The sequence below is a fragment of the Actinosynnema sp. CS-041913 genome (assembly GCF_050942485.1).
GTDB lineage: Bacteria > Actinomycetota > Actinomycetes > Mycobacteriales > Pseudonocardiaceae > Actinosynnema.
In genome coordinates, this window is the sequence record NZ_CP192037.1 from 453722 (window position 1) to 510289 (window position 56568).

A 56568-nucleotide genomic window follows, 5' to 3' on the forward strand; every position below is an offset into this window, starting at 1 on the left:
TGTCCGACATGACGGCGGTGAGGAACACGAACACGATCGGCAGCGAGAACATCAGCGCCAGGGCTATGCCCAGGCTGTGCACCGCCACCCAGTCCAGGAAGCCACGCCATCGCAGCGGTTTCCGGGAGGCGGTCGTCGGTTCGGCCACGTCGGTCAGCGTCGTCGCGGTCATGCGCCCGGTCCCCCTTCCTCGTGGTGGCTGGCTTTGCGCATCCGCTGCACGAGCAGTGCCGTGGCGGCGAAGGAGATGACGAACAGCACGGTCGCCATCGCCGCCGCGTAGCCCATGTCGAAGTACCGGAAGCCCTGCGTGTACAGCCACACCGGGAACGTCAGCGTCGAGTTCTCCGGGAACCCGAGGTTCTTGGTGGCGCCGGTGATGTCCGCCGCGCCGCTGGCCGCCGAGCCGGCGACCACCGCCTGCGTGAATAGCTGCAGCGCCAGGATGATCGAGTTCACGACGCCGAACATGAGCACCGGCGAGATGGACGGCAGCGTGATGTGCCACCACCGCGACACGACGCCCGCGCCGTCCAGCTCGGCCGCCTCGTACTGCTCCTGCGGCACGTCCAGGATCGCGGCCAGGATGATGATCATCAGGTCGCCGGACACCCACAGCATCACCGCGGCGATGCCTGCCTTGGACCACGCCGGGTCGGCGAACCACAGCGGGCTGTCGACGCCGAACCAGCCGAGGAACGTGTCCAGCGGGCCTTCGTTCGGGCGCATGACGAGGAAGAACACCAGGGTCGCCGCGACCGGCGGCGCGAGCGAGGGCAGGTAGCACAGGGTGCGCACCAGGCCGACGCCCGACTTCAGCCGGGCGATCACCGACGCCACGCCCAGTGCGAACAGCACCCGGGCGAAGGTCAGCACGACCACGAACCACAGCGTGTTGTAGACCGCCGTCCGGAACAGCTTGTCCCCGAACATGTACGAGTAGTTCTCCAGCCCGATCCACTCGGGTGGGTTGATCAGGTCGTACTTGGTGAACGAGAACACGACCGTGGCGACCAGCGGGTACCCGAAGAACAGGGCGAACCCGAGGATCGCCGGGGACAGGAAGGCCAGCACGGTCAGCCGGTGACGGGCGCGGGAGCGGGACCGCCCCTTGGCAGGGGCGGCCCGCGCCGCGTCCACGCGTTCGAGCGTGGCGGTCATGGTTACTTGCCGCTCTTCGCGATCTGGTCGTCGATCTGCTTGTCGACGTCCTTCAGCCCGGCCATCAGGTCGGGCACCTTGCCCGCCTGCCACGAGGTGGCGAAGTCGCCGATCGCCTTGATGTGCGCGTCGCCGATCGGCGTCACCGGGTTGCCCTGGAGCTTGCCGCTCTGCGCCAGGTCGATGAACGTCTTGAAGTTCTCGTCCACCTCCAGGCGCGGGTCGGCCAGCGCCGCCTTGGTGCTCGGGATGTTCTTGATCCCGTTGGCCAGGGTGACGATCGTCTCGGTGTCGAAGGACAGGTGCTTGACCAGCTCCCACGCCGCGCCGGCGTTCTTGGCGCCCTTGGGCACACCCATGATGGTGCCGGTGGTGAAGCCGATGCCGTACAGGTCGGGCTTGATCGTCGGGAACGGCGCGGTGCCGAACTTGACGTTCGGGGCCTGGTCCTTCAGGAACGCGGTCCGGTACTCGCCGTCCATCATCATGGCGATCTTCTGCTGGTGGAACGCGTGGTCGTTGGAGTACTCCTGGCCGAGCCCGGCGCGGAACCGCTCCAGGTTGTCGTAGCCGTAGAAGTCGACGAGTTCCTTCTGGAACTTCAACATCTCCGCCCACTCGGGGCTGGCCAGCGCGGACTTGCCGTCCGGGCCGGCCCACTTCGCGCCGAAGTTCGGCGCCCAGATCGGCGGGCGGTTGGCGTAGAACAGCATGGTGGGCAGGAAGCCCGCGACCTCGATCGAGCCGTCCGGGGCCTTCTTGGTGGTGCGCTTGGCGAAGTCCAGCAGCTCGGCGGTGCTCTTCGGCGGCGCGCTGATGCCGGCCGCGGCGAGCATGTCCTTGTTGTAGTACAGGCCGTACACGTCGCTGAGCATCGGCATCGCGCAGCGGTTGCCCTTGTACTCGGTGTAGGAGCGCACCGCGTCGGTGATCTGCGAGAGGTCGACCTTGTCGCGGTCGATGTAGGGCTTGAGGTCCTGGAACGAGCCGGACGAGCAGAACTGGCCGATGTTGTCGGTGGTGAACGACAGCGCGACATCCGGTGGGTTGCCGCTGCGGATGCCCGCGGTGATCTTGTCGTCGTCCTGGCTGCCCTCGTGCTTGATCTCGGCGTTCGGGTACTTCTTCTTGAAGCTCTCCAACGCCTTCGTGACCTCGGCCTGCTCCCGGCCGGAGAAGTTGCTCCACACCGTGAGGGAGAACTTGTCGTCCTTGCCGGGGGCGGCGGCCAGGCCGCCGGACTGGTCGGATTTGCCCGCGCCTGCCGCGCAGGCGGACAGGGACACCGCGGCGGCCACGCATAGCAACGCTGCGCGGGGGACCTTGCGCATGTGCTCTCCTTCTCTCAACGTGCGGACGGGGACGTTGTGCGGCCGGCTCGCCTCAGCCGGTCTGCGGGCCGCGGAAGGGTTCGGTCGTGGCGGCGGGTAGGCCGAACACCTGTTCCCTGACGACCGACAGCGCGGAGTGCAGTGCGCCGGAACGCACCGGTTTCCCGGTCACCAGGGCGAGTTGGACGGCGGTGCGGGGCACCACCAGCTTGCGCAGCTCCGCGGCGACGAGGTCGGCGAGCGTGCTGCCACCCGCCTGCGCGATATCGCCGGAGAGCAGGACGAGTTCCGGGTCGAGGACCGAGATCACGTTGGCGACGCCGGTCGCGATCCGGCGGGCCAGGTCGACCAGGAACTCCCGGCCGGACGTGCCCTCGCTCAGGGCTTTGCGCACGGCGGCCTGTCCCGTGCGCGCGGAAACCCCGTGCGCACGGGCAAGTTTGACGATGGCGGCGTTGTCGAGGAGATCGCCGTACCGGCTGCCGACCCGGTCGGTGCCGGTGTCGGCGTTGGCGTGGTCGGGCACCTGCATCGCGTCTATCTCGCCCGCGCCACCCGTGGCGCCCCGGAGCAGCACGCCGTTGACGACCACCGCCGCGCCCACCGCGTCGGCGGGCCAGAGCAGGACGAAGTCCTTCACGTCCGTGGCACGGCCCGCGATCATCTCTTCCAGCGCGACCAGGTTGACGTCATTCTCGACGGTCACGGCGGTGCCCAGGAGCTCGATCAGCCTGCCCGGGATGTCGAAACCTTCCCAACCGGGCATGTGCGGCGCGTAGTTGAGCTGACCGGTCGCCGGATCGACCGCGCCCGGCGACCCCACGACCACGTGGTGCAGGGCTTCCGGCGACAGGCCCGCCTGGTTCGCGGCCTTGGTCACCGCGCTGTGGAACGCCTCCAGCACGTCGGCGCGCGGCATCGGCGCGCTGTGCTCGGTGAGCAGCGTGCCCGAGATGTCGGCGATGGCCACGTCGATCGTGTCCGGGGTGAGGTCGATGGCGGCCACGTGCGCCAACGCGCCGTTGACCGTCCAGAGCTGGGCCCTCGGCCCTCGTCCGCCGCCCCGGAGTCCGTTGCGCAGCACCGTGCCTTCGGTTTCCAGACGGGTGAGCAACTGCGCGGTGGCCGGCTTGGAGAGCCCGATGAGCCCCTCCAACTCGGACCGCGTGAGAGGCCCGTTGCGCAGCAACGCCTCGATCGCCGCACGGTCGTTGATCTCGCGCAGCAGTCGTGGGCTACCGGCTCGCATCGGTCCTCCTGTCTGTTAACTTTCCAGACGATTTCGGCCACCGTAGTGACGTCCCTCACTGCTGGTCAATGCTCCGAGACGGGTCCGTTACCTGGGTTAGGTTTACCTAAGGCACCCTGGAGATATGACCGACACCCGTCAGGAGTCACTGGCCCAGTTGCTGGGCGGGCGCGGTGGTGCGCTGGACGCTTCCCTGCCGCCGTTGGCGTTCGCCCTGGGATGGGTCCTGGCAGACCAGTCGATCGCCGTCGGTGCACTGGCCGCTGTCGGGTGCGGCGTCGTCATCGGGTTCGTGCGGGTGATCCGGGGCGACCGCCCCCGGGCAGTCCTGGTCAGCGTGGCGCTCATCGTGCTGGCCGCCTACGTGGCCCTGCAGACCGGCCGCGCCGAGGACTTCTTCCTGCTCCAAGTGTTCTTGAACGCGGCCAGCGCCCTGGTCTGGTCGGCCAGCATCGTGGTCCGATGGCCGTTGCTGGGCGTCGTGGTCGGCCTGATCACGGGCCAGAAGTTCCGATGGCGTCACGACCCGGACCTGATGCGCGCCTACCGAGTGGCGTCATGGCCTTGGGTGGGGCAGTACGTGCTGCGGGTCCTGGTCTTCGGCGCGCTGTGGATGGCCGGACAGGTCGTCGTCCTGGGATTCATGCGAGCAGCTTTGAGTTGGCCATTGCAGGTCGCCTGCATCGCCGTCAGTTGGTGGCTACTACGACGAACCCTGCCCAAGGACCACCCAGGCCTACGCCACCCAAGGCCAAAGGCGCCTGCTGAACGGTAATCCCACACCACACCACCACAACAACGACCGCCCTCCCACCACCGACGACAACGCAGCGCGCGCCCCGCGCACACCTCTCGGTGGGCTGCGTGTCATCCCCGTATGGCCCAATGCCGCTAAGTTAGGGTCTGTTGCGGTAGAATTCTGTTGTGGCGCGGGTTGGCAGGAAAAAGAAGTCCGGTAAGGATGTCGCGGGTGTGCGGTTGGTCGACCGGATTTCCCTGGGGGTGCTTGCCGAGGTTGTTCCGCGTGATGTGATCGAGGACGTGTTGGTCGAAACGGGGAAACGGGAGCAGCGGACACGGTTGTTACCGGCGCATGTGATGGTGCGTTTCTGTCAGGCGATGTGTCTGTTCCCGGAGGACGACTACGAGGAGGTCATGCGGAAACTCGTCGGTTCGTTGAAATCCATGGCGTCCTGGCGGGACGACTGGCACGTCCCCTCGACATCGGCGATCACCCAGGCCCGACAGAGACTCGGGTCGGAGCCACTGCGACTGTTGTTCGAGAGCGTGGCCGCCCCGGTCGCGGAACCCGGCACGCGGGGGGCGTGGCTGGGATCGCGTCGGCTCATGGCCGTGGACGGTTTCATGCTGGACGTCCCCGACACACCGGGGAATGTCGCGGAGTTCGGCAAGAGCGGCAACGAGTCCAAGGCGAGCGGGTTTCCCCAGGTGCTGGTGGTGGCGTTGGCGGAATGCGGTTCCCACGCGATCGTCGACGCCATCGTCGCCGGATACCGCGGGAACGAGAAGGCCCTGGCCGATGTCCTGGCCCGGTCGGCGGAACCGGGCACGGTCGTCACCGCCGACCGGAACTTCTACAGCTACGCCCTGTGGGGCCGGTACGTCGACACCGGTGCCGACCTGCTGTGGAGGATCGGCTCCGGCGTCACCCTGCCCGTGCTCGAATGGCTGCCCGACGGCTCCTACACCTCGCTCCTGATCAACCCCGCCGTCCAGGCCGCACAAAGAACGAAGCTCATCGAGAACGCCCGCGCCGGACGCGACGTCGACCCCGGACACGGATTCCCCGTCCGGGTGGTCGAATACAACGTGCCCGACCGCGAGGGCAACGGCAGCGGCGAACTGATCTGCCTGGCCACCACCATCACCGAACCGGCCGAGGCCACCGCCGCCGAGCTGGCCTGGGCCTACCACCAACGCTGGGAGATCGAGTCCGCGTTCGACGAGATCAAAACCCACCAACGCGGCCCGGCCAGAGTGCTGCGGTCCAGATCCCCCGACATGGTCCGCCAGGAAATCTGGGCACTGCTGCTCACCCACCACGCCATCCGAACACTGATGTGCCGGGCCGCCGACGAAGCCGACATAGACCCCGACCGCCTGTCCTTCATCCGCGCCTTCAGAACCATCCGCCGCCAGGTCGTCGCCCAGGCGGACTTTTCCCCCTGACCACCGAAGAACCGCACTCCGCGACACCCACCACGAAATCCTCCGAAAACGCACCACCGGACGACGACACCGCACCTGCCCACGAGTCGTCAAACGCGGACGACACAACTCCTACCGAGTCAAAAAACCCGGCGACCACACCACGACACACAACGGACCAGCCACCATCCAACTCCGCTCACCAGTCTTAACTTAGCGGCATTGCCGTATGGCCTGCCCGCAGGGAACCGCGCTTTTCCTGGGAATGCAAGCACGTTTTTCGCTTGCATTCCCAGGGAAAGGGTGGTTGTCTTTTGACCAGGTCATGCGGGGATGGCACGACGCCCGAGTCTTGCTTTTGTGTACATCCTTGGCGGCCTGCCGGTCCGGCGAGGACGCTTTTAGCTTGTGGTCTTGAAGCGGTCGCGACCGCTCTGAGTCGAGAAGATTAAAAGCGACGCTCGCCGCTGGGCAGGCCTCCGGGGAGGAAATGCCAAGGCGTCGTGTTCTCCCCGTATGGCCTGGTCAAAGACCACCACCCTTGTTCAGGGAGCGCAAGCGAAAAGCGTGCTTGCGCTCCCTGAACAAGCGCGGTTCCCTGCGGGCAGGCCATACGGGGAGAACACGAGGCCCCTTCTTTGTGCTCGCGCAGGCTTTGAGTCGGTGTGCTCGCGCAGGCTGTTGGTGGCGTTGTCGGGAATCAGGGGCGTGCGATTACCGAGAACTCCGTTCCGAACGGGTCCGTGATGGTTGCCGACCGGCCGTACAAGGTGTCTTCGGGAGTGGTGTAGGTGCCGCCGGCGGCTGTGACGCGTGTCAAGGTGGCGTCGGTGTCGGCTACCTCGAAGGTGGTGCCCCAAGTGGAAAAGGCCGCGTCGGTCAAGCCGAGGATGCCGCCGATCTCGTGGCCGTCCGGCCGGCGCAGGAAGGTGAAGTCCATACCGGGGAGGTCTTCATTGCCGTCCAGCGTGAAGTCGAACGCGGCGCTGTAGAAAGCGCGGGCGGAGTTGGCGTCTGCTGTGACGAGATCGTTTCGGACCAGCGTGTCCGGCTCGTTCACCAAGCGGCAGCCCGGGTGTTCGCGGCCCTGCCAGAGGCCGAACCGTGCGCCGGTGGGATCGAGGGCCAGGGCCGCGCGTCGTAGGTCGCCGACTTCGTGCGGCGCTTGGAGCAACGTGCCGCCGGTGGTGGTGATGCGCTTGGCGGTGTCGTCGCAGTCGTCGGTGGCGAGGTGGACGGTCCAGCCGTGGCCCGTGTCCGCTTGGTCGACGGCCTGACGCAGGCCCGCGACCGGTAGGCCGTGCAGCAGGCAGTCGGTGCCGCCCGTCGTGGTGGTGAACTCCCAGCCGAACACCGTTCCGTAGAACGCCTTCGCGTCGTCCAGGTCCGTGACCGCCAGGTCGATCCAGGTGGGCGTGCCGAGTGGCTGGTTCCGGTCGACCCTGCTCATCGTCTGACTCCTTCGCTGGTGTGGCTTGCTCGGGTCGACGCTAGACCGGATGTAGGTCAGTACCGGTCCTACTTGGATCCCGGGCGTCCACCTGGTCCGACGGCGGAGGGTCAGGCTGGGCGGGGTGCGTTGTCGCCGAGGAGTTCCACGGCTGCCAGCCAGGCCGCGCCGGCGGCTGCCTCGGTGGCCAGGTGGACCGGGGCCCGGGTGCGGGTCGTCAGCTCCGCGCGTAGGCGGGCGCCCAGGGGGTGCGCGTGGGTGAGGCTGCCGACCAGCACGATCGGTGTGTGGTCATCCGGTTTGCGGTCCGACAGTGCGAGGTCCGACAAAGCGGTGACCGCCGACTCGATGATCGTCTCGGCGGAGGGGGCCGTGGCGTGTGCCGTGACCAGTGGGGCGAATCGGGCCAGGTGGACCGGTCGGGCCTGGTTCACCGTGGTGATCAGGTGGCGCCAGGCCGTTCGGGGCGGGCTCGGCTCGATGTCCGCCAGCTTCAGCACGGCGGTCGTCAGCGCGTCCGAGGGGAGGTGCGCCTCCAGCGCTTGCAGGGTCGCCCGCACGGCTTCCCGGCCCAGCCAGAACGCCGAGCCCTCGTCGCCCAGCAGCCAGCCGTAGCCGCCGGACGTCGAGATGAGTTTGTGGCCGATGATCTGGGCCGAGATCGAACCCGTGCCCGCGACCAGGACCGTTCCGTCCGGGGACGCCGAGCCCGCCGCGAAGGCCGCCTCGCAGTCGGTGACCACGCGCAGGGGGCACCGGAGGCCGGCGTCGGTCCAGGCGGCTTCGAACAGGGCGGCGACCGTGGGGTCCGTCAGCTTGCTGGAGCCCGCCATGCCGAGCACGCCGGACTCGACCTTGGCCGCGTCCAGGCCTTCCAGCGCGGCGGCCAAGGCCTGCGCGATGTGGTCGGCGGCTTCCTCCGGCGGGTGGGAGTTGGGGTTCGCGCCCCCGGCCACCCCCGCGCCCAGGCGGGTGCCGTCCAGGTCCAGCACCAAGGCCCTGGTTGAGGTGCCGCCTGCGTCGAGTCCGACCACGAAGCCCATTCGACCGAGTATGCCCAGAAAGCCGGAGGTCCGGCACACCCGGAAGGGTTGTGCCGGACCTCGCGAACAGTGATCAGTCGCGTGGCGCGACCACCTCGGCCCGCTCGTCGGCACGGTTGTGGTGGTGCAGCAGCAGGAGGCTGTCGGACCGGTCGGCCGCCAGGGACTCCCGGTCGCGGTGCACGTCCAGTCTGGCGCCCGGCTCGGCCACGTAGGACAGCGCGGCCGTTCCGCCCGAACGGATCGAGTAGCCGGGTTTGAGCGGGTCGAAGACCATCGGCGCGCCGATCTTGTCCACCAGACCGTCCACGTTGCCCGGCGCGGGGTACGTGCCCGCCGTGCCCGCCGTGTAGGACAGGCGGAACGTCGCCGCGGTCGGGTCGATGCCCAGTGCCTTCAAGGTCACCGGCAGGACCACCACGTTGCTGTCCATCAGGTTGGTGTCGACCTCGCCGTGCTGACCGTTCAACGGCTGTTCGTCCACCACCTGATCGTCGGCCACCCGCACGGTCTGCGCCTGCCACACGTCGGCGACCACGTTGCCGTTGCCGTCGAGCGGCTTCACGGCCCGCACGCGGTAGTCGTGCTCGCCGTCGCCGGTCGTGTCGATGCGGATCTCCGGGGTGTTGCCCGCACCCAAGGTCACCCAGTTGTGCCAGGTCACGATGCCGAACGCGAGCAGCGCGGTGTCCGACCTGTCGACCGGCGCGGTGGACGTGACGCCCACGTAGCGCAGGTCGCCGCCCTTGGCGGAGTCGTTCACGGCGCAGTCGGTGTTCACCGCGTCCGTGCAGTCGGGCAACCGCTCGGACGTCCCTTGCAGCTCGAACGCGCTGATCAGCGACCGGTACGCGGCGTCACCGGAGCCCTGCGCCAGGGCACGGCCGTGCAGCCGCAAAGGCGCGACGCCCTCACCGAGGAACGAGAGCAGGCCCGCCTCGATGTCGGCCACCGGCTTGGGGGCCGCGTACACCGGGACGCGGGCGGTGACCGCACCGGAGGTCAGCAGCACGCGGCCGGCGGCCTCGGCGAGGAACTGGCGGGCCACGCCCTGCTGTTGCCTGGCCAACGTCGGGTCCGCGACCTTGCGCAGCTCGTTCGGCGAGATCCGCAGCGTGACTTTCACCTCGGCGGTGCGGCCGGGATCGATCAGGACCGCCGGCGGCGACACCTCGAAGCGGGCGCCGGGCACGGTCGTGGCGGCCTGGAAGGAGACGTGGACCAAGCGGGACGTCCGACCTTTGTTGACGACCTCGACCGTCTTCACCCGCTCCATCGGCAGGGCGGCCTCGACCGGGCCGAACGACACGCCGACCGAGCCGGGGTGGTCCTGGACCATGGCCAGCAGGTCCGTTTCGACGGCGGCCGAGGCGTCGACCCGGCCCGTGCCCACCCGCATCGGGGCCTCGGGCAGGCCGTTCGTGTGGTCGTCACCCGACTTGACCTCGCCGCTCGCGGTGTTCATGACCGCCGCCTTGACCTCTTCGACCGTCCACTCCGGGTGGGTCTGGCGGACCAGCGCTCCGATGCCCGCCACGTGCGGCGCGGACATCGACGTGCCGCCCTGGCTCACGCCGCCGTTGCCGGTGCCGGAGTCCGCCGACAGGATCGTGTCGCCGGGGGCCGCGACGTCGGGCTTGGCCGCGATCGCGCCGCGCGACCCCCGGGACGAGGACGGCGTGATGGTGTCCGCCAGTCTCGGGGTGGTGGTCGGCACGGAGTTGAGCAGCCTGCCGGTCATCGTCACCTGGAGCGTGCCGGCGGTCAGGGCGGGGCGGACCCGGGTGGTGGCGGCGCCGGTGAACTGGAACACCGGGATGCCCGCGTTGCCGGCGATCGCGGCGAGGAAGTTGTCCCTGCCGGACGACAGGAGCACGCCGGACGCGCCCGCCGCCTGGGCGTGGTCCGTGCGGCCACCGGAGCCGCACTCGCGGGTGGAGTCGTCCTCGTCCCACTCCAACCAGACGAACTTGCCCGTGAGGTCCTGCGAAATCGGCGCACAGCCATCCACATTGGACTCTTCGGTCACGGTGACCACGGGCGCGGTCAGGTCCAGCGACGGGTAACCGGTGTAGTTCTTGCTGTACTGGCCGGGCTGGTCGCCCGCGCCGGGCACGGTGACGCCGTCCAGGATCGCGAAGGCGTCCCGCGTGTTGGCCACGGCCAGGGCTTCCGGGGTGTTGCCGGGCGAGCCGCCCACGTCGTACAAGTCGCCGCCGTTGCCCGCCGACGCCACCACCAGCACTCCGTGCTCCACGAGCTTGCGCACGAACAGCGCGTCCGGGTCGTCCTGGCCGGCGAAGTCGGAGCCCAGGGACAGGTTCACCACGTCCAGGTGGTCGGCGAAGTCGCCGTCGCCGTCGGGGTCGAGCGCCCAGTCCAGCGCCTGCGCGGTGAGGTTGCTGGAACCCTTGCAGCCGAACACCTTCAGCGCGTACAGCGAGGCCTTGGGCGCGGCGCCGGGGCCGATCCTCATGGTGTCCAGCCGCTCGGCGGTCAGCGTCCGGTAGTCGCCGGTGAACGTGGTGCCGTCGGCGTTCTCGCCGTAGCCGGCGGCCGAGCCCGCGACGTGCGTGCCGTGGCTCCGGCAGTCCAGCGGGTTCGGGTCGGGCTTGGGCGTGGCCTTGGCGGGGTCGTTCGCGTCGTACTCGTCGCCCGCGAAGTCGTGGCCGCCGACGACCTTGGCGGTCGGCGTCCACGGCGCGGTGCGGTCGACCGCCTCGTACGCGGCGGGTGTGCCGGGGCCGCCGAAGTCGGCGTGCGTGTAGTCGATGCCGGTGTCGATGATGCCGATCCGCATCCCGTCGCCGTAGCGGCCGGTCTGCCGCCACACCTGCGCGGCCTTGGTGAGCTGCGCGGCGCCGGCGTTCTGGACGACCTTCGGCACGGCCAGCCGCACGGCCACCACCTCGGGCAGCGCGGTCAGCCCGCGCACCTCCGCCGCGTCGGCGGTGACCACGACGCCGGGCACCGCGTTGGCCGTGCGGGCGACCTCCTTGGCGGCGGAGTCCTTGCCGCGCAACACGTCCAGGACGCGGAGGGCCTGGTCGTCGGTGCGCTGCCGGGACGACCGCGCGGCTCGTGCGGCCTGGGCGTCGCCCCCGCCCCGCGCCTTCTCGTCGTCGAACGCCTCGACGGCGGGCGTCCCGGCCAGTTCGACGAAGGCGGTGACCGCCCCGGTCGCCTTGGTCAACGTCGCGCCGACGTGCTCCGCGGACCCGGCCTTCGCGACCACGGCGCGCGAGGGTGTCAGGGGCTCGGCGAGCGGGTCCTCGGTCGCGTCGGCGGTGGCGAGGGAGGCGAGCAGTGCGGCGGTGGTGGCGGCGGATGCCCACACCGCACGGTGGTGTCTCATCGGTGCCTTTCGGTCGGCGGATCGTCGTGGTGGCCACGGAGTGCACGTGAATGGTCGCAGTGTGTGGCGAACCGGGCCAGCCGGGCACAGGCGTTCGGCTCGCTTGGCCGGCCGGGATGGCGGAACGGCCGGAGGTCCAGGACGATTGCCCGGGGGGCAGAGCCGCACGCCCGACTGGGGGAGATGCCTTGATCACGTTGTCGCACTTGGGTTTTGGAGCCGCGCCGATCGGCAACCTGTACGCGCCGGTCGCCGAGGAGGACGCGCTCGCCGCGGTCGACGCGGCCTGGGACGCGGGGGTGCGGTACTTCGACACCGCGCCCCACTACGGCCTGGGCCTGTCGGAACGGCGGCTGGGTGCGGCGCTCGCCTCGCGTCCCCGTGCCGAGTACGCGGTGTCCACCAAGGTCGGGCGGCTGCTGGAGCCGATCACCGGCGGCGGTGACGACCTGGCGAACGGTTTCGCCGTGCCCGCGACCCACCGCCGGGTGTGGGACTTCAGCGCGGACGGCGTGCGGCGGTCACTGGAGTCCTCTTTGGACAGGCTGGGGCTGGACCGGGTCGACCTGGCGCTGCTGCACGACGTCGACCTCAACCCCGGTCAACGGGAGCGTGCGGCGTCGGAAGGCTTGGTGGCGCTGGCGGGATTGCGCGACCAAGGCGTCGTGCGGGCGATCGGCGTCGGGCTGAACCACTGGGAGATGGCCGAGTGGTTCGTCCGGGAGACCGGTGTCGACGCCGTGATCCTGGCCGGCCGGTACACGTTGCTGGAGCAGTCGGCGGCGGCGTCGTTCCTGCCGTTGTGCGTGGAGCGCGGTGTTTCCGTGGTGGCCGCGGGGGTGTTCAACTCCGGTCTGCTGGCCCGCTCCGAGGTGCCGGACGACGCGACCTACGACTACGCCGCCGCGCCTCCGGAGCTGATCGGGCGGGCGCGGCGGATCGCGGCGGTGTGCGCGCGGCACGGTGTCGCGTTGCCGCGGGCGGCGATCCAGTTCCCGTTCCGGCATCCCGCGGTGGCCTCGGTGCTGGTCGGCGCGCGGTCGGCGGACGAGATCCGGGGCGACGCGGCGTACGCGGCCGACCCGGTGCCGGGGGAGTTGTGGGACGACCTCCGCGCGGAAGGACTGCTGTGATCGTCACGACCGAGGTGTACGGTTCGGCGTTGTAAGGAAGCAAACCCTGGTCGGCGCCAGGTTGGTGGTTGGAGCGTGCCGGCCGTCCCGCGCATGCGCGGGTACGGACCGAAAAGGAAAACCACCAGTGAACGATCAGCTCATCGACCTGTTCCGCGCGCACATCGGCCGTGCGGTCCCGTTGGCCGAACTGGACGAGCGCACCGCGCGGATCGTCGCGCTCGTCGGCGGCGACAGCCCGCACCTGCACCTGACCGCGACCGTGGCCGCCGGCTACCAGGCACTGCTCGCGAGGATGCCGCAGGAGCAGGCGCTCGTCGTGGTCGCACAGGCGTTCCACGAGCCCATCCGGCCGTTCGTCCACGACGGCACCAAGGCCGCGCTGGACGCGGCGGACGACCCGTTCGCCGTCCTCACCGACATCTCGAAGGAGCGCGAGGCCGACTACTTCGGCCGGGACTTCGCCTTCGCCCGGTCGGCCGACGACCAGGACCGCTACCTGCTCGACGTCACCCGGTGCTTCTACGTCGAAGTGCTGGCGAAATGCGGGGTTCCCGAGCTGGGCACGGTGTTCTGCGAGTTCGACGCGGCCTGGATCGGCGCGATCGACCGCGACCGGCACGGCATCGACTTCTCCCGGCCGACCACCATCGCGCGGGGCGGCGCCACCTGCCCGTTCCACTTCCGGCGGCTCCGCTGAACGCGCGCGGCTGAACCGTGCCGGCAGGTCGCGGTCGACCTGCCGACGGATCGGCCGGCCGGTCGAATCGAGCTGTCGACCTGCCGGCCGATCCCCGGCACGCATCCCGGTGGCACCCTGAGGCGGTTCCCGGGGTCATCCCGGATGATCGCCAAGCGGCGCGACGGAAGCCTGATGGCCATGAAGAGACTGCTGATCCCGTTGGTGGCGCTGGCTTTCGCCGCCACCGCCCTACCCGCGCACGCGGCACCCACCGTGCCACCCCTCGACCGCGCCGCCCTGCGCGAAGCCGTCGCCAACCTCCCGGACGACGAGGTGTCCGGCGCGCTGGCGCGGGTGTCCGGCACGGCCGGGAGCTGGCGCGGCTCGGGCGGCGTGGCGCGCATCGGGACGAAGCACCGGGTGGACCCGGACGGCCGGTTCCGCATCGGGAGCATGACGAAGCTGTTCACCGCCACCGCCGCGCTCCAGTTGTCCGCGCAGGGCAAGCTCGACCTGGACCGGACCGTGCAGCACTACCTGCCGGACCTGTTGCAGCCCAAGGAGGACTGGGGCCCCATCACGGTCCGGCAGCTACTGAACCACACGCACGGCATCCCCGGCGTCCCGTTGCCGCACAAGGACCCGGCCTGGTTCTTCGAGCACCGCTACGACGACTTCGAGCCGCTCGACCTGGTCCGGATGGGCGTCGAGAAGGGCCCGCGCTTCCCGGCGGGCACCCGCCAGGAGTACGGCAACATGGGCTACCTGGTGGTCGGCCTGGTGATCGAGAAAGCGACCGGAAAGCCTTACGGCGCCGCGATCCGGGACGGCATCATCCGCCCGCTGGGCCTGCGCGACACCACCCTGCCCGGCCGTGACCACCGCATCAAGGGCCCGCACGCCCACGGCTACGAGGCCACCGCGTCCGGCTACGTGGACGTCACCGAGTCGAACCCGTCCCTGCAGTGGTCGGCGGCGGAGATCATCTCGAACGCCCCCGACCTGGACCGCCTGCTCAACGCCATGGTCCGCGGCGACCTGCTGCCCGCCAAGCAGCGCGCGGAGCTGCTGACCGTCCCGCCGGTGCCCGGGGCGACGCACGCCCTGGGCATCCAGCGCATCGAACTGCCGTCCGGCGTGGTGGTGTGGGGCAAGACCGGCGACCGCCCCGGCTACAACAACGGCGCGGCCACCACCCTCGACGGCTCCCGCACGCTGGTCTACTCGGTGAACACGCTGCACATGGGCGGCGACCTGCCCGCCGCCTCCAACCGCATCATCCAGGCCGCGTTCGGCTAGGCCAGGTCGGACAGCCACCGCTCCACACCGGCCACGTGCACCGTGGACCACGACCGGGCCAGTTCGGTCTGGTGCGCGGCCAGCGCGTCCACGATCGCGCGGTGCTCGGCGACCGTCCGGTCCACCGCTCCACCCCGGGTGATGCCACGCCAGATCCGGACCCGCACGGTCGGGCCGGCCAGGGTGTCCAGTAGCTGGGCCAGGTACGCGTTGCCCGAGCACCGCGCGATGGCGCGGTGGAACGCGAGGTCGTGTTCGACCAGGTCGTCCATCGACTGGGCGTGTTCGCCCGCGTCGCACAGCGTGCGCAGGGCCGCCAGCTCGTCCGGCTCGATGCGCTGCGCCGCCATCGCCGCGGCGGCGGGCTCCAGGATCCGCCGGACCTGCAGGACCTCCAGCACCGAGTCCTCGCCGCGGTGCAGGTCGAGCACGAACGACAGCGCGCCGAGCAGGTCGTCGGCCCGCAGGCTGGACACGTAGGTGCCGTCGCCCTGCCGCACGTCCAGCACTCTGACCAGCGACAACGCCTTGACCGCCTCGCGCAGGGAGTTGCGCGACAACCCGAGGCGCTCGGCCAGGTCGGCCTCGCGCGGCAGCCGGTCTCCCGGCTTCAGCTCACCGGACGTGATCATTTCCTTCACGCGCAGGATCGCGTCGTCGGTGACCGCCACGTCCAACCTCCGTAGACCTCGGATGTCTGGTGGCAAGTATGGGCCAACGACACGGAGAGCAGCGGTCGGACCCGCTTCGCGAGGACTATTTACTCCTTATAAAGATATTCGGTTATCTTCTAACCATGCGTGACGCCGCCGGTCGGTTACGGCCATAATGGTCTGGACCATTTGAGGAGGGACCTTGGACACGGTTGTCGCAGCTCCGCGAGCACTGCTCGGTCGCACCATCACCGGTCCCGTCAGCGTGCGCGTCAGGGCGGGGCGGGTCGTCGAGGTGATCACGGGCGAACCGCCCGCGGACGCCGAGGTGCTGACCGACGGGCTGCTCACCCCGGGCCTGGTGGACGTGCAGGTGAACGGGGCGGTCGGGGTCGACTTCGCCGAGGTGGACGCCGAGGGGATGCGCAGCGTCGCCAGAGCCCTCCCGAGGACCGGCGTGACCCGCTTCCTGCCGACGCTGATCACCGCGCCGGTGCCGGTCGCGCTGCGCCAGGCCCGCGCGGTGCTGGCCGCGTCCGCCGCGCTGCCGGACAGCCCCGGCGCCCGGCCGCTCGGCGTGCACCTGGAAGGGCCGTTCCTGTCGCCGAAGAGGGCGGGCGTGCACGACCCCGCGCTGATGGTGGAGCCCGGACCGGCGGAGATCGACCTGCTGCTGGCGGACGACCTGCGGCACGCGCTGCGGATGGTCACGCTGGCCCCGGAGCAGCCGGGCGGCCTGGCCGCCGTGCGCCGGCTGGCCGCGGCGGGCGTGCTGGTCGCGGTCGGCCACAGCGACGCGACCGGCGAGCAGACCAGGGCCGCCGCCGAAGCGGGCGCGCGGATGGTCACCCACCTGTTCAACGCGCAGCGCCCGCTCGGCCACCGCGAGCCGGGCGTGCCGGGCGTGGCGCTGGTGGACGACCGCTTCACCCTCGGCCTGATCGCCGACCTGGCCCACGTGGGCCCGGACGTGTGCCGCCTGGTGTTCAACGCCGCCGGGCACCGGGTCGCGCTGGTCACCGACGCGGTGGCCGCCGCCGGGATGCCGCCGGGCCGCTACCAGTTGGGCGGCGCGGACGTGCTGCTCGCCGAGGACGGCGTGCCGCGCTCGCCGGAGGGCACCATCGCCGGCAGCGCGCTCACCCTGGACCGGGCGGTGCGCAACATCGTGTCGGTCGGCGTGGACGTGGCGGACGCGCTGGCGGCGGCCACGATCGTCCCGGCGGACGTGCTCGGCGAGCCCACCCTGGGCCGGCTCGCGCCCGGCGCGGTGGCCGACCTGGTGTGGTGGGACGACGACCTGCGCCCGCGCAAGGTGTGGGTGGACGGCGAGGTGGTCTTCGACGCGGAGATCGACCTGAGCCCCGAACTCGCCACCGCCAGGTAGACCGACGGGAACGGCCCGGCGTTCGTCTGAACGCCGGGCCGTTTTCCGTTGCGGTCTAACGAGTGCGGGTGACCTTGTTCAGCCCGCGCGGGCTGTCCGGGTCGCCGCCGCGGGCCAGCGCCAGCCCGTGGGCCAGCCGCTGCACCGGCAGGATCTCCAGGATCGGCGCGACCTCCTCGGCCGTCTCCGCGACCGGGATGCGCAGCGCCGCCGCGACCTTGTCCGACGCCGAGCCCACGGCCAGCACGTCCGCGCCACGGCCGTGCACCACGTCCAGCACGTCGTGCATGGCCTCGCCGCCCTTGCCCGCGCTGGTCACCGCGAGCACGGCCGTCTCGCCGTCCACCGCCGCCACGGGCCCGTGCAGCAGGTCCGCGCCGGAGTACGCGCGGGCCGCCAGGTAGCTGGTCTCGGCCAGTTTCAGGGCCGACTCCAACGCCGACGGCAGCGAGTAGCCGCGCCCGGTGGTGAGCACCCGGTCCACGAACCGGTACCGCTGAACGGCTTCCGCCACCGCGTCCGCCGAAAGGTCCAAAGTGGACTGCGCCAGCTCGCCCAGTCCCTCGACCGCCGAGCCGTTGCCGCCGCGGATCGCGTCCACCAGCAGGTACAGCGCCAGCAGTGTGGCCGAGTACGTCTTGGTCGCCGCGACCGCCTGCTCGACGCCCGCGCCGACGTCGACCGCCAGCTCGGCCGCGCCGTTCAGCGGCGAGTCGGCGGTGTTCGTGACGGCCACCGTCAGCGCACCGCGGGCCCGCGCCGACTGGGTGACCTCCAGCAGGTCGGGCGACCCGCCGCTCTGGCTCACCGACACGACCAGCACGTCCCGCAGGTCGGGCCGCGCGCCGTAGAGCGTGGTGGTGGACGGGGACACCAGACCGGCGGGGAGCTGGAGCAGCACCTCGGTCAGGTACTTCGCGTAGATCGCCGCGTGGTCGGACGACCCGCGCGCGGCCAGCAGGACGAACCGCGGCTGCCGGTCGCGGATCGCCTCGGCGACCGCCGCGAACGAGGAGCGCCGGGACACCAGGTCCGCGAAGATCGCGGGCTGCTGGTCGATCTCGGCCGCCATGTGCCTGCCGGGCTGGTGGTCGGTCATCGGATGGCCCTTCTCAGGTGCTGGCGGCGATGCGCTCTGCCGCTGCTCGCAGGCACACCCGTGAACCGCCATGGGTGTTCACGCGGGCAGCGGTGCCCAGGTCCGGACCCGGCACGCCGGTCTCGACGTGCACAAGGTCTAGACCAATACTAACCAGGGAGAGCACCAGCTCGCGAGCCCACGGGTGGCGGTGCGCCTCTCTGGTCACGACGACAATGGTCCGCCCCTCGGCCGCCGCCGCAACCTCGTCGGCCGCGCGGGTGTCCAGGACGGTCGTGCCGGGCACCCGCTCGACCAGGTACGGCCCGAGGCCCCACGGCACCTCGCCGACCGCGATGGAGGGCGCGACGGCCAGGTCCAGCACCACCGGGGGACCGGACAGCTTCAGCGTCCCGTGCACCTCCAGCGCCTTCCGCGCGGCCCGCATCCCGATCTCGGGGTCGTGCCCGTCCACGGCGGCGGGAGGCGTGCCGAGGGCGGCGGTGCGCCGGGCGGCCTCCTCCAGCCGGGACCGGGGCAGCTCACCGCGTTCCACGGCCGCCACGATGCTGTCGATCAGCCACTGCAGGCCGGCGTCGTCCAACGGCTCGCCGCCGAGGCACAGCGCGTCCACGCCGGCCGTCAGCGCCTGGACCGAGCCCTGGGCGAGGTCGCCGCCCACGGCCTTCATGTCCAGCCCGTCGGTGATGATCGCGCCGGTGAAGCCCAGCTCGTCCCGCAGCGCGGCCACCGCGTTCGGGTTCAGCGTCGCGGGCAGCGAGCCCCACGCCGGCACCACCAGGTGGCCGGTCATGATCGACCGGACGCCCGCCTGCACGGCCGCGCGGAACGGCACCAGCTCGACGTCCCGCAGCTCCTCCACCGTCCGGGGCAGCACCGGCAGCGCCTCGTGGGAGTCCACAGTGGACGCACCGTGACCTGGGAAGTGCTTGGCGCACGCGGCAACGCCGACGGTCTGCATCCCCTCCACGAACGCGGCCACGTGCCGGCCCGCCGCCACCGGGTCGGACCCGAAGGACCGCACGCCGATCACCGGGTCGTCCAGCGTCAGCACCAGGTCCGCCGACGGCGCCAGGTTCAGGCTCACCCCGCACGCCGCGAGCCGCGCCCCGATGGACGCGGCCACCGCGCGGGTCAGCCCCAGGTCGCCCGCCGCCCCCAGCGCGTGGTTCCCCGGCACCTCCGACCCGCGCCCGAAGTCCAGCCGGGTGACGTCGCCACCCTCCTCGTCGATCCCGACCACGACGTCCGGCCGCACCCCGCGCAACGCGGCCGTCAGTGACGTGACCTGGGCGTCGTCCACGACGTTGCGGCCGAACAGCACCACCCCGCCGAGCCCGTCCGCCACCCTCTTGAGCAACCAGTCCGGAGCCGTCGTCCCGTGGAATCCCGGTAGCAGCACAGCCGCGGCGAGCTGGTGCAAGGACATGTCGTCTACCCCTTCACGGCACCGGCGGTGACACCGGTGACCATCTTGCGCTGCACGATCAGGAAGAACACCAGCACCGGCAGGGTGAACAGCGCCGAAGCGGCCATCGCGCCACCCCAGTCGGTGCCGAAGTTCGTCTGGAAGCCGGACAGCCAGACCGGCAGCGTCTCCTTGGTCTGGTCCTTGATCAGCGACAGCGCGAACAGGAACTCGTTCCACGCCGTGACGAACGCGAACACCGACGTGGCGACCAGGCCCGGGCCCAGCAGCGGCAGGGTCACCCGGCGGAACGCGCCCCACCGGCCGCAGCCGTCCACCATCGCCGCCTCTTCCAGCTCAAGCGGGATGCCGTTGACGAACCCGCGCAACGTCCACGCGCAGAACGGCAGCGTCACCGCGAAGTAGATCAGCGCCAGCGACGGCAGCCGGTCCAGCAGGTCCAGGTCGCGCATCATCAGGAACATCGGGATCAGCAGCGCCTCGAACGGCGCCATCTGCGCCACCAGCATCAGCATCACGAAGCTCTTGCGGCCCCGGAACCTCATGCGGGACATGGCGACCGCCGCCAGCAGGCCGACGACGATCGCCGCCAGCACCGCGGTCAGCGACACGAGCAGGCTGTTGCCGAGCGAGCTGAGGAAGCCCGGCTTGGCCCACGCGTTCGCGAAGTTGGTCGTGGTGACCGAGAACGGGATCAGGTCGTAGCCGGTGGTGAGCGTTTCCTTGGTCGGCTTGAGCGCCGAGGACACCATCCAGTAGGTGGGGAAGGCGAACAGCAGTGCGAGGACGAGCCCGACCACGTTCGACGAGACTTTCTTCGTGGTCACAGCGTGCCCTCCTGCTTGATCAGCCGGCGCAGGTACTGGATCGTCAGCAGGCCCAGCAGTGCCATCATCACCACGGAGACCGCCGCCGCGACACCGAAGTGGCTCTTGGAGATGCCCTCCAGGTACTGGTAGACGGGCAGCGTGGTGCTGGCGCCGTCCGGGCCGCCCTTCCGGAACGCCCAGATCTGCGCGAAGACCTTGAAGTCCCACAGCATGGACAGGAACGTCAGCATCAGCAGCAGCGGGCGCAGTTCGGGCCACGTCACCGAGCGGAACGTCTGCCACGCGGTCGCGCCGTCGATCGACGCCGCCTCGTACTGGTCGCGCGGAATGCCGATCGCGCCCGCGTACAGGGAGAACGCCAGGAACGGGATGGCCTGCCAGACGATCAGCAGCCCGATCACGGCCAGCGTGGACGTGCCGGTGGAGAACCAGCCGTACCCGGCGAAGCTGTCGAAGCCGAGCTTCACCAGGGTCTTGTTGAGGATGCCGTACTGCTGGTCGAAGATCCACTGGTAGACCGTGGTCGCCGCGAGCAGCGGCATCGCCCAGGCCAGCAGCATGGCGATCTGGAGCACGATCCGCACCACCGGGCTGATCTGCCGCATCAGCAGCGCGATCAGCAGACCCGCCAGCACCGAGACACCCACCACGACCGCGGTGAACACGATGGTGCGCACGGCGATCAGCCAGAAGCCCGGATCGCCGAGGATCTCCACGTAGTTGTCCAGGCCCACCCAGACGACCTCGCCGCGGGTCAGCTCGCGTAGGTTGAGCTTGCGGAAACTGGTCACCAGCAGGGAGAGGACCGGCCAGCCGACCAGCCACAGGATGGCGATCAGCGCGGGGGCCAGCAGCAGGTAGGGCAACAACCGGTCGAAGGCGCTGCCCCGACGGCGCGGCGCGCCGCCCTTCGCGGCACGCCGCGGTGCCGACGAGTTCGTCGGCACCGCGGCGTCGGTGGTGTGAACCGCCGTCATGCTGAGGTCATCCGCCCAGCGTCTTGGAGAGCGCCGCGTTCGCGTCACCGGTGGCCTGGTCCAGCGACTTGGCGCCGGTCAGGTACGCGGTCAGCATGTCCTTCAGCGGGTTCTGGCCGGCCTCGACGGCAGCCCACGCCGGCGTGGTCGGGGTGACCTTGCCGTTCGGGGCGGACGCGGCGAGGGCCTTGCCCAGCGGGCTGGTGGCCAGCTTCGCGGTGTCCTTCGAGGTGCCCGGCACCGCGCCGCCCTCGGCGAGCTGGTCCTGGTACTTCGCGGAGCTCAGCAGCTTCAGGTACTCCTTGGCCAGGTCCTGGTTCTTGGAGCCGGCCGGGATCGCCAGGTTCGAGCCGCCCAGGAACACCGGAGCGGTCTTGCCCGAGGTCTTGGACGGGATCGGGAACGCCGCGGTCTTGTCCTTCAGGGTCGGGTCGGCCTTGACGGCGCTGCCCAGCTCCCACGGGAGGCCGATCATCATGCCGACCTTGCCCTTGGCGAACACCTCGAACTGCTGCGGCGTGGCCTCGTCCACGTCCTTCGGCGCCTTGGTGGCGGAGGTGTCGACCAGCTTCTTGTAGAAGTCCAGGCCGGCCTTCGCCTCGGGGGTGTTCAGCGCGCCGGCCCACGCGGAGCCCTGCGCCTTGGCGACGTCGCCGCCCTCGTCCCAGATGAAGGACAGCAGGGCGTACCAGGACTGGCCCGGCAGGTACAGCGACTGGAACTCCGGGTCGGCCGCGTTGGCCGTCTTCAGCTTCTCGATCGCGGCGACCCACTCGTCACGCGACTTCGGGGTGTCCGTGATGCCCGCGGCCTGGAACAGGTCGGTCCGGTAGATCACCGTGCGGTTCGCGGCGTAGAACGGCATGCCGTACTGCTTGCCGTCCCAGGTCAGCGAGTCCTTGAGGCCGCCGAGCCACTCGTTGCCGTTGAGGTTGGAGACGTCGCCGCTGAGGTCGAGCAGGGTCTCCTCGGCCGCGAACTTCGCCGTCTGGGTGTTGCCCAGCTCGATGACGTCCGGCGGCGTGTTGCTGGTCAGAGCGGTGGTCAGCTTCTCCTGGATGCCGGTCCACTTCTGGATCTCGTACTTGACGGTGACGCCGGGGTGCGAGTCCTGGAACTCCTTGTTCAGCGCCTCGGTCAGGGTGGTCGGCGCGGAGCCGTCCATCAACCAGACCGTCAGCGTCTTGGATTCACCGGAGTTGCCGCTGCCCTTGTCGGTGCTCGTGCCACATCCGGCCACGGCCACCGCGAGTGCGGCGGCACCTACGGCCAGTCCTCTCCAGCCCTTCACGTTGTGCGCCCTTTCCCAATGCCCGGTCCCAGCGACCGGAACGCCTAAAGTGGTGTAGACCAATGCGGCCTAGAGTGTGCCTCGCCACAGGGCATGTCAAGGACGTTGCCGAGACGTTGCAAAGTCATCGGATCAATTTCCGGACTCTTGTCGGGGGTTCGGGCGCACGATCCGACGTGGACAAGGCATCCTGTGCTGGGAGCGCTGGCAAGGTGCGAGGAGGAAGGCATGCTGGAGACGAGCCCGGCAGCAGGCGTCGACGCCCGGTCTCGCGCGCAGCGGGAGCCGAAGTACTGGGGACTCAAGCGGCACCTGCTCGACCTGTTGCGCGCGCTGCCACCGGGATCGCCGATCCCGACCGAACGCTCGCTGGCAGCGGAGTTCGACGTGTCGCGCACCACGGTGCGGCAGGCGCTCGCGGAACTCACCGTCGAGGGCCGGTTGCTGCGCGTGCAGGGCAAAGGCACGTTCGCGGCGGAACCCAAGGTGGCGCAACGGCTTCAGCTTTCGTCGTACACAGAGGACATGAAAGCGCAGGGCAGGCAGCCTTCGTCGCGCCTGATCGAGGCGTCCGAGATGCCCGCGGAAGCCGAACTGGCGAGGCTGCTGGGCGTCCGGGCGGGCGCCAAGGTCCTCCGCCTGCACCGCCTGCGCTTGGCCGACGGCGAGCCGATGGCCATCGAGACCACCCACCTGGCGCTCGGCAGGTTCCGCGGCCTGCGCCGCTACCTGGCCCCCGGCGCGTCGCTGTACCAGGTGCTGAGGGAGCGCTTCGGCGTAGAGATGGGCCACGCCGAGGAGACTATTGAGACCGCGCTGGCTTCGCCCGAGGAGGCCGAGCTGCTGGGCGCGGACATCGGCCTGCCGATGCTCCTGCTGTCCCGGCACTCGTTCGACACGGAGGGCAACCCGGTCGAATGGGTCCGTTCGGTGTACCGGGGTGACAGGTACAAGTTCGTGGCCACCCTGAACAGGCCGACGGACTAGCCCGGGCGGGGGTTCTCTCCGACCGAGCGTCATCGGCGGTGGGAACCCCTCGGCACATCAGCCCTGGCAGGAGCCTTTCGCAGCGCACGTCGACGGAAGCCGCGCAGCCCCTTGGCCCAGCGCTCGACACCCGGCCAGCCGAGCGGTCCAGTCGAGCCGTGCCGTCGCGCGTCGCACTCCGGGCCCGTCGCACTCCGAGCCGCTGCGCTCAGCGCTCCTGCCGAACCGCTGAGCGCTCAACGCGGGTAACCCCCGAGCGTCCCACGAGGCACCGACAATCCGGACGAAGCGCCCCCCGAAGCACATTGTCCCAGGCGCCACCGACATTCCCGGCAAACCGCCCCCTGGGGCTAATCCTGCCGGCGACCACCGACATCCCGGTCGGCCGATCGGCCGGACAACGCCCTCGACCAGCACAATGACCAGGTGGCTGACACCGTCCAGTGGGGCACTCCGCGCGCCAGAGCCGTGCTGGCGACCACGATCCTCGGCTCGGGCATGGCGATGCTCGACGGCACCATCGTCAACGTCGCCCTGCCCCGCATCGGCGCGGAACTGCGCGCCGACGTGGCCGGCCTCCAGTGGATCCTCGACGGCTACCTGCTGTCCCTCGCGTCGCTCATCCTGGTGGCCGGCTCGCTCGGCGACCGCTACGGCCGCCGCAAGGTCTTCACGTTCGGCGTGATCTGGTTCGGCGCGGCGTCGCTGCTCTGCGGGCTCGCCCCGAACACGGAGCTGCTGGTCGCCGCCCGCGTGCTCCAAGGCGTCGGCGGCGCGCTGCTCACACCGGGCTCGCTGGCGATCATCCAGTCCGCGTTCGTCCGGGACGACCGCGCACGGGCGATCGGCGCCTGGTCGGGGTTGTCCGGTGTCGCGGCGGCCGTGGGTCCGCTGCTCGGCGGGTTGCTGGTCCAGGCCTGGTCGTGGCGGCTGGCGTTCCTGATCAACCTGCCGGTGGCCGTCGCGTGCGTGTGGCTCGCCCGCCGTCACGTGCCCGAGTCGCGGGACGAGGAACTCACCGGCCACCCGAACATCGTGGGGTCAATAGTCGGAGCTTTGGGTTTGGCCGGACTCACCGCGGCACTGGTCGAATCCCCCGCCCGCGGCCTCGATCCGCTGGTCGTCACGGCGGCGGTTGTGGGCATCGCGGGACTCACCGCGTTCGTCGTGCTCCAACGCCTGGGCCGTGACCCGCTGGTCCCGCCTCAATTGTTCACCAATACAACATTTGCCCTGGCCAACGCCCTGACCTTGCTGGTCTACGCGGCACTCGGCGGGGTCATGGTGCTGATGGTCCTCCAGCTCCAGGTGTCGCTCGGCTACTCCCCGACGGCGGCCGGCCTGGCCGGGCTCCCGATCACCCTGATCATGCTCGCGCTGTCCGCGCGATCCGGTCGGCTGGCGCAGCGAATAGGGCCCAAAACCCAGCTAGTCGTCGGACCTCTGCTCGTGGCTGCCGGCATGCTGCTACTTCGGAGAGCCGAACCGGGCGCGAGCTACCTGACCGGCGAGCTACCTGACCGGCGTGCTGCCCGGAGTCCTGGTCTTCGGCCTCGGCCTGGCGGCGGTCGTCGCGCCCGTGACGGCGACCGTGCTGGCCGCCGCCCCCGACCGGTACGCGGGCGTGGCGTCCGGCGTGAACAACGCGGTCGCCCGCACCGGCAGCCTGGTGGCGGTGGCGATCCTCCCGCCGCTGGCCGGCCTGTCCGGCGCGCAGTACGCCGACCCTGCCGCACTGACCGACGGCTGGCAGACGGCACTTCTGGTCTGCGCCGTCGCGGCGGCCATTGGCGGCCTGCTGGCCCTGGGCACCGACAACAACGTCCTCCGGCCCCAGAAACCCGGCCGCGAATGTCTTAGCTGCGGCGTGGACGCCCCACCAGCCCGCGTGCGTGCCTGAACGATCGCCGTCCAGACCATCTGTGGAGACACCGCCGCATCAATCTGCACGCACACCGTCTGCCCTTCCACTATCGGGTCCATCTGTGGGCAGATTGTCTGTCTCTCCACCAATGAAGCCATCTGTACGCAAACTGACTATCTGCGAACCGACTATTGCTGCCCCGCTCGACTCGTCTGTGGCTAGATCATCCGGGCGAAGACCTCCGGATCGACGTTCCCCCCGGACACGATCGCGACGGTCCGCGCAGGCCACTCCTCGGCCCGCTGCAAGTACGCCGCCACGGCGACCGCGCCACTGGGCTCCACGACCAGCCGGAGATCCCGGGCCAACCGCCGCACCGCGCCGGCGATCTCGTCCTCCGACACCGTCACCACGTCGTCCACATAGGCCCGCATGTGCGCGAACGTCAGCTCGGAGGGCTCCGCCCGCAACCCGTCCGCCGAAGTCCGCTCCCGCTCCGCCGCGGGCCACCCCACCAACTCGCCGGCCCGCAACGACTCCGCCGCGTCCGCCGCCAACTCCGGCTCCACCCCGACCACCCGAGCCGCCGGCCGCAACGCCTTCACCGCCGCCGCCACCCCGGAGATCAACCCGCCCCCGCTCACCGGCACCAGCACCACGTCCACCTTCGGCTGGTCGGCGACGATCTCCAGCCCCACCGTCCCCTGCCCGGCGATCACATCCGGGTGGTCGAACGGCGGGATCAACGTCGCCCCGAGCGAGTCGACCAGCTCGTGAGCCCGCGACTCCCGCTCCGCCATGGGCACCAGCTCCACCGAAGCACCCCAGGCCCGAGTGGCCGCGACCTTCACCGCGGGCGCGTTCTCCGGCACCACGATCACCGCCGGCACCCCGAACGCGTGCGCCGCGAAAGCGACCGCCTGAGCGTGGTTCCCGCTCGAATACGCCACCACCCCACGCGCCCGGACCTCGTCCGACAGCCGCGCCAACGCGTGATAAGCCCCCCGGATCTTGAACGCCCCCACCGGCTGCAAGCTCTCCGGCTTCACCGACAGCCGGTCGTCGAACCGCAGCAGGGGAGTGCGCACGACCGCCGGGGCGATCAGCGAGGCTGCGGCGCGGATGTCGGAGATCGTCACGAGTGCCATGGGGACGATCCTCACCTCGGGCCGACCGCCCGCGCCAACGACCCGTCCTCCGAAACGATGGACGAGCCGGAGATCAAGCCCGCCAGCGTGGTCGCGGGCGCGTTGGACCCGCTCACCGCCGCTGTGCTCGGCACGAGGCTCAACCTGGCGGGAACTGCGGTCGGCGCGGCGGCGGTCGGCGTGGCCGCGGCCGGCGCGGCGGCGGCCGGCGTGGTCAGCATCATCGGAGCCGCCGTCAACCAGTACTCGAATCGAACGCACGAAGGTGCACTGGACGGCAGCCGCGCTCAGCGCGACCCTCATCTTTGGTGTGAGCCTCATCACATTTGACGGTGCTGACCGAGTACTCGCCGCCGCCGTTCCCTCTCCCACGGTCGAGGCTCCGGCTCACCCGCCTGCCGAACCGGCCGCCGGGGATCACCGATCCGGGAGAAACACCACGTCACCCATGACCACCACCACGCCGACCAGCGGATCGTCCGTTGCGCCGACCACGACACCGCCGCCGTCGGTGACTACTCCCGCAATCACCGGAAGTCCTCCGGTATCACCTGATCGGAGGAGTGCCATTCACACGTCAGGGCCATGAATCGCCGTGTCTCTCACTTCTGGCAAAACACCCCAAATCGGTGATCGTCTCACTACCTTGAGTGAGAGTTAACTGTCAAATGCTACACAGCGCAGTCAAATAGTCGTGAGCTGTGACACACTTCGCCCTCAGATGGACTGAGCCGTTATAGGTAACAGGGTTATAACGTCGCTCGAACGGGTGAGTACTGGTCGGTAGAGACCGGGGAAGGAGGCGCCGTGCGGCAGCTCCGAGCGCCGCTCGCCCGATACGAGCCTGACCTGACACCTGACCTGACGGCGAAAAGAAAAGGGGTGGGGCGACCCCTGCCGCCGCCCCACCACCCGTCCCCCTAGAGCCCCCGAGAGCGGTCCCTGCAACCAGGCTCTCGGGTTCCCTGCACCCGAAGATGAGGGAGACGCCTACATGAACCGCACGAGTGCGGCCCGCCTTGCCGCGGCTGCCTTGCTCGCCACCGGCACGGCTACAGCTCTCAGCGTACCGGCGATTGCGGACCCTGCCGCCCCCTATGGGGCAAGCTCCTCCGACACGGAGAGCTACCCAGCCGAGTTGCTCCAAGCGGTGCAACGCGACTTGGGCCTGAATGCCGAGCAAGCGCGCGTCCGTCTGGCGAACGACGCCAGGTCGGGTGATCTGGAGGCACAAGCGCGCGGTGTGCTCGGAGACACATTCGCCGGCGCCTGGATCGACCAGGCGACCGGCAAATTGACGGTCGGTGTCACGGACAGTGTCAAGGCAGACGCCGTCCGTGCCGTGGGCGCCGACGTCAAGGTCGTCCCGTACTCGCAACGCCGGTTGACGGGCACCAAGACCGCGCTGGACACCCTCTCCGCACCGGTCTCGGTCACCGGCTGGCGGGTGGACGACGCGAGCAACACCGTCGTGGTGGAGATCAACCGGCACGCTCGCGACGCGGCGGCCGACCGGTTCGTCGCCACGGCCAAGGCGATCAGCCCGGCCGTGCGCGTGGTCGAGGTCGACGAGTCGCCCACTCCGCTGTACGACACCCGCGGCGGCGACGCCTACTACATCGGCAGCGGCAGCCGCTGCTCGGTCGGCTTCGCCGTGACCGGCGGCTTCGTGACGGCCGGCCACTGTGGGCGCACCGGCGCGACCACCACGGGCCACAACCGCGTGTCCCAGGGGACGTTCCGCGGCTCGTCATTCCCGGGCAACGACTACGCCTGGGTGGCGACGAACGCGAACTGGACCTCGCGGCCGTGGGTCAACCGCCACAACGGCACGAACGTGACCGTGCGCGGCAACACCGAGGCCGCCGTCGGCGCGTCGATCTGCCGCTCGGGCTCCACGACGGGCTGGCGCTGCGGCACCGTCCAGGGCAAGAACCAGACGGTGAACTACCCGCAGGGCTCGGTGAGCGGCCTCACCCGCACCACCGCGTGCGCGGAGCCGGGTGACTCCGGCGGCTCGTGGGTGGCCGGCTCGGGCTTCGGCCAGGCGCAGGGCGTGACCTCCGGCGGCTCGGGCAACTGCTCGTCCGGCGGCACGACCTACTTCCAGCCGCTCAACGAGATCCTCAGCGTCTACGGTCTGCGGCTGACCACCGGCTGAGGGCTCGGGGCGCGCGGTCACCCCTGCAGACCGCGCTCCGGTTGAAGGACACCCTCCGGGCCCGCACTTCCTCCTCCTGGCCCGGAGGGTGTTCCCACCTCAGTCGAACTGGACGGACCGCTTGGACAGCCCGTACCAGAAGCCGTCGACCGTCGTGGTCGCGTCCTGGCCGGCACTCGCGCCGAGGGACACGAACAGCGGCGCGAAGTGCTCGGTGCGCGGGTGCGCGATACCGGCGGCCGGGGCCTTGCGCTGGAAGTCCAGCAGGGCGTCGACGTCCTTGTCGGCCAGCGCCCGCCCCGCCCAGTCGTCGAACTCGGCCGACCAGCCCGGCGGCCGGTAGTCCGGCCCGGTGCGCATGTCGACGCAGCTCAGGTTGTGCGTCATGAACCCGCTGCCGATGATCAGCACGCCCTGGTCGCGCAGCGGGGCGAGCTTGCGGCCCACCTCGAACAGCCGGCGCGGGTCGAGGGTCGGCATGGACATCTGGAGCACCGGGATGTCCGCCTCGGGGAACATCTCCTTCAGCGGCACGTACGCGCCGTGGTCCAGGCCGCGCGCGGGGTCCTGGGCGACCGGCTCGTCCACCAGCTTGGCGACCGTCGTGGCCAGCTCGGGCGCACCCGGCGCCTCGTACGTGACCTCGTAGTACCGCTGCGGGAAGCCCCAGAAGTCGTAGGTCAGCGGCACGGTCGTGGTCGCGCCGAGGGTGAGCGGCTGCTCCTCCCAGTGGGCGGACACGATCAGGATCGACGCCGGGCGCGGGAGCGTGGCGGACCACGACCTCAGCTCGCCGGTCCACCGTTCGTCGTCGGCCAGCGGGGGAGCCCCGTGGCCCAGGTACAGCACAGGCATCACACCGACGACTCTACGCCCTTTAGTTGAATTTTCAACGAGGACGCGGCGGCCCGGGGGTCGTCCGCCTCGGTGATGGCCCGCACGACCACCACCCGGTCCGCGCCGGCGGCCAAGACCGCCGACAGCCGCCCCCGATCGATACCGCCGATGGCGAACCACGGCCGGTCGGTGGTGCCGGCCGTCGCCCGGACCAGCTCCAGCCCCGGCGCGGGCCGACCGGGCTTGGTCGGCGTCGGCCAGCACGGCCCGGTGCAGAAGTAGTCCACCCCGGCCTCCACGGCCGCAGCCCGCGCCTGGGTCACGTCGTGGGTCGATCGTCCGACGACAGTCTTCTCGCCAACGATCTTGCGAGCAACGTTGACCGACAGATCATCTTGCCCAAGATGAAGTACGTCGGCGTCCACGGCCAACGCCACATCCGCCCGGTCGTTCACCGCGAGCAGCGCACCGTGCCGCGCGCACGCCTCGGCCAACACCTCCAGCGCCGCGATCTCCTGCTTGGCTTCGAGCCCCTTGTCCCGCAACTGCACGATGTCCACGCCACCGGCGAGCGCGGCGTCGGCGAACTCCGCGAGGTCCGGACGCGTGGGCGTGCAGAGGTAGAGCCGCGAGTCCGCGAGCCGTCGCCTGATCTGGGTTCCGTCGAGTCCTGGCACGGCCGCACGGTAACCGCCGGCCGGAAACGTGCGCTACGGTGGAGGCGGTCCGCACGGGAGCCTGGAGAACACCGGGCTGAGAGGGAGCGTGGTTCGCTCCGACCGTCGAACCTGATCCGGGTCATGCCGGCGCAGGGAGCGTGAGTGCCTTGGCAAGTGCGAGTCGAGTGACCGTCCTGGGCGGCGGTGTCATCGGCCTGTCCGTCGCGTGGTTCGCCGCGAGAGCGGGCTTCGACGTGACCGTGGTCGACCACGCCTCGCCGCACGGCGGTTCCTGGGTGGCCGGCGGCATGCTCGCGCCCATCACCGAGGCCTGGCCGGGCGACGAAGACGTGCTGGCGCTGGGTGTCGAGTCGATGGCCCTGTGGCCGGGGTTCGCGAACGAGCTGGGCGTGCCGCTCAACGAGGCGGGCACCCTGGCCGTGGCGACCGACACCGCCGACGCGGAGGTCCTGGACCAACTCCGCGCCTACCTGGCTCGGATGGGCCGGCCGGCAACCCGCCTGACCCGTCGCGAATTGCGTTCCCACGAACCAGGTCTGGGCCCATCGGTCCGAAGTGGACTGTCGGTGCCCGGCGACCTCTCCGTCGACAACCGCGCCCTGCTGGCCGCGTTACGCCGGATTTGTCGTGAGCACAATGTTCAGTTCACCGATCAATCGCCGCCGGAATCCACAGTGGACGCCACTGTGACGGTGATCGCCGCCGGCGCATGGAGCCGCGACCTGCACCCGGCGCTACGTGACGTGATCAGGCCCATCAAGGGCGAAATCCTGCGCCTGACAACCCGCCCCGGAGCACTGCCGCCACCCGAACACACAATCCGAGCCCACGTGTCGGGCCGCCCCGTCTACCTGGTGCCCAGGCCCGACGGCCTGGTGGTCGGGGCGACCCAGTACGAGGCAGGCTTCGACGGGGACGTGACGGTAGGCGGCGTACGGGACCTATTGCGTGACGCGGAGACAGTCTGGCCGGCGATCGTCGAATACGCACTGACCGAGTCCGCCGCCGGCTTCCGCGCCGGCAGCCCCGACAACATGCCGGTCATCGACTGGCTGGCCCCCGGAGTGATCGCGGCCACCGGCCACCACCGCAGCGGCCTGCTGCTGGCCCCGGTGACCGCGCGCCGGGTGCTGACCCTGCTGCACGACGACCGCGAAGGAGGAAACAGGTGAAGGCACGGGTGAATGGCGAGGAGCGGGAACTGGCCGACGGCTCCACCGTCGCGTCGGTTCTCGATCTGTTGGGCGCTCCGGCGTCCGGGGTGGCCGTAGCGCTGGACGGCGAGGTCGTGCCCCGGGCGGCCTGGCACTCCACCCCGGTGTCGGACGGTTCCGCCGTCGAGGTGCTCACCGCTGTGCAGGGAGGCTGACGTGGACGATGCTCTGGTCATCGCCGGACGCGAGTTCGGGTCGCGTCTGGTCATGGGCACGGGCGGCGCGGCGAACCTGTCGGTGCTGGAGCGGGCACTGGTCGCGTCCGGGACGGAACTGACGACGGTGGCCATGCGGCGCCTGGATTCCTCGGGCGGTGGAGTACTGGAGTTGTTGCGCCGCCTGGGCATCTCCGTGCTGCCGAACACCGCAGGCTGCCGTGGCGCGGCGGAGGCCGTGCTGACCGCGCGCCTGGCCCGGGAGGCGTTGGAGACCAACTGGGTCAAGCTGGAAGTCGTTGCCGATGAACAAACCCTGCTGCCGGACCCGGTGGAACTCCTGGACGCCGCCGAACAGCTTGTGGACGACGGCTTCGTGGTCCTGCCCTACACCAACGACGACCCGGTGCTGGCCCGCCGCCTGGAAGACGTCGGCTGCGCGGCCGTGATGCCACTGGGTTCCCCCATCGGCACCGGTCTGGGCATCCGCAACCCGCACAACATCGAACTCATCGTGGCCCGCGCCAACGTCCCCGTGGTCCTGGACGCGGGCATCGGCACGGCGTCCGACGCCGCACTCGCCATGGAACTGGGCTGTTCCGCTGTGTTGCTGGCCACTGCGGTGACCAGAGCACAGGATCCACTCCGGATGGCGGCGGCGATGCGGGCCGCCGTGGAAGCGGGCCGACTGGCCCGACTGGCAGGCCGAATCCCGCAACGCTTCTGGGCACACGCCTCCAGCCCTGCGCCGGACGCCTGATTCGTTGATCACCCGACGGGCGGTGGTCGGGGCACAAGGCATGATGGATGCTTCTGGTTCATTCCGTCGTGCCCGTAGGAGGTGCCGTGGCTGCCGAGCAAGTCGAGGACGCCACCGCCCGGCTGTACCTCGCGATCGGCAGGCTGTCGCGCCTGCTGCGCCGAACCGGGTCGCCAGGACTCGGCCCCGGAGCAGTATCCGCGCTGGCCACGCTCGCGCGCTGCGGCCCCATGCGCCTGGGAGACCTGGCCGCCAAGGAAGGCGTGGCACCGCCAACCCTGTCCCGAATCGTCGCGGCACTGGTCGAAGCCGGCTACGTACGCCGAGACCCCGACCCGCAAGACGGCCGAGCATGGCTGGCAACGCCGACGCCGGAAGGCGAAACGATGGTCTCGGGCGTCCGCTCGGCCCGCGTCCGAGAATTGCAGCGACGCATCGAAGAACTGTCCCCCGAACACCAGTCAGCGCTGGTCAACGCCCTACCAGCCCTAGAGGAACTAGTAGGCGAAGCCGGCTGACCCAACCCGACGCGGCAAGCTCAACACTCGCCGGCCGCCACCACGCTCCACGCCGCCCGGAAGCAGTCGACACGCTTCGCGCCGCCGGAAGCAGTCGACACGCTTCGCGCCGCTTGAAGCGTCGGCGCGCGCAGCCGCGCACACCGGTCGGTGGGCTGCGTGTCATCCCCGTATGGCCTGCCCGCAGGGAACCGCATGTGTCAAGGGGAGGTCGGTCGCGCGGTCGAAGGACACCAAGACGGCCTCCCCTTGACGCATGTGGTTGTCTTTGACCTGGCCATACGGGGATGGCACGACGCCCGGGTCCTGCTCTTGTGATCATCCTTGGCGGCCTGCCCAGCGGCGAGCGACGCTTGAAAGCAGTTCGACTCCGCGCAGCAGAGGCGGTAGACCGCAGCCTCAACAGCAGATGGGCACGCTCCGCAGAGGTCCCCTCAACCCGAGCACCCCCGACGCATACCCAACCACGGGGGTACGACAAAACCGGGAATCTAAGCTGAGAGCGACAGCCGACTCACCGAGCGGCCACCAAGACCGAACCCGCCATGACCGGAAATCCGCTCAAGACCGAAACCCGTCAAGACCGAAACCCGTCAAGACCGAAATACGCCAAGACCGGGCACGCCACAGCCTCACCCGGTAGCAACCGGATCCCGAGGTGCACGCGATGTAGGACGTGCCACAGCGGTGATCACCCCACCGACCACCACTCCCACCAGCGCCCCAACACTGTTGTTGTAGAAGTCCTGCGCCTCACAAACGCCCAACCCGGTGGTGGCCTGCACCAATTCCACACCCCCGCTGAACCCGGCGGACAGCGCAAGCACCACCACAGGCCGCCGAGTGGCCAACGTCGCGAAGAACGCGAAAGGCATCAGCATCAGCAGGTTCAGGCGCTCCAACGACCCGGTCAGAGAAAAGTCGTTGGCAATGCACATGCCCACCGGATCGGTGGTCCACACACCCGCGTCCAACACCCCGGGCCGGGCCAGTGTCACCGCCAAAGCGAGTGCCAACCCGCACCCGGCCAACGCCGAAGGCACGGGTCGCCACCCCCGCCACCGGGCCACCGCGAGGGCCAGTGCCCCGATGACCACGCAGCCGAAGAACATCGCCGCGACCACCTCGGGTTGGCTCAGCACCAGCTCCGCGATGTAGGCGTCCTGTCGTGCGCTCATGTCTTACTAGACGCACAAGTTCTGCGCCGGTTGGCCCAGCGCCGGCAACCGGACGGAACCCTGAGGTCCGCCTGAACCTCAGGCCCGCCCGAACCTCAGGCCGGACCCTCAGATCTGCCCGGACCCGCCCTCCAGTCGCCACAACGGCGAAACCGGCCCTACCCCGCCACCCAACGGGTAGGCCGCGGCCACCGAGCGGATGATGAACTCCTTGCCGAAACGCACCGCCGTGGGCACGTCCTCTCCGCGTGCGAGTCGCGAGGTGATGGCTGAAGCCAACGTGTCACCGCTGCCGTGCGTGTCCTTCACGTCATAACGCGGACCGGGCAGCTCGATGAACTTCGAGCCGTCGTAAAGGACATCCAGACATCCGGGGTCGTCCCACAGGTGGCCGCCCTTGACCAGCACCCACTGCGGACCGAACTCGAACAGCGCCTCGGCCGCCTTTCGCTGGTCCGCGTGATCACGGACCTCCACGCCGGTCAGCAGCCGCACCTCGTCCAGGTTCGGCGTCACCAACGTCGCACGGGGGAAGAGCACCGTGCGCAACGCGTCCAGCGCCGAGTCGGCGAGCAGTTGTTGGCCGTGCATGGATGCCGCCACCGGGTCCACCACGAACGGGATCGATTGTCCTATGTAGACTCGGTCGCAGGCTTCCGCCACCGCCTCGATGATCGCCGCCGACGCCAGCATCCCGGTCTTCGCCGCGTCCACGCCGATGTCCGTGGCCACCGCCTCGATCTGGGCGGCCACCACCTCCGGCGGGATCTCGGTGTACCCCGTGACGGCCATCGAGTTCTGCACGGTCACCGCCGTCACGGCGGTCATCCCGTGCACCCCGCAGGCGAACAGCGTCCGCAGATCCGCCTGCAGGCCCGCACCACCGCCGGAGTCGGACCCGGCGATGGTGAGGACCTTCGGTGGTGCGACCGCCATCAGTCGACCACCGGGAGGTAGACCTTGTTGCCGTGGCCGGAGAACTCGTGCGACTTCTCCTCCATGCCCGCCTCGATCGCCTCCACTGTGGACAGTCCGCGCTCCTCGGCGTACCGGCGCACGTCCTGCGTGATCTTCATCGAGCAGAACTTCGGCCCGCACATCGAGCAGAAGTGCGCCGTCTTCGCCGGCTCGGCGGGCAGCGTCTCGTCGTGGAACGACCGGGCGGTGTCCGGGTCGAGGGCCAGGTTGAACTGGTCCTGCCACCGGAACTCGAAGCGGGCCTTGGACAGCGCGTCGTCCCAGTCCTGCGCGGCCGGGTGGCCCTTTGCCAGGTCCGCCGAGTGCGCCGCGATCTTGTATGTGATCACGCCGGTCTTCACGTCGTCCCGGTTGGGCAGGCCGAGGTGCTCCTTCGGCGTGACGTAGCACAGCATCGCGGTGCCCAGCCAGCCGATCTGCGCCGCGCCGATCGCCGACGTGATGTGGTCGTACCCCGGCGCGATGTCGGTGGCCAGCGGCCCGAGGGTGTAGAACGGCGCCTCGCCGCACCACTCCTCTTCCAGCCGCACGTTCTCCGCGATCTTGTGCATCGGGACGTGGCCGGGGCCCTCGATCATCACCTGCACGTCGTGCGACCGCGCGACGTGCGTCAGTTCGCCCAGCGTCCGCAGCTCGGCGAACTGCGCCTCGTCGTTGGCGTCCGCGATGGAACCCGGCCGCAGGCCGTCACCCAGCGAGAACGTCACGTCGTAGCCGCGCAGGATCTCGCACAGCTCCTCGAAGTGCGTGTAGAGGAAGCTCTCCCGGTGGTGCGCCAGGCACCAGGCCGCCATGATCGACCCGCCGCGCGACACGATGCCTGTGACGCGGCGCGCGGTCAGCGGCACGTACCGCAGCAGCACGCCCGCGTGCACCGTCATGTAGTCGACGCCCTGCTCGGCCTGCTCGATCACGGTGTCCCGGTACACCTCCCAGGACAGCTCCGCCGGATCGCCGTTGACCTTCTCCAGCGCCTGGTAGATCGGCACGGTGCCGACCGGGACCGGCGCGTTCCGCATGATCCACTCGCGGGTCTCGTGGATCCGCTTGCCGGTGGACAGGTCCATGATCGTGTCGGCGCCCCAGCGCGACGCCCACACCATCTTCTCCACCTCCTCCTCGATCGAGGAGGAGACCGCCGAGTTGCCGATGTTCGCGTTGATCTTCACCAAGAACTTCTTGCCGATGATCATCGGCTCGGCCTCGGGGTGCCGCCGGTTCAGCGGGATCACGGCCCGGCCGAGGGCCACTTCCTCCCGCACGAACTCGGGGCTCATGTTCTCGCGTGCCGCGATGTAGGCCATCTCCGGCGTGACGACCCCGGCCCTGGCGTACGCGAGCTGGGTCACCGCCCCGTTGATCGGCTCGCGCGCGGCGATCCAGTCCGCGCGCAGCGCGGGAAGTCCACTGTGGACGTCGATCGTCGCGTCTAGGTCGGTATACGGACCGGAAGTGTCGTAGAGATCGACATGCTCGCCGTTGGTGAGCTCCACCCTGCGGAAAGGAACCCGCACGCCGTCGGCCACCTCGCGGTAGACCTTGTGCGAGCCGGAGATCGGCCCGGTGGTGACGCTGGGTTTCACCGAACGGTCGTCAAGTGCCGTCACGACATTCCTCCCTACGCCGGCATTACCCGGTCAGGTTCAGGCGGTCGGCGGCGCCGGATCGCTCCAGCCGCCCTCTCAGCCCGCTGTGGCGCGAGCTCCCGCGATGTTGAGTTGTCCGGCCGACCATAACGAGGCGACCGTGCGGATGCCAAGGGGGCCGGTTTGCGCGTACCTTTCTCCGCGTGGCTGATCACCAGCCGTTCCCGCCCGGCGCGCGGCGCGTGGACCGCCCCGCTGCGGTTTCGGCATGCCCGTCGTGCGGCGACCTGGCGGGCCGCGGCTACCCCGGGTGCCGCTTCTGCGCCGAGCTGGTGGACCAGTACTGGCTGCTCGACTGGCAGGAGCTGCTGGCCGCCGAGAAGCTCGCCGAAGGCGGCGCGGGTGAGCGTGAGCTGGCCGAACTCGTCCTCGCCGACGAGGTGGGCCGGCACCCGTGGACGTGCACCGACTGGGCCATGACGCTCATCTCGTGCTCGCAGTGCGCGAGTGAGCTGGGCGCGGGGCCGGTGGACTGCGTGCGGTGCGCGATGGCGGAGGCGCTGCGGTGGTCGTGGGACCACGCCGGGTTCCCGGACGCCATCACCGCGGGCGAGCACGCCTTACGGGTGGCGCGGGCGGTGCTGCGCGCGCCACACCGACGACGGCCGACCGTCGCGCGGGCGTGGCGGCTGCTGCTGCCGTTCCTGCTCGTCGGCGACCTGCCGACGGTGGGCCAGGTGCGGCGCATCCGCGCCCACGTCCTCGCGGGCGGGTACGCCGACCTGGCCACCTGCACGTCGCACGTCGAGCTGGCCGGGTTCCCGGAGCTGCCGTGGCGGCGGTCAGCGCGGGTCGAACACCAGGCGAAGGCCCAGCGCGACCAGCACGCCGCCGGAGACGCGCTCCAGCGTCCGGCGCACCCGCGAACGGGTGAGCCAGCCGCGGACCCGGTCTAGGACGCCGACCACCACCAGGTACCACAGCGTGTCCACGGCCACCCAGACCAGCGCGAACAGCAGCAGCGTGCCCCGGCCGGAGCCGGCCGGCAGGAACTGCGGCAGGAACGAGATCGCGAACACGCCGAGCTTGGGGTTGGCGAGGTTGACGACGAGCCCCGCGCGGAACGCGTGGCCCGCCGGCGGCGCGACCTCCTCGACCGGCCCGCTCGCCGACCGGAACGCCTTCACGCCCAGGTAGACCAGGAACAGCGCACCGACGACGCGGAGCGTGTGGTAGGCCACCTCGGACGCCGTGAGCAGCACGGACAGCCCGAGCGCGGCGGCCACCGCCCACACCGCGACGGCGACCTCCATGCCGAACACCGTCGCCAGCGCGCTCGCACGTCCTCGGACCGACTGTCGCAGCACCAGCGCCGTGCCGGGGCCGGGCGACAGTGCGATCAGGAAGGACGCCGCGACCAGCGCGGCGAGGCTGCTCCACATGCGGCCATCGTCACCCGGCCGTCCAGCGGGTTTCGGGCTAGTCGTCGGCCTCGTCGGCGAACGGGTCCTCGGAGGTGGCCGGATCCCAGGTCAGGCCGGGCACGCCCCAGCCGTTCGCCTTGATCATCTTCCGCGCCGCGCGCTTGTGCCGCCCGATCAGCCGGTCGAGGTAGATGACCCCGTCCAGGTGGTCGGTCTCGTGCTGGAGGCAGCGCGCGAAGAAGCCGGTGCCCTCCACCTCGAAGGGCTTGCCGTCGCCGTCGAAGCCGGTCACCTTCGCCCACGACGCCCGGCCGGTGGGGTACGACTCGCCGGGAGCGGACAGGCAGCCCTCGAAATCGTCGTCCGGGTCCGGCATGCCCAGCGGGATCTCGGAGGTCTCCAGCACCGGGTTCACCACCACACCGCGGAACCGGTTGCCCTCGTCATCCGGGCAGTCGTAGACGAACACCCGCAGGTCGACGCCGATCTGGTTGGCCGCGAGGCCGACCCCGTGCGCCGCCGCCATGGTCTCGAACATGTCGTCGATCAACGTGCGCAACGCGTCGTCGAACACCTCGACCGGGCGGGTCGGGTGGTGGAGCACGGGCTCGCCGGCGATGACGATGGGGTGGACTGCCATGGCCTCCAGCTTATCCGGCGGGCAGTCGGTGACGCGCCGAGCGATGAGCCGACCCGGATCAAGATCACGTGATGTAATGGCACCCACGCAGAGGCACGGCTGAGGAGCCAGAGTGGACGCCGCAGAGGCACTGGTGCCGGCGGAGGGGCCGGACGACGGTTTGAACGACCGGGAGCGCGAGATCCTGGCCTTCGAACGCCAGTGGTGGAAGTACGCGGGCGCCAAGGAACAGGCGATCAGGGAGCTGTTCGACCTGTCGCCCACGCGGTATTACCAACTGCTCAACGCGTTGCTGGAGAAGGAAGAGGCGTTGGCTGCGGATCCCATGCTGGTCAAGCGGCTGAGGCGGTCGCGGTCAGGCCGGGCGAGGGCCCGCGCGGCGAAGCGACTGGGCGTCGAGCGCCGATGACCAACCCCGAACCGGCAGGCTCCAGCCACCCCACCCGCGCGGCGGGCTTCACCCTGCTCGGCGTCGGGGCGGTGGCCCTGGTGATCGGCGTCATCAGCCTCTTCACTGGCGGCTCGGACTCGGGCGCGCAGCAGACGAGCACCCCACCCTCCAGCCAACAGGGCACCACGGACACCGCACCCGGCACGACGTCGTCCGCCGCCACCCAGACCTCGCCCTCCTCACCATCCTCGCCGACTGCTCCGGCCGAGACCACGACCACCCCGGCGACCACGACCAATCCGGCCACCACCACCGCGGCCCCGCCGGTGACGCTCCCCGCCAAGCCCCCGGTGCGGGTCTACAACAACAGCACCACCATCGGGCTGGCGACGGAGGCCGCGGACGACGTGCGCCGAGCCGGCTGGGAAGTGGCCGGAACCGGCAACTACTCCCAGGGCGTGATCCCGACGACCACGGTGTACTACCGACCGGGGACCGACGAGGAAGCGTCCGCGCAGCAGTTGGGGCAGGTGCTGAAGGCCGAGGTCAAGCCCCGGTTCGACGGAATCGAAGGCGCACACCCCGGCATCATCGTGATCGTGACCAACGACTACCAGGGCCCTTCGGGGAAGTCCTGAGGCCGAGAACGCCAAGAGCGAACAGAACAAACACCGAGAACGCCAGGAACTCAAAGATCTAAAACGCAAAGATCAAACGCAAAGAGCGCCAGGAAGCGAAGCGGTCGGTCCGTTTTGCTTCAAGGCGCTTTTTACGCAGCTTGACGGCAGAAGAGTGACCACGACGCCACCGCCGGCCAACCACGCAAGTCCGGGCTCACGCCGGGAACAGCACGCAAAAGAACCACATCGCCGATAGACCCTGGAAGCCGCCGGGGACGGCCGCAGGCGCAACACGCCGCACGCCACCGCTCCCCTCGGCCATCACAAGCCGCGTGGAGACCCGGTCGACACGGATCCGCCCGGCCGGGCCGGGAACCCGGATCCGGTCCAGCACCGTCCGGAACTGTGGGCTGTCCGCGGCCTGGCCGGGTGTGAGCACGAACGCCGGCGGCAGCCGGCGTCGACTGCGGCGTAGATCCTGCTGCTCAGCCCGCCTCGGGACCGGCCGAGCCCGGCCGCCTTGGCCCGCGCCTTCCGACGGCGCCGGAGGGCGGCACGATCCCGATCGGCAGGCGTGCCCGCGTCGGCGGTGTCCGGTGCGGGCCGCGGCGCATCACCCGCAGCACCCGCTGCTGTGTGGGCAACGGAGCCCCTTTTTCCTCGGTCAGCGCCTGTTCCAGCGCGTCGAGGGTCTCCCCGGCGATCGCGAGTCCGGCCGATTCGTGATGCGCCCGCACGATCGTGGAGTCCACGCCGACCAGTTCCAACCCGACCTGCCCGCGGGACGCGGCCTCGGCGATCAGCGCCTCCATCAACCTCTGGAACACCCCGGCCTTGGCCCAGGCGTCGAACCGGGAGTAGACGGTGGACCAGGGCCCGTACCGTTCGGGAACGTCGCGCCAGCCCGACCCGGTGCGGAACCGCCACAGGATCCCGTTGAACTGCTCCCGCGCCCGACGCGGCAACGGCCCAGTAGCCGCCACCGGCACATGCGGCTCGATCAACACCCACTCGGCATCGGTCAGATCAAAACGCGCCACAACCGTGTTCTACCAGCCCGACCAGCCCACCACCGGGCCCCGACCTGGATCCGAACCCAAACAGCTCCTAGTTCCCCCGCGACTCCGCATAAGCCGCCAATGCCGCCAACTGCGCCGGCTCCAGCGAAGGCCGCACCGCCGACCGCGCCGCCGCCAGGTGGGCCCCCGTCACCTCGGCCGCCGCCAACGACTCGCGCATGGCCGTCAACGCCGCCTCCCGGACCAGAGCCGCGCAGTCCGCCGCCGAATACCCTTCCAGCTCACCCGCCAACGCCGCCAGGTCCACATCCTCGGCCAACGGCATGTTCCGCGCCGAAGCACGCAGGATCTCCGCCCGCGCCTCGGCGTCCGGCGGTGGCACGTAGACCAGCCGCTCCAACCGCCCCGGCCGCAGCAGCGCCGGGTCGATCAGCTCCGGACGGTTGGTCGCGCCGAGCACGATCACGTCCCGCAGCGGCTCGACGCCGTCCAGCTCGGTCAGCAGCGCGGCCACCACCCGGTCACCCACGCCCGAATCGGCCGACTGGCCGCGGCGTGGGGCCAAGGCGTCGACCTCGTCCAGGAACACGAGCGCGGGCGCGGCCTCGGCGGCTCGGCGGAACAGCTCGCGCACCGCTCGCTCGGACTCGCCGACGAACTTGTCCATCAGCTCGGCGCCCTTGACCGACAGCACGTTCAGCCGCCCGCTGCCCGCCAGCGCCCGCACCAGGAACGTCTTGCCGCACCCCGGCGGCCCGTACAGCAGCAGTCCGCGCGGCGGCGCGACGCCCAGGCGGGCGAAGGAGTCCGGGTACTGCAACGGCCACAGCGCGGCCTCGGTGAGCGCCTGCTTGACCTCCGCCATGTCGCCCACGTCGTCCAAGGTCAGGCCACCGGTGCGCAGGGTGTCCGAGGTGGACATGGAGATCGGCCGGATGGTGTCCAGCGCGCCCACCAGGTCCTGCTGCGCCACGTGGGGTTCGGCGGCGTCACGCTGCCGCAGGGCCGACCGCACGGCCGCCTCCCGGCGCAGCGCCACCAGGTCGGCCGCGACGAAACCGGGGGTCCGGTCGGCGATCGCGCCCAGGTCGACGTCGGGCTCCAGCGGCACGTCGCGCAGCAGCACCCGCAGCAGGTCCGTCCGCACCACGCCATCCGGCAGCGGCAGCACCAGTTCCCGGTCCACCAGCTCGGGCACGCGCAGCCGGGGGTCGATCGCCTCCGGGTGCGCGCTGGTCACGACGAGCGCGAAACCCGGCTGGAGCGCCGCTGCCCGCAGCGCGTCCAGCACGACCGTGGCGACCGGCGGCGGGTCGGTCGCCGGGAGCAGGGCTTCGACGTCGGTCAGCAGCAGCACGGCCGGCGACTCGGCGGACGCGATGGCGTCGGCCAGCCGCTGGGCCGTCGCGTTCGCCTCCAGCACGGCGATGCTCGGGGCGGCGAGTTCGACCACCCGCGCGCCGACGCTGTGCGCGACCGCCCGGACCAGGGTCGCCTTGCCGACCCCTTCCGGACCGCTGACCAGCGCGGCCAGCCGTGGCGCCGCGCCGAGCCTGGTCAGCAGCTCCGGGTGGCTGAACGTCAGGTCGAGCCACTCGCCGAGGCGGCGGGCGGCGTCCTGCCTGCCGGCCAGGTCCGCGATCGGCACGGGCTCGGCGGTGGGCGTCTCCGGCACGGCGGCGGCCACCGGGGCCGGCGGCGCGTCACCGGTCCGCGCGCCGTCCCGCCAGCCGACCACGGTGGACGGCTGCACGGCGACCGGGCCGCCCGAGGGCTCGACCGACGTGATGGTGAGCAGTTCGTTCGTCCACGTCATGCCGATGGCGTTGGACAGCTTCCGCCGGGTCACGCTGACGTCCACGCCGGGCGGCGGCGCGAGGTCCTGGGGTAGCAGCGACACCGCGTCGCCGACGGTGAGCACCTTGCCGGTCAACGCCATCCGCAGCGTCTCCGGGGTCAGCGAGGTGCTGGCCAGCCGCGACCCGGCGACCGTGACGGCACGGGCCCCGGACACCTCGACCGGCGCGACCACGATCTCCGAGCCCTCGGTGACGCCCAGGTTGGACAGCGTGACGTCGTCGACCAGGACCACGCCGGGCGCGCCCTCGCCGGCGGCGGCCAGCGCGGAGCTGACCCGGGCGCCGGTCAGCCGCACCGCGTCCCAGGCCCGCAACCCCAGCGCGTCCAGCACCTCGGGGTGCAGCCGGACCACCCCGCGACGGGTGTCGAGGGCCGAGGGGGACAAGCGGGCGGTCAACGTGATCACACGGCGAGCCTAGGCCACCGTGCACCCGAACGTGGGCGCTTGATCGCCGGCCCGGCGAGTTGGGCTTTCGGGACTCGCCCACGGCCCGCGACCAGTGCCTTTTCCGAACGGGCGTGGTCGTGGGCCGCCCAGGCCGGAGGCTTTCCGAACAGGGTTGGCCCCGGGGCCAACCCCGACCAGGCGGGACGCGTCAGGGCCGGTGGTGGCGGCGGAGGCCGATCTGCCGCCAGCCCCGGCGCTTGTTCGGCCCGGCCTGCCCGTTGGCCTCGGCCGCCACCTGGGCCGGGTCCACGGCCCGGCGCGGCCGGCGGACGGCCCGCATCGCCGCGCCCGCGACCCGCCCGCCCAGCGGCCGGCGCAGGCCCAGCCGCCGGGCGGCGACGCCGTGCGCCCGCTTGATGGCCCGGCGGTCCGCCGCCGGCACCTCCCAGGCCTCCGGGTGCTTCGCCAGCCAGCGGTACCGGCGCACCGAGTACGGCAGGTGGCCCAGGTAGACCAGCATCGCCGCGCTCAGCGCCACCAGCGGGAACGTGATCACGGCCGCCGCCAGCAGCCCCACCAGGACCAGCAGCGGCGCGACGGCCTTCGGCGGGACCTTGATCGTCTTCACGGACAGCGTCGGTATCCGGCTGACCAGCAGCAGCGCGATCGCCACCGTCCACGCCGCGACCACCCAGGTGTCCGACCACCAGCCCGCGCGGCGCATCTGCTCGTCCAGGATCAGCGGCAGCAGCAGCAGCAGGCCGCCCGCCGGCGCGGGCACGCCGACGAAGAACTCCTTCGCGAACGGCGGCTGCTCCACGTCCAGCAGGGTGTTGAAGCGCGCCAGGCGCAGCACCATGCAGACCGCGAAGATCAGCGCCACCACCCAGCCCTCGCGGTGCGGCTCGAACTTCCACACGTAGATGACCAGGGCCGGGGCCACGCCGAACGAGATGGCGTCGGCCAGCGAGTCCAGTTCCGCGCCCATCTTGCTGGTCGCGTCGAGCAGGCGGGCGATCCGGCCGTCCAGCCCGTCGAACACGGCCGCCACGGCGATCGAGGCGATGGCCGCGCCGTACAAGTTGTTGATGGCGAAGTGCACCGCCGACAGGCCCGCGCACATCGCCAGCACGGTGATCGCGTTGGGCAGCAGCCGCACCCCCGGGCCGCTGGGCGCCATCGGGTCAGACCTCCGGGAGGTCGGCGAGCACGGTCTCGCCGCCGATGGTGCGCTGACCGGCCTCGACCAGCACCCGGCTGCCCCGCGGCACGTACAGGTCGACCCGCGAGCCGAACCGGATCAGGCCGTAGGTCCGACCCGCGGCCACCCGGTCGCCCTCGGCCACGTCGCACACGATCCGCCGCGCCACCAGGCCGGCGATCTGCACGACCACGACGTCGTGCCCCTCTTCGGTGGTCAGCCACACCGCGTTGCGCTCGTTGTCCTCGCTGGCCTTGTCCAGGTCGGCGGACAGGAACTTGCCCGGCCGGTACGACACCTGGCGGACCGCGCCGGTCACCGGCACGCGCTGCACGTGGACGTCGAACACCGACAGGAACACGCTGATCCGGGTCATCGGGGTCGCGCCGAGGCCCAGTTCGGCCGGCGGCACGGCTTCCACGACGTGCGACACCGTCCCGTCGGCGGGCGCGACGGCGATGCCCGGCCGGGTCGGTGTGGTGCGCGCGGGTTCGCGGAAGAACCACGCCACCCAGGCGGTCAGCAGGCCGCCGACCACGCCCGCGCGCCGGGAGAGCCGGCGCAGCAGGAGGGTCGCGACGGCCGCGCCCAGCACGAACGGGCGGCCGGCGGGGTGCATCGGGGGGACGATTCCCCGTGCCAGGTCCAGGAAGTGGGAGACGGCACCACTGTGCTTGTCGCGATCGACGGTCATGGCTCTTCCGTGTCAGGGCAGTGCTTCGGCCGGCCACACGCTACGCCGGCGGCGCCCGACCCCGTCCGGTGTGCCCGTGCGTCCCCCGACGAAACGCGCGGACGCACCGGACAGGGAGGCCAAGAGTGTAATCCAGGTCACATGGCCTAATCAATGGCGTTGCGTGGCCGTCGACTGACTCTGCGTACTCGACCGATTCCGGCCAGCGGGCGTTCCGCCGATCATCCCGAGTGGAGGAAGCGGATGACGACCTCCGCGCCGGCCGCCAGTTCCGTGACCTCCTCGGGCACCTCGATCAGGCAGTCGCTCACCGCCAGCGCCGACAGCAGGTGCGATCCCGGACCGCCGACCGGCGTGACCACCCGGCCCGACGCCGGGTCGTACTTGCCCCGTCGGAACTGGGTGCGGCCCGCCGGCGACGTGAGCGGCGCGGTGAGCTTCGCCCGGACCGAGGGGCGCTCGACCACCGGCAGGCCCATCGACGCCCGCAACGCCGGCCTGATGAACACCTCGAACGACACCTGCGCGCTCACCGGGTTGCCGGGCAGCGTCGCCACCGCCACCCCCTGGTACCGGCCCGCGCCCTGCGGACCGCCGGGCTGCATGGCCACCCTGGTGAACTCCACGCCCCGCCCGGTGAACGCGTCCTTGACCACCTCGTACGCGCCGGCGCTCACCCCGCCCGAGGTCAGCAGCAGGTCGAACCCGGCCAGCCGCGCGCCGATCGCGGCGTGGAACTCGGCCACGTCGTCGGGCACGAACCGCAGCAGCTCCGCCTCGCCGCCCGCCTCCCGCACGGCCGCCGCCAGCATCACGCCGTTCGACTCGTAGATCTGCCCCGGCGCCAGCGGCTCGCCCGGCCCGACCAGCTCCGACCCCGTCGACAGCACCAACACCCTGGGCCGCCGCCGCACCGGCAGCGAGCCGAACCCCAGCGCGGCGGCCAAGCCGAGCTGCGCCGGACCCAGCGCCGTGCCCGCGCGCAGCACCGTCGTGCCCACCGCCACGTCGTCCGCCGCCCGCCGCACGTTCGCCCCGGCCGCGACACCCCGGTCGACCCGCACCGACGACGTCCCGCCGTCGGTCCACTCGACCTGCACCACGGCGTCCGCCCCAACAGGCAGCGGCGCGCCGGTCATGATCCGCTGCGCCGTCCCCGGCTCCAGCGGCGTCAGCGACGTGCGCCCCGCCGGGATGTCGTCCGCCACCGGCAGCACCGCCGGCGTCGCCGACACGTCCGCCGCCCGCACCGCGTACCCGTCCATCGCCGAGTTGTCGAACGGCGGCAACGCGATCGGCGCGACCAGGTCCTCGGCGAGCGCCAGGCCGAGGCAGTCCACCACCGGCAGCGCGGCGACCGGCAGCACGCCGAGCAGCCCGGCGATCCGCTCCCGGTGGTCCGCGACCCGGGTCAAGGAGTTCGACACGACCACTATCCTGCCGCCCGCGTGCGAAACTGCGCCGACCGGCCGCCACGCGCGAACGCAGTTAGGGGGAACGTCCGGTGCAGGTCCGCACGCGACACACGCCGACCTTCGGAGTGGCCAGGCTGGTGCTCGCGCCCGCCGAACCGGTCCTCGTGGAACGCTCGTCGCTGTTCGCGACCAGCTACGGGGTCAACCACGACACCAAGGGCAAAGCGCCCGGCGTCAAGGCCGCGTTGTGCACGGCCGGCCCCGAGGGCGGCTGGGTGGACGTCGCCCCGCCGCTGCCCGGCGACCTGCACGTGCTGGAACTCGACGGCGCCACCGGCTGGTGCGTCGCCCGCAACGCGTGGCTCGCCTCGTCCGGCTCGGTCGTGATGGACCCGGCCGCGCCCCCGCTGCGCGCCCTGCACGGCGGCGACAGCGGGTTCCTCACCTACGTCTACGGCAGCGGCTCGGTCGTGCTGGGCTGCTACGGCACCCTGGACGTGGTCACGCTGGAAGCGGGCGAACTGGTCACCCTGGACAGCGGGCACGTCGTCGGATTCGCGGACACCCTCCAGTGCCGGTTGCGCGCCGTTTCCCCGGACGCTCCCCAATCCGTGCGCAATGGCGACGGCCTGGTGCTCGACTTCGCCGGTCCGGGCCTTGTGCTGACCCGGACCCGCAGTCCACGTGGACTGGTCAGTTGGTTGCGCGACAACGGATTCAGTGTTCGCGCATGACTCCATAAGGAGGTATCGCGAACCCCCTCGTGCCTCTAGCGTGGCGGTTTGCTCAGGTATTTCTCAAAGGAGGACGTCTTGGCTGTCGGCACGGTCAAGTGGTTCAACTCGGAGAAGGGGTACGGCTTCATCGCCGCCGACGGCGGGCCCGATGTCTTCGTGCACTACTCGGCGATCCAGATGGAAGGCTTCCGCACGCTGGCCGAGGGAGACCGCGTGGAGTTCGAGATCCAGGCCGGCCGCGACGGCCGCAGCCAGGCGTCGGACGTCCGGAAGGCATCGTGAACCCCGCCCGGCCCGCCACGCGGCGGGTCGGGCCGCTTCACCCGGCGGTCCCGCCCGGCGGTCTTACCCCGAACCCGGCGCACGCCGGTTCACCCGGACGTTAGGCTGCCCCGCGTGTCGGAGGACCTGAGCGGGCGACGGTTGGGCCATTACCGGATCGACGGCGTGTTGGGCCGCGGTGGTATGAGCGTGACCTACCGGGCGACGGACGTCCGGCTCGGCCGCAAGGTGGCGTTGAAGGTCATCGGCGAACACCTCACCGCCGACGCCGAGTTCCGCGAGCGGTTCGTGGACGAGGCGCGCAACACCTCGGCGATCGACCACGCGAACATCGTGCCGCTGTACGACTTCGACGAGGTCGACGGCCTGCTCTACATCGCCATGCGGCTGGTCGACGGCCAGGACCTGGCCAGCCACATCAAGGACGGCCCGATCTCGCCCGCGCGCACCCTCACGCTGCTCGGCCAGGTCGCCGAGGCGCTGGACATGCTGCACGGCAAGGGCCTCGTGCACCTGGACGTGAAGCCGGCGAACGTGCTGGTCACGACCAAGGAGGCGTCCCGCGAGCACGTCTACCTCGCCGACTTCGGCCTGACCCGGCGCGGCGCGACCGGCCACCGCACCCGCACCGGCGACTTCCTCGGCTCGCCCACCTACGCCGCGCCCGAGCACCTGCGCGGCGAGCCGCTCGACGGCCGCACCGACCAGTACGCGCTGGCCTGCATGGTGTTCGCCTGCCTGACCGGGCGGCCACCGTTCCAGGGCGGGGTGCAGGACGTCATCCAGGGCCACCTCGCCTCGGACATCCCCACCCTGACCTCGCTGGTCGCCCTCCCGCCGGGCATCGACGACGTGCTGCGCAAGGGCACCTCCAAGGACCCCAACCAGCGGTTCGGGTCGTGCCAGGAGATGATCTCCGCCGCCCGCACGGCGCTGGGCGGCGCGGCCACCGTGACCACCCCGCCGCGCCGGGTCGACGCGCCGGTCTCCGGGCCGACGCCGGTGTCCGGCCCGCCGTCCGGCGGGATGCCCGCGCAGCAGCCGCCGCGCTTCCCGCAGCACCAGGGCCGGCCCCAGGGGCAGCCGCCGTCCGGCGGGTTCGCCCAGCAGCCCGGCTTCCTCGCCGACCCGGTGCGCCTGCGCCCGCCGACCCAGGTGGGCGGCGCGTCCGCGTTCACCACCACCGCCAGGACGCGGCCCGCCTGGGTCGCGCCGGTGGTCGTGGGCGTGGTGGCGATCATCGCGATCGTCGTCCTGGTGCTCATCCTCACGCCGAAGTCCGAGGAGCCGCGCCCACCCGCGCCCACCAGCTCGGGCCAGTCCATCGACGTCGGCGAAAGCGGGAGCAAGAAGCCGCTGCCCACCAGCGTGCCCGTGAGGACGTCCCGCTGACCTGCTGTTCTTGCACTCGCCCTGGTTGAGTGCTAAACACGGACCTGGCACTCGGACCACCCGAGTGCCAGCACGCAGGCTGGGACGGTGAGGCAGGCCCCTTCACCGGGGCAGGTCGTCCGTCGCGGGCACCGAGCCTGGCCAAGCACCGTGTTCCGCTGTGGGCGAAAGTCCGCAGTGGCCCCAAAAGTCGTTACATAGGCGGAGGAACACACCGCAATGGCCAAGATGATCGCGTTCGACGAGGACGCCCGCCGTGGTCTTGAGCGCGGCATGAACATCCTCGCGGATGCCGTCAAGGTGACGCTGGGCCCCAAGGGCCGCAACGTCGTGCTCGAGAAGAAGTGGGGCGCGCCGACCATCACCAACGACGGCGTCTCCATCGCCAAGGAGATCGAGCTGGAGGACCCGTGGGAGAAGATCGGGGCCGAGCTCGTCAAGGAAGTGGCGAAGAAGACCGACGACGTCGCCGGTGACGGCACGACGACCGCCACGGTCCTCGCCCAGGCCCTGGTCCGCGAAGGTCTGCGCAACGTGGCCGCGGGCGCGAACCCGCTCGGCCTCAAGCGCGGCATCGAGAAGGCCGTCGAGGCCGTGACCGAGCAGCTCCTCAAGACCGCCAAGGAGGTCGAGACCAAGGAGCAGATCGCCGCCACGGCGTCCATCTCCGCGGGCGACTCGACCATCGGCGAGCTGATCGCCGAGGCCATGGACAAGGTCGGCAAGGAAGGCGTCATCACGGTCGAGGAGAGCAACGCGCTCGGCCTCGAACTTGAGCTGACCGAGGGGATGCGCTTCGACAAGGGCTACATCTCGGGCTACTTCGTGACCGACCCGGAGCGTCAGGAAGCGGTCCTTGAGGACCCGTACATCCTGCTCTACGGCTCGAAGATCTCGACCGTGAAGGACCTGCTGCCGCTGCTGGAGAAGGTCATGCAGGGCGGCAAGCCGCTGCTGATCATCTCCGAGGACGTCGAGGGCGAGGCCCTGGCGACCCTGGTGGTCAACAAGATCCGCGGCACCTTCAAGTCCGTCGCGGTCAAGGCCCCCGGCTTCGGCGACCGCCGCAAGGCGATCCTGCAGGACATCGCGATCCTGACCGGCGGCCAGGTCATCACCGAGGACGTCGGCCTCAAGCTGGAGAACGCCGACCTGTCGCTGCTGGGCAAGGCGCGCAAGGTCGTCGTCACCAAGGACGAGACCACGGTCGTCGAGGGCGCGGGCGACGCGGAGCAGATCCAGGGCCGCGTCAACCAGATCCGGGCCGAGATCGAGAAGTCGGACTCCGACTACGACCGCGAGAAGCTCCAGGAGCGCCTGGCGAAGCTCGCCGGCGGTGTCGCGGTCATCAAGGCCGGCGCCGCCACCGAGGTGGAGCTCAAGGAGCGCAAGCACCGCATCGAGGACGCCGTGCGCAACGCCAAGGCCGCCGTGGAAGAGGGCATCGTCGCCGGTGGCGGCGTGGCCCTGCTCCAGGCCGCCGAGGCCGCGTTCGCGGGCCTGAACCTCGAAGGTGACGAGGCGACCGGCGCGAACATCGTCAAGGTCGCCGTCGAGGCGCCCCTGAAGCAGATCGCCATCAACGCCGGCCTCGAAGGCGGCGTCGTGGTGGAGAAGGTCAAGGGCCTGCCCGTCGGCCACGGCCTGAACGCCGCGACCGGCGTCTACGAGGACCTGCTCGCCGCCGGCGTGCCGGACCCGACCAAGGTGACCCGGTCGGCGCTGCAGAACGCCGCGTCGATCGCCGCCCTGTTCCTGACCACCGAGGCCGTCGTGGCCGACAAGCCCGAGAAGGCCGGCGCCGCGCCTGCCGTCCCGGACGCCGGTGGCATGGACTTCTGAGTCAGCCGCACGAAGCGAAAGGCCCGGTCCGCTCGGACCGGGCCTTTCGGCTGTTCCGGGGCTTTCACCGGAGCCGTGCTAGCTGGTGGTGCGGCAGCCTGAAGCGGTGGCACGGGTCTGGTCGGAGACACCTTGTCCGGTTCAGGCGCGGGGTCTGGTCGGCGGCGCGGACCTCGAAAGGCGCGGGTCGGCGCGTGGGCACGGGTCCGGGCGGAGGCGGACTCGGCGGCCGGGTCGGGGCCGTGATCCGGGTGGACCGGTGGATCACAGGTCCGGGCGGATCGGAGGTCTACAACATGATGGTCGGCGTCACCACGGTGCGACCGGGTTCGCCTCGGGAGTTCACCAGGTGCACCACGATCTGCGTGGTCCCGGTGGGCACGTCGGCCAGCACGAACCGGCCGCCGTCGTCGGCCGTGGTGGTGCTCGACTCGTGCTCGGCCACCCGCACCTCGACGGTGTGCTCGCCGGCGGGCACCAGCCAGCCGTCGATGCGGTGGCGTGCGCCGCTCGGCGTGAAGTTGACCATCAGGGTCAGGTTGTCCACCGTGAAGGTGATGGTGCCGGGGTTGCCGCCCCGCACGCCGGCGAACGACCCTGCCCGTTCCCAGCGTGCGACCTCGACATCGAGGTTCTCCAAGGCCACCGCGAACTGGATCCGCTCGACCAGGCCCACCGGGGGCGCGTCGAGTTCGTACACCAGGCGGTTCAGCTCGGTGAGGACAGCGGTGTCCTCTTGGCCTCTGCGGTCATCGCGCGGGTCGATGTCGTTCACCGCGATCCTCCTTCCGCGTCAAGATGTGTGCGCAGCATGGTGAGGCACCGGCCCCTGGTCGGGCCGATGCTGCCGCGCGGCATGGACAGTGCTTCGGCGACCGCGCGGTACTCCGCCCGCCCGGCCAGCACGGTGAGCCGCAGAAGCTCCTGGCACTTCTGCGACAAGCGGCCGAAGGCCCGCCACAACCGGTGGTCCCGGTCGTCTACCAGGGCGGCGTCCTCCGGCAACCCGTATTCGCTTTCCAACTGCTCCGCCAGTTCGTCGGACAGTGCTGCTTCCCGACGGGCGGGGGTCCAGGTGCGCTGGGCCTCGCGGCGCGTCGCGACGACGAGCCACCCGGCCAGCGCACGGGGTTCGATCAGGCGGTCCAGGTGGCGCAGCAGCGCGAGCCAGACCGTCTGCACCACGTCCTCCGCGGTGCTGCGGTCCAGCCCGTGCCCCCTCGCCACGTGCCACACCAGCGGGGTCAGGTCGGCCACCAGCACGTCCAGTGCCCGGCGGTCGCCGTCGCGGGCGGCGACGACACAGGCCGCGTGCCGATCCGTCCCGTCCAAGCCCTCCCACGGTGGGCGCTCACCGGCCGTGCGCAGATCTCCCACGTCGTCACCTCCTCCTCGACATCCCCCAGCCGTAGCTGATCGTCACACACCATCGTCCTTCCCGCGGCGGCGGTCCGCGATGCCCCCCTCGCACCGCGGACCGCCCCCTTCACCACGGGCGGCGGCCGATCGACACCCCTCGAAGCCGACCGGACACCGCCCCTCCCCCTAGTGGTCGGTGGGACGACAGCGCGCGGTGGTCGTCAGTGGGTCCGGTTCGGCTCTCACGAGATGCCTCCTGGGGGTCGAGGTCCGGTCATGAAGTAAGGAGTGAGTAGTTCTACGGTGGATACACCGGCTGTCGTTAACAGTTCACGGTGAGCGAGCGCGGTCGGTATCAGCGCAGGTGGAGGGGCTGCTGTCCGACCCGTTCACAGGTACTCGGAGTGCGTTCACGAAGCGTTCGGGTGAGGCCGTCCGAACTGTTCTTCGACGCGGTGCCCGCCTGCGCGACCACCCGGGTGGCCCGGTCGGCGGCGCGAGCTGCGCGGGCCCGCGCACCGCGGACCGTTATGGTCCAGACCATGCTTGAGGTCATCGCTCTCGACGCGGCCGACGCCGTCGCCGCCCAGGCCGGTGGAGCGCACCGGCTCGAACTCGTCACCGACATGGCCGCCGACGGCCTGACGCCGTCCCCGGCGCTGGTGCGCAGCGTGCTGGCCGCCACCGACCTGCCGGTCCGGGTCATGCTGCGCGACGCGCCGGGGTTCGCGCCCGGCTCGCTCGACGGGCTGCGCCGGGACGCGGCGGCCGTGCGGGAGGCGGGCGCGACCGAGTTCGTGCTCGGCTTCCTGGACGCCCAGGGCTGGGTCGACGTGGCGGCCTGCGCCGCGGTGCTGGACGAGCTGGCGGGCTGCCGGTGGACGTTCCACCGGGCGCTGGACAACTCCGCCGACCCCGAGGCGGCGTGGGGCGTGGTGGCCGGGCTGGGGTGCGACACGGTGCTCGCGGCCGGCTCGCCGCGCGGTGTCGCGGACGGGTTCGCCGTGCTGGAGCGGCTCGCGGCCCGGCAGGACGAGGTCGCGCTGCTGGTCGGCGGCGGCCTCCGGGCGGACCAGGTCGCGCCGCTGAAGGCGGTCGGGGTGACCGGGTTCCACGTCGGGAGCGCGGTCCGACCCGGCGGGTGGGACGCTCCACTCTCCGTCGAGGCCGTCCGGACCTGGGCAAATCTGGTCTAGACCGGTTGGCGATTCGGACACTAGCATCCCCGTTGCTTCCCATGAAATAGCCGTTGCAGAAGACGCAACTTATGCTGGAGGGGGTTCGGATGATGCGGGTAGCCAGAAGGGTGGCCGCCGCGGCGGGCCTGGCCGTCACGGTGCTTGCCACAGCCGGTCTGTCCGGGTGCGCCCCGGTCCAGTCCGGTCCGGCCGCGACCGGAACCGATCAGCAGACCGGGCAGCTCCGGGTCTGGCTGTTCGACGAGGTCAACCGGGGCCCCAAGGAAGCCGTCGTGAAGGAGGCGGTGACCGAGTTCCAGAACGCCCACCAAGGTGTGACGGTGGACGTGCAGTACATCCAGGTGCAGACCCGCGCGGAGCGGTTCAAGGCCGCGTTCAGCGACCCGAAGAGCGCCCCGGACGTCGCCGAGTTCGGCAACACCGACCTCGCCGGCTACGTGTCGGGTGGCGGGTTCGCCGAACTCGACCTGTCCTCGTGGGGCGAGGCGAAGGACCTGCTGCCGGCCGTGCTGGACACCGGCAAGGTGGACGGCAAGACCTACGGCGTGCCCTGGTACGTGGGCGTGCGCGCGCTGTACTACCGCACGGACGTCTTCACCGAGCTGGGCCTGCAGCCGCCGACGACGCTCGACGGGATCGCGCCGCTGGCCCGGCAGATCCGCGCCGCCAAGCCGGACCTGCTCGGCATCTCGGCCGGCGGCAAGTACACCTACGGCGCGATGCCGTTCGTGTGGGCCAACGGCGGCGACATCGCCCGCAAGGACGGCGACAAGTACGTGTCGTCCATCGACAGCGCGGAGTCCAAGGCCGGTCTGCGCCAGTACACCGAGCTGATCGCGGACGACATCTGCCCGCCGGCCCAGTGCGCGGGCAACGGCGGTGACGCGAGCGTCGAGGCGTTCCGCGCGGGCAAGGCGGCGATGGTCATCGGCGGCGACTTCAACCGCAAGTCCGTCGACGCGTCCACGGTCGCCGGCAAGTACGCCATCGTGCCGCTGCCGGGCAAGACCGCCGGTTCCGTCGCGCCGGCGTTCTCGGGCGGCAACCTGCTCGGCGTGATGAAGGGCTCCGAGCGCAAGACGCTGGCCAACCAGTTCCTCCAGCTCCTCGGCGGCAAGCAGTACCAGCGCAAGATGTTCGACGCCATGGGCAACATGCCGACCTTCGGCGACGTGCAGAACGACGTGGCCAAGGCCAACCCGGTGGTGGAGCCGTTCATCAAGACGCTGAACGCGGGCACCAAGTTCGTGCCGGTGACCCCGAACTGGGCGAAGATCGACGCCCAGGCCGTGCTGCCGAACCTGTTGCAGGAGGTCGCGGCGGCGGGCAACGACCTGGATGTGGCGGCGAAGAAGGCGGCCGACGCGATGAACGCGGCGTTCGCTTCATGATGCGTGCCACCAAGGGTGACGGGCGGATCGCCTTCGTCTACCTCACCCCCGCGCTGCTGGTGCTGGTCGGGCTGATGGGCTACCCGATCTACCAGCTTGTGCTGATCTCCCTGTTCGACTACGGCCAGGAACAGGTCAGCGGCGGCGCGCCGCTGACCTTCCTGGGAGTGCAGAACTACGCGAACCTGCTGGCGGACCCGAAGTTCTGGTCCGTGCTCTGGCAGACGGTCGGGTTCGCGGCGGTGTGCGTGCTCGGGACGCTGGTGGTCGGCGCGGCACTCGCCGTGCTGGCCACCAGGGTCCGCACGTGGGCGCGGCTGACGCTGTTCCTGGCCGCGCTGGGCGCGTGGGCCACGCCGGCGGTCGCCGGGTCGACGATCTGGCTGTTCCTGTTCGACGCGAACTTCGGGTTCGTCAACGAGGTCCTCGGCACCACCGGGTTCTCCTGGACCTACGACCGGTGGGTGGCGTTCGGGCTCGTCGCGGCGCAGGTGATCTGGTGCTCGTTCCCGTTCGTCATGGTGACGCTCTACGCGGGCATCAAGTCGATCCCGGGCGAGGTGCTGGAGGCCGCCGCGCTGGACGGCGCGTCGGCGCTGCGGACCGCGCGGTCGGTGATCCTGCCGCTGCTGCAACCGCTGCTGATCGTCGTGACGATCCAGTCGATCATCTGGAACTTCAAGGTGTTCACCCAGGTCTACATCATGACCAACGGCGGCGGGATCGCCGGGCGCAACCTCGTGCTCAACGTCTACGCGTACCAGCAGGCCTTCGCCGCGTCGGAGTACGGGCTGGGCGCGAGCATCGGCGTGGTGATGACGGTGCTGCTGCTGCTCGTCACGCTGGGCTACCTGCGGGCGCTGAAGAAGTCGGGGGAGGCGCTGTGAAGCGGGGCATCACCGAGGCCGTCACCGTGCTGATCGCCGCCGTGGTGGCGTTCCCGCTGTACTGGATGGTGTTGACGGCGCTGAAGCCGGAGTCCGAGGTGATCTCCGCGAACCCCCGGCCGTGGACGTGGGCGCCGACGCTGGACAGCTTCGTGCGCGCGCTCACCGTGCAGAGCTTCGGGCGGTACCTGCTGAACAGCCTCGTGGTGGCGTTCGCGGTGGTGCTGCTGAGCCTGCTCGTCTCGTTCCTGGCGGCCACCGCGCTGACCCGCTTCCGGTTCCGCAGCCGGACGACGCTGCTGGTCATGCTGCTCGTGGTGCAGATGGTGCCGGTGGAGGCGCTGACCATCCCGCTGTTCTTCATGATGAAGTCGGTGCGGGACGTCGTGCCGGTGTTCGGCCTGAACCACCTGGGCTCGCTGGTGCTGGTGCACCTGGCGTTCAGCCTGCCGTTCGCCATCTGGATGCTGCGCGGCTTCGTCGCGGCCGTGCCGGTGGAGCTGGAGGAGGCCGCGACGCTCGACGGCGCGTCCCGCTTCCGGTTCCTGTGGCAGGTGCTGTTCCCGTTGGTGGCGCCGGGTCTGGTGGCGACCAGCGTGCTGTCGTTCATCCACGCGTGGAACGACTTCCTGTTCGCCAAGACGTTCATCATCTCGGCGGCGGAGAACCAGACACTTCCCCTGGCGTTGCAGGTGTTCGTCAAACCGGACCAGAACGACTGGGGCGCGATCATGGCAGGATCGACCTTGATGACCATTCCGGTGCTGGTGTTCTTCATCCTGGTGCAGCGGCGGCTGGTCGCGGGACTGGCGGGAGCGGTGAAGTCGTGATTCTTCCTCGACCGGTGTCCTTCACCCGTGGTGACGGGGAGATCGAGTGGGACGGCACGGTGGACGGCCGCATCTCGCTCGACGGCCCACCGGGCTCGTACCGGGTGACGATCGCCGCGGCCCCTGCCGACGGGTCCGCCGTGGTGGTGGAAGCGGCCGACGACGCGGGCTTCTTCTACGCCCGGCAGACCGTGAACCAGCTCGCCGGTCCGGACGCGTTCCGCGCCGCGCCCATCCACCGCGGGCCGATCCGGCTGCCGGTGTGCGTCATCGAGGACGCGCCGCGGTTCGCCTGGCGGGGCGTGATGATCGACGTGGCGCGGCACTTCCTGCCCAAGCACGACCTGCTCCGGTACCTCGACCTGCTGGCCGTGCACAAGCTGAACGTCCTGC

The 56568-nt window shown here is 70.7% G+C and carries 54 protein-coding genes, 1 pseudogene and 2 riboswitches (2 of these 57 only partly in view); of the genes and pseudogenes, 25 read left to right on the forward strand and 30 right to left on the reverse strand.

The window, feature by feature from the left end; all coding sequences use genetic code 11:
* The 4 genes in view from ACQPZF_RS02210 to ACQPZF_RS02225 are tightly spaced (at most 52 nt apart) and all read right to left on the reverse strand, a layout consistent with a single transcriptional unit that may run on beyond the window.
* Positions 1-172, reverse strand: partial view of a carbohydrate ABC transporter permease gene (locus tag ACQPZF_RS02210; RefSeq protein WP_433267697.1) — the 5' end (the start) only. The gene continues 713 nt to the left of window position 1, outside the view; the window shows 172 of its 885 coding nt (coding positions 1-172); it begins with the start codon at positions 170-172; the stop codon falls past the left edge of the window.
* On the reverse strand, positions 169-1161 hold the full coding sequence (locus tag ACQPZF_RS02215) for a carbohydrate ABC transporter permease (RefSeq protein WP_433267699.1): 993 nt from the start codon (positions 1159-1161) through the stop codon (positions 169-171). The genes ACQPZF_RS02210 and ACQPZF_RS02215 overlap by 4 nt, the downstream gene beginning before the upstream one ends.
* 2 nt (positions 1162-1163) lie before the next feature.
* Positions 1164-2492: an ABC transporter substrate-binding protein gene (locus ACQPZF_RS02220; protein WP_433267701.1), complete on the reverse strand. Its 1329-nt coding sequence runs from the start codon at positions 2490-2492 to the stop codon at positions 1164-1166.
* Between the two features lie 52 nt (positions 2493-2544).
* On the reverse strand, positions 2545-3741 hold the full coding sequence (locus tag ACQPZF_RS02225; protein ID WP_433267703.1) for an ROK family protein: 1197 nt from the start codon (positions 3739-3741) through the stop codon (positions 2545-2547).
* Between the two features lie 124 nt (positions 3742-3865).
* Between ACQPZF_RS02225 and ACQPZF_RS02230 the strand changes: the two genes are divergently transcribed.
* Both ACQPZF_RS02230 and ACQPZF_RS02235 read left to right on the forward strand, forming a co-directional pair.
* The gene (locus ACQPZF_RS02230) at positions 3866-4516 is read left to right on the forward strand and encodes a DUF3159 domain-containing protein (protein ID WP_433267705.1); all 651 of its coding nucleotides are present in this window, start codon (positions 3866-3868) and stop codon (positions 4514-4516) included.
* Between the two features lie 149 nt (positions 4517-4665).
* Entirely contained in the window at positions 4666-5931 is a 1266-nt protein-coding gene (locus ACQPZF_RS02235) for an IS4 family transposase (protein ID WP_433267707.1), read from the forward strand.
* A 679-nt stretch (positions 5932-6610) separates the two neighbouring features.
* Here ACQPZF_RS02235 and ACQPZF_RS02240 read toward each other — a convergent pair.
* The 3 genes from ACQPZF_RS02240 to ACQPZF_RS02250 all read right to left on the reverse strand — a co-directional run bounded on the left by ACQPZF_RS02240 (position 6611) and on the right by ACQPZF_RS02250 (position 11758).
* Complete coding sequence (locus ACQPZF_RS02240) at positions 6611-7360, reverse strand: VOC family protein (protein WP_433267709.1); 750 nt, start codon at positions 7358-7360, stop codon at positions 6611-6613.
* 110 nt (positions 7361-7470) lie between these two features.
* Entirely contained in the window at positions 7471-8403 is a 933-nt protein-coding gene (locus tag ACQPZF_RS02245) for an N-acetylglucosamine kinase (protein ID WP_433267710.1), read from the reverse strand.
* 73 nt (positions 8404-8476) lie between these two features.
* Positions 8477-11758, reverse strand: coding sequence for a S8 family serine peptidase (locus ACQPZF_RS02250; protein WP_433267712.1), 3282 nt, complete (start codon positions 11756-11758; stop codon positions 8477-8479).
* A gap of 188 nt (positions 11759-11946) precedes the next feature.
* Here ACQPZF_RS02250 and ACQPZF_RS02255 point away from each other — a divergent pair, with 188 nt between their 5' ends.
* The 3 genes from ACQPZF_RS02255 to ACQPZF_RS02265 all read left to right on the forward strand — a co-directional run bounded on the left by ACQPZF_RS02255 (position 11947) and on the right by ACQPZF_RS02265 (position 14872).
* On the forward strand, positions 11947-12891 hold the full coding sequence (locus ACQPZF_RS02255) for an aldo/keto reductase (protein ID WP_433267714.1): 945 nt from the start codon (positions 11947-11949) through the stop codon (positions 12889-12891).
* 127 nt (positions 12892-13018) lie between these two features.
* A complete protein-coding gene (locus tag ACQPZF_RS02260; RefSeq protein WP_433267716.1) occupies positions 13019-13591 on the forward strand; it encodes an L-2-amino-thiazoline-4-carboxylic acid hydrolase in 573 nt (190 codons plus the stop codon).
* A gap of 180 nt (positions 13592-13771) precedes the next feature.
* The gene (locus tag ACQPZF_RS02265; protein WP_433267717.1) at positions 13772-14872 is read left to right on the forward strand and encodes a serine hydrolase domain-containing protein; all 1101 of its coding nucleotides are present in this window, start codon (positions 13772-13774) and stop codon (positions 14870-14872) included.
* On the opposite strand, the gene ACQPZF_RS02270 is transcribed toward ACQPZF_RS02265, so the two are convergent.
* On the reverse strand, positions 14869-15543 hold the full coding sequence (locus ACQPZF_RS02270; RefSeq protein ID WP_433267719.1) for a FadR/GntR family transcriptional regulator: 675 nt from the start codon (positions 15541-15543) through the stop codon (positions 14869-14871). The genes ACQPZF_RS02265 and ACQPZF_RS02270 overlap by 4 nt on opposite strands.
* Before the next feature lie 184 nt (positions 15544-15727).
* Here ACQPZF_RS02270 and nagA point away from each other — a divergent pair, with 184 nt between their 5' ends.
* Complete coding sequence (gene nagA / locus ACQPZF_RS02275) at positions 15728-16912, forward strand: N-acetylglucosamine-6-phosphate deacetylase (protein WP_433267721.1); 1185 nt, start codon at positions 15728-15730, stop codon at positions 16910-16912.
* 55 nt (positions 16913-16967) lie between these two features.
* Here nagA and ACQPZF_RS02280 read toward each other — a convergent pair whose 3' ends face one another.
* The 5 genes from ACQPZF_RS02280 to ACQPZF_RS02300 are packed head-to-tail and all read right to left on the reverse strand — an operon-like array spanning position 16968 to position 22538.
* The gene (locus ACQPZF_RS02280) at positions 16968-18011 is read right to left on the reverse strand and encodes an SIS domain-containing protein (RefSeq protein WP_433267723.1); all 1044 of its coding nucleotides are present in this window, start codon (positions 18009-18011) and stop codon (positions 16968-16970) included.
* A gap of 13 nt (positions 18012-18024) precedes the next feature.
* Positions 18025-19440 (reverse strand): glycoside hydrolase family 3 protein, encoded by a 1416-nt coding sequence (locus ACQPZF_RS02285; RefSeq protein ID WP_433267725.1) that lies wholly within the window; start codon positions 19438-19440, stop codon positions 18025-18027.
* Positions 19441-19445: 5 nt separating this feature from the next.
* A complete protein-coding gene (locus ACQPZF_RS02290) occupies positions 19446-20267 on the reverse strand; it encodes a carbohydrate ABC transporter permease (RefSeq protein WP_433267727.1) in 822 nt (273 codons plus the stop codon).
* On the reverse strand, positions 20264-21247 hold the full coding sequence (locus ACQPZF_RS02295; protein ID WP_433267729.1) for a carbohydrate ABC transporter permease: 984 nt from the start codon (positions 21245-21247) through the stop codon (positions 20264-20266). The genes ACQPZF_RS02290 and ACQPZF_RS02295 overlap by 4 nt, the downstream gene beginning before the upstream one ends.
* 7 nt (positions 21248-21254) lie before the next feature.
* The gene (locus tag ACQPZF_RS02300; RefSeq protein WP_433267731.1) at positions 21255-22538 is read right to left on the reverse strand and encodes a sugar ABC transporter substrate-binding protein; all 1284 of its coding nucleotides are present in this window, start codon (positions 22536-22538) and stop codon (positions 21255-21257) included.
* Positions 22539-22766: 228 nt separating this feature from the next.
* Here ACQPZF_RS02300 and ACQPZF_RS02305 point away from each other — a divergent pair, with 228 nt between their 5' ends.
* Both ACQPZF_RS02305 and ACQPZF_RS02310 read left to right on the forward strand, forming a co-directional pair.
* The gene (locus tag ACQPZF_RS02305; RefSeq protein WP_433267733.1) at positions 22767-23525 is read left to right on the forward strand and encodes a GntR family transcriptional regulator; all 759 of its coding nucleotides are present in this window, start codon (positions 22767-22769) and stop codon (positions 23523-23525) included.
* A 498-nt stretch (positions 23526-24023) separates the two neighbouring features.
* Positions 24024-25425, forward strand: a pseudogene (locus ACQPZF_RS02310) (MFS transporter).
* A gap of 182 nt (positions 25426-25607) precedes the next feature.
* Here the strand turns inward: ACQPZF_RS02310 and ACQPZF_RS02315 are convergent.
* Both ACQPZF_RS02315 and ACQPZF_RS02320 read right to left on the reverse strand, forming a co-directional pair.
* The gene (locus tag ACQPZF_RS02315; protein ID WP_433267735.1) at positions 25608-26537 is read right to left on the reverse strand and encodes a threonine ammonia-lyase; all 930 of its coding nucleotides are present in this window, start codon (positions 26535-26537) and stop codon (positions 25608-25610) included.
* An 11-nt stretch (positions 26538-26548) separates the two neighbouring features.
* A complete protein-coding gene (locus ACQPZF_RS02320) occupies positions 26549-26761 on the reverse strand; it encodes a hypothetical protein (RefSeq protein WP_433267737.1) in 213 nt (70 codons plus the stop codon).
* Positions 26762-27879: 1118 nt separating this feature from the next.
* Here ACQPZF_RS02320 and ACQPZF_RS02325 point away from each other — a divergent pair.
* Positions 27880-28698, forward strand: a complete 819-nt coding sequence (locus tag ACQPZF_RS02325) for a S1 family peptidase (protein ID WP_433267738.1) — start codon at positions 27880-27882, stop codon at positions 28696-28698.
* 99 nt (positions 28699-28797) lie between these two features.
* Here the strand turns inward: ACQPZF_RS02325 and ACQPZF_RS02330 are convergent, their stop codons facing one another.
* Positions 28798-29553 carry a dioxygenase family protein gene (locus ACQPZF_RS02330; RefSeq protein ID WP_433274398.1) on the reverse strand — a complete coding sequence of 252 codons (756 nt, stop codon included), beginning with the start codon at positions 29551-29553 and terminating at the stop codon, positions 28798-28800.
* The gene (thiE, locus tag ACQPZF_RS02335; protein WP_433267740.1) at positions 29553-30212 is read right to left on the reverse strand and encodes a thiamine phosphate synthase; all 660 of its coding nucleotides are present in this window, start codon (positions 30210-30212) and stop codon (positions 29553-29555) included. The genes ACQPZF_RS02330 and thiE overlap by 1 nt, the downstream gene beginning before the upstream one ends.
* Before the next feature lie 43 nt (positions 30213-30255).
* A riboswitch (TPP riboswitch) is annotated at positions 30256-30367 on the forward strand.
* A 12-nt stretch (positions 30368-30379) separates the two neighbouring features.
* Between thiE and thiO the strand changes: the two genes are divergently transcribed.
* From thiO to ACQPZF_RS02355, 4 genes are read left to right on the forward strand one after another with little or no spacing between them, the layout of a single operon-like run.
* Positions 30380-31387, forward strand: coding sequence for a glycine oxidase ThiO (thiO, locus tag ACQPZF_RS02340; protein WP_433267742.1), 1008 nt, complete (start codon positions 30380-30382; stop codon positions 31385-31387).
* On the forward strand, positions 31384-31584 hold the full coding sequence (thiS, locus tag ACQPZF_RS02345; RefSeq protein WP_433267744.1) for a sulfur carrier protein ThiS: 201 nt from the start codon (positions 31384-31386) through the stop codon (positions 31582-31584). The genes thiO and thiS overlap by 4 nt, the downstream gene beginning before the upstream one ends.
* A gap of 1 nt (position 31585) precedes the next feature.
* Positions 31586-32344 (forward strand): thiazole synthase, encoded by a 759-nt coding sequence (locus ACQPZF_RS02350; protein ID WP_433267746.1) that lies wholly within the window; start codon positions 31586-31588, stop codon positions 32342-32344.
* Positions 32345-32391: 47 nt separating this feature from the next.
* Positions 32392-32862 (forward strand): MarR family winged helix-turn-helix transcriptional regulator, encoded by a 471-nt coding sequence (locus ACQPZF_RS02355; RefSeq protein WP_433267748.1) that lies wholly within the window; start codon positions 32392-32394, stop codon positions 32860-32862.
* Between the two features lie 632 nt (positions 32863-33494).
* On the opposite strand, the gene ACQPZF_RS02360 is transcribed toward ACQPZF_RS02355, so the two are convergent.
* From ACQPZF_RS02360 to thiC, 3 genes are all read right to left on the reverse strand, one after another.
* Positions 33495-34040, reverse strand: coding sequence for a VanZ family protein (locus ACQPZF_RS02360; RefSeq protein WP_433267750.1), 546 nt, complete (start codon positions 34038-34040; stop codon positions 33495-33497).
* A 108-nt stretch (positions 34041-34148) separates the two neighbouring features.
* Positions 34149-34976 (reverse strand): bifunctional hydroxymethylpyrimidine kinase/phosphomethylpyrimidine kinase, encoded by an 828-nt coding sequence (gene thiD, locus ACQPZF_RS02365; protein ID WP_433267752.1) that lies wholly within the window; start codon positions 34974-34976, stop codon positions 34149-34151.
* Positions 34976-36625: a phosphomethylpyrimidine synthase ThiC gene (thiC, locus tag ACQPZF_RS02370; RefSeq protein ID WP_433267754.1), complete on the reverse strand. Its 1650-nt coding sequence runs from the start codon at positions 36623-36625 to the stop codon at positions 34976-34978. The genes thiD and thiC overlap by 1 nt, the downstream gene beginning before the upstream one ends.
* Positions 36615-36737, reverse strand: a riboswitch (TPP riboswitch). It overlaps the preceding gene by 11 nt.
* A gap of 70 nt (positions 36738-36807) precedes the next feature.
* Here thiC and ACQPZF_RS02375 point away from each other — a divergent pair.
* Complete coding sequence (locus tag ACQPZF_RS02375) at positions 36808-37560, forward strand: hypothetical protein (protein ID WP_433267756.1); 753 nt, start codon at positions 36808-36810, stop codon at positions 37558-37560.
* Here the strand turns inward: ACQPZF_RS02375 and ACQPZF_RS02380 are convergent.
* Both ACQPZF_RS02380 and ACQPZF_RS02385 read right to left on the reverse strand, forming a co-directional pair.
* Positions 37447-38046, reverse strand: coding sequence for a LysE family translocator (locus ACQPZF_RS02380; RefSeq protein WP_433267758.1), 600 nt, complete (start codon positions 38044-38046; stop codon positions 37447-37449). The two genes, ACQPZF_RS02375 and ACQPZF_RS02380, sit on opposite strands and share 114 nt — an antisense overlap.
* 37 nt (positions 38047-38083) lie before the next feature.
* Entirely contained in the window at positions 38084-38668 is a 585-nt protein-coding gene (locus tag ACQPZF_RS02385; protein ID WP_433267760.1) for a peptide deformylase, read from the reverse strand.
* 112 nt (positions 38669-38780) lie between these two features.
* Here ACQPZF_RS02385 and ACQPZF_RS02390 point away from each other — a divergent pair, with 112 nt between their 5' ends.
* On the forward strand, positions 38781-39077 hold the full coding sequence (locus ACQPZF_RS02390) for a DUF3263 domain-containing protein (RefSeq protein WP_433267762.1): 297 nt from the start codon (positions 38781-38783) through the stop codon (positions 39075-39077).
* A complete protein-coding gene (locus ACQPZF_RS02395; protein ID WP_433267764.1) occupies positions 39074-39697 on the forward strand; it encodes a LytR C-terminal domain-containing protein in 624 nt (207 codons plus the stop codon). Before ACQPZF_RS02390 ends, ACQPZF_RS02395 begins: the two co-directional genes overlap by 4 nt.
* A 196-nt stretch (positions 39698-39893) precedes the next feature.
* Here the strand turns inward: ACQPZF_RS02395 and ACQPZF_RS02400 are convergent, their stop codons facing one another.
* The 6 genes from ACQPZF_RS02400 to moeA all read right to left on the reverse strand — a co-directional run bounded on the left by ACQPZF_RS02400 (position 39894) and on the right by moeA (position 46256).
* A complete protein-coding gene (locus tag ACQPZF_RS02400; RefSeq protein ID WP_433267766.1) occupies positions 39894-40073 on the reverse strand; it encodes a hypothetical protein in 180 nt (59 codons plus the stop codon).
* A gap of 91 nt (positions 40074-40164) precedes the next feature.
* Positions 40165-40719: an IS5 family transposase gene (locus ACQPZF_RS02405; RefSeq protein ID WP_433267768.1), complete on the reverse strand. Its 555-nt coding sequence runs from the start codon at positions 40717-40719 to the stop codon at positions 40165-40167.
* A gap of 67 nt (positions 40720-40786) precedes the next feature.
* Positions 40787-42964, reverse strand: a complete 2178-nt coding sequence (locus ACQPZF_RS02410) for an AAA family ATPase (RefSeq protein WP_433267770.1) — start codon at positions 42962-42964, stop codon at positions 40787-40789.
* Positions 42965-43154: 190 nt separating this feature from the next.
* Positions 43155-44126, reverse strand: coding sequence for a CDP-diacylglycerol--serine O-phosphatidyltransferase (gene pssA, locus ACQPZF_RS02415; RefSeq protein WP_433267772.1), 972 nt, complete (start codon positions 44124-44126; stop codon positions 43155-43157).
* Between the two features lie 4 nt (positions 44127-44130).
* On the reverse strand, positions 44131-44841 hold the full coding sequence (locus tag ACQPZF_RS02420; RefSeq protein WP_433267774.1) for a phosphatidylserine decarboxylase: 711 nt from the start codon (positions 44839-44841) through the stop codon (positions 44131-44133).
* A 221-nt stretch (positions 44842-45062) separates the two neighbouring features.
* On the reverse strand, positions 45063-46256 hold the full coding sequence (gene moeA / locus ACQPZF_RS02425) for a molybdopterin molybdotransferase MoeA (RefSeq protein WP_433274400.1): 1194 nt from the start codon (positions 46254-46256) through the stop codon (positions 45063-45065).
* A gap of 89 nt (positions 46257-46345) precedes the next feature.
* On the opposite strand from moeA, the gene ACQPZF_RS02430 reads away from it, so the two are divergent.
* From ACQPZF_RS02430 to groL, 4 genes are all read left to right on the forward strand, one after another.
* Entirely contained in the window at positions 46346-46990 is a 645-nt protein-coding gene (locus tag ACQPZF_RS02430) for an AIM24 family protein (protein ID WP_433267776.1), read from the forward strand.
* 78 nt (positions 46991-47068) lie between these two features.
* Positions 47069-47275 carry a cold-shock protein gene (locus tag ACQPZF_RS02435; RefSeq protein ID WP_033432301.1) on the forward strand — a complete coding sequence of 69 codons (207 nt, stop codon included), beginning with the start codon at positions 47069-47071 and terminating at the stop codon, positions 47273-47275.
* Between the two features lie 114 nt (positions 47276-47389).
* Positions 47390-48667, forward strand: a complete 1278-nt coding sequence (locus tag ACQPZF_RS02440; RefSeq protein WP_433267778.1) for a serine/threonine protein kinase — start codon at positions 47390-47392, stop codon at positions 48665-48667.
* Between the two features lie 219 nt (positions 48668-48886).
* On the forward strand, positions 48887-50509 hold the full coding sequence (gene groL / locus ACQPZF_RS02445) for a chaperonin GroEL (RefSeq protein ID WP_433267780.1): 1623 nt from the start codon (positions 48887-48889) through the stop codon (positions 50507-50509).
* A 289-nt stretch (positions 50510-50798) separates the two neighbouring features.
* On the opposite strand, the gene ACQPZF_RS02450 is transcribed toward groL, so the two are convergent.
* Both ACQPZF_RS02450 and ACQPZF_RS02455 read right to left on the reverse strand, forming a co-directional pair.
* Entirely contained in the window at positions 50799-51221 is a 423-nt protein-coding gene (locus ACQPZF_RS02450; RefSeq protein ID WP_433274402.1) for a carboxypeptidase regulatory-like domain-containing protein, read from the reverse strand.
* A gap of 59 nt (positions 51222-51280) precedes the next feature.
* Entirely contained in the window at positions 51281-51886 is a 606-nt protein-coding gene (locus ACQPZF_RS02455) for an RNA polymerase sigma factor (protein ID WP_121001713.1), read from the reverse strand.
* A gap of 524 nt (positions 51887-52410) precedes the next feature.
* On the opposite strand from ACQPZF_RS02455, the gene ACQPZF_RS02460 reads away from it, so the two are divergent.
* The 5 genes from ACQPZF_RS02460 to ACQPZF_RS02480 form a co-directional block, all read left to right on the forward strand.
* A complete protein-coding gene (locus ACQPZF_RS02460; RefSeq protein WP_433267782.1) occupies positions 52411-53064 on the forward strand; it encodes a copper homeostasis protein CutC in 654 nt (217 codons plus the stop codon).
* A gap of 89 nt (positions 53065-53153) precedes the next feature.
* Positions 53154-54458, forward strand: coding sequence for an extracellular solute-binding protein (locus ACQPZF_RS02465; RefSeq protein WP_433267784.1), 1305 nt, complete (start codon positions 53154-53156; stop codon positions 54456-54458).
* The gene (locus ACQPZF_RS02470) at positions 54455-55345 is read left to right on the forward strand and encodes a carbohydrate ABC transporter permease (protein WP_433267786.1); all 891 of its coding nucleotides are present in this window, start codon (positions 54455-54457) and stop codon (positions 55343-55345) included. The genes ACQPZF_RS02465 and ACQPZF_RS02470 overlap by 4 nt, the downstream gene beginning before the upstream one ends.
* Positions 55342-56175, forward strand: a complete 834-nt coding sequence (locus ACQPZF_RS02475) for a carbohydrate ABC transporter permease (protein ID WP_433267788.1) — start codon at positions 55342-55344, stop codon at positions 56173-56175. Before ACQPZF_RS02470 ends, ACQPZF_RS02475 begins: the two co-directional genes overlap by 4 nt.
* A protein-coding gene (locus ACQPZF_RS02480; protein WP_433267790.1) for a beta-N-acetylhexosaminidase crosses the window boundary here: on the forward strand, positions 56172-56568 show its 5' portion. It continues 977 nt past the right edge of the window; the window shows 397 of its 1374 coding nt (coding positions 1-397); it begins with the start codon at positions 56172-56174; its stop codon lies off the right edge, out of view. Before ACQPZF_RS02475 ends, ACQPZF_RS02480 begins: the two co-directional genes overlap by 4 nt.

What these genes read in the sequence shown, in the direction of transcription:
- pssA (WP_433267772.1), bottom strand. Translation starts at nt 44,126, where the DNA reads ATGGCGCCCAGCGGCCCGGGGGTGCGGCTGCTGCCCAACGCGATCACC.
- ACQPZF_RS02245 (WP_433267710.1), bottom strand. Translation starts at nt 8,403, where the DNA reads ATGGGCTTCGTGGTCGGACTCGACGCAGGCGGCACCTCAACCAGGGCC.
- groL (WP_433267780.1), top strand. Translation starts at nt 48,887, where the DNA reads ATGGCCAAGATGATCGCGTTCGACGAGGACGCCCGCCGTGGTCTTGAG.
- ACQPZF_RS02320 (WP_433267737.1), bottom strand. Translation starts at nt 26,761, where the DNA reads ATGATGCTGACCACGCCGGCCGCCGCCGCGCCGGCCGCGGCCACGCCG.
- ACQPZF_RS02280 (WP_433267723.1), bottom strand. Translation starts at nt 18,011, where the DNA reads ATGACCGACCACCAGCCCGGCAGGCACATGGCGGCCGAGATCGACCAG.
- ACQPZF_RS02220 (WP_433267701.1), bottom strand. Translation starts at nt 2,492, where the DNA reads ATGCGCAAGGTCCCCCGCGCAGCGTTGCTATGCGTGGCCGCCGCGGTG.
- ACQPZF_RS02470 (WP_433267786.1), top strand. Translation starts at nt 54,455, where the DNA reads ATGATGCGTGCCACCAAGGGTGACGGGCGGATCGCCTTCGTCTACCTC.
- ACQPZF_RS02240 (WP_433267709.1), bottom strand. Translation starts at nt 7,360, where the DNA reads ATGAGCAGGGTCGACCGGAACCAGCCACTCGGCACGCCCACCTGGATC.
- ACQPZF_RS02395 (WP_433267764.1), top strand. Translation starts at nt 39,074, where the DNA reads ATGACCAACCCCGAACCGGCAGGCTCCAGCCACCCCACCCGCGCGGCG.
- ACQPZF_RS02360 (WP_433267750.1), bottom strand. Translation starts at nt 34,040, where the DNA reads ATGAGCGCACGACAGGACGCCTACATCGCGGAGCTGGTGCTGAGCCAA.
- ACQPZF_RS02380 (WP_433267758.1), bottom strand. Translation starts at nt 38,046, where the DNA reads ATGTGGAGCAGCCTCGCCGCGCTGGTCGCGGCGTCCTTCCTGATCGCA.
- ACQPZF_RS02305 (WP_433267733.1), top strand. Translation starts at nt 22,767, where the DNA reads ATGCTGGAGACGAGCCCGGCAGCAGGCGTCGACGCCCGGTCTCGCGCG.
- ACQPZF_RS02225 (WP_433267703.1), bottom strand. Translation starts at nt 3,741, where the DNA reads ATGCGAGCCGGTAGCCCACGACTGCTGCGCGAGATCAACGACCGTGCG.
- thiD (WP_433267752.1), bottom strand. Translation starts at nt 34,976, where the DNA reads ATGGCGGTCGCACCACCGAAGGTCCTCACCATCGCCGGGTCCGACTCC.
- ACQPZF_RS02285 (WP_433267725.1), bottom strand. Translation starts at nt 19,440, where the DNA reads ATGTCCTTGCACCAGCTCGCCGCGGCTGTGCTGCTACCGGGATTCCAC.
- ACQPZF_RS02230 (WP_433267705.1), top strand. Translation starts at nt 3,866, where the DNA reads ATGACCGACACCCGTCAGGAGTCACTGGCCCAGTTGCTGGGCGGGCGC.
- ACQPZF_RS02330 (WP_433274398.1), bottom strand. Translation starts at nt 29,553, where the DNA reads ATGCCTGTGCTGTACCTGGGCCACGGGGCTCCCCCGCTGGCCGACGAC.
- ACQPZF_RS02295 (WP_433267729.1), bottom strand. Translation starts at nt 21,247, where the DNA reads ATGACGGCGGTTCACACCACCGACGCCGCGGTGCCGACGAACTCGTCG.
- ACQPZF_RS02250 (WP_433267712.1), bottom strand. Translation starts at nt 11,758, where the DNA reads ATGAGACACCACCGTGCGGTGTGGGCATCCGCCGCCACCACCGCCGCA.
- ACQPZF_RS02460 (WP_433267782.1), top strand. Translation starts at nt 52,411, where the DNA reads ATGCTTGAGGTCATCGCTCTCGACGCGGCCGACGCCGTCGCCGCCCAG.
- ACQPZF_RS02355 (WP_433267748.1), top strand. Translation starts at nt 32,392, where the DNA reads ATGCTTCTGGTTCATTCCGTCGTGCCCGTAGGAGGTGCCGTGGCTGCC.
- ACQPZF_RS02465 (WP_433267784.1), top strand. Translation starts at nt 53,154, where the DNA reads ATGATGCGGGTAGCCAGAAGGGTGGCCGCCGCGGCGGGCCTGGCCGTC.
- ACQPZF_RS02315 (WP_433267735.1), bottom strand. Translation starts at nt 26,537, where the DNA reads ATGGCACTCGTGACGATCTCCGACATCCGCGCCGCAGCCTCGCTGATC.
- ACQPZF_RS02385 (WP_433267760.1), bottom strand. Translation starts at nt 38,668, where the DNA reads ATGGCAGTCCACCCCATCGTCATCGCCGGCGAGCCCGTGCTCCACCAC.
- ACQPZF_RS02215 (WP_433267699.1), bottom strand. Translation starts at nt 1,161, where the DNA reads ATGACCGCCACGCTCGAACGCGTGGACGCGGCGCGGGCCGCCCCTGCC.
- ACQPZF_RS02265 (WP_433267717.1), top strand. Translation starts at nt 13,772, where the DNA reads ATGAAGAGACTGCTGATCCCGTTGGTGGCGCTGGCTTTCGCCGCCACC.
- ACQPZF_RS02420 (WP_433267774.1), bottom strand. Translation starts at nt 44,841, where the DNA reads ATGACCGTCGATCGCGACAAGCACAGTGGTGCCGTCTCCCACTTCCTG.